The following is a 56,551-nucleotide window of genomic DNA, read 5'->3' on the forward strand; positions in this document are numbered from 1 at the left end:
CCGAACGGCGACCTGTTCGCCGTGGACTACAACGCCGGCACGGTCGTGCGCTACCTCTACGACAACAACCCGCCGACGGCCGCGATCACGGCGAACCCGACCTCGGGCGAGGCCCCGCTGGCGGTCTCCTTCTCCGGCGCCGGCTCCACCGACCCCGACGGCGACACGCTGACCTACGCGTGGGACCTCGACGGCGACGGCGAGCTCGACGACTCCACCTCCGCGACCCCCTCGCGAACCTACACCCAGCCGGGCTCCCACACGGTACGGCTGCGCGTCAACGACGGCAGGGGCGGCCAGGGCGACGCCACGGTGACGATCAACGTCGGCAACACCGCGCCCACGGCGGCGATCACCACGCCCACCGCCGCGACGACCTGGGCGGTGGGCGAGTCGATCGGGTTCTCCGGCACCGGCACCGACGCCCAGGACGGCACGATCCCCGGCTCACGCATGCACTGGGCGCTGATCATGCACCACTGTCCGGGCGGCTGCCACGAGCACGAGATCACCACGTTCACCGGGACCTCGGGGTCGTTCCAGGCTCCGGACCACGAGTATCCGTCGCACCTGGAGCTCAAGCTCACCGTCACCGACGCGCACGGCCTGAGTGACACCAAGAGCGTGCTGCTGCAACCCAGGACGGTGAACCTGACCTTCCAGACGAACCCGCCCGGTCTGGTGCTCGGGTTCAACGCCGAGCAGACGGTCGCGCCGTTCACCAGGACGGTGATCGTCGGTTCGAGCGTCGGCCTGTCGGCGCCCTCCCCGCAGGGTGACCAGGGCTTCGTCTCCTGGTCCGACGGCGGGGCCGCGGTCCACAACATCACCGCTCCGGCGAGCGCGGCCACCTACACCGCGACCTACCAGCCCGTGCAGGGGCAGCCGGGGCTCGTGGCCGCGTACTCCATGAACGAGGGCACGGGCGCCGCCGTCGGCGACGCCTCCCCGTCGGGCAACGCCGGCACCGCGTCCGGGACCACCTGGGCCCAGACCGGCAAGTACGGCAGGGCGCTGTCGTTCAACGGCACCGGGAGCTGGGTCACCGTGCCCGACTCCCCCAGCCTGCGGCTGACCGGCGCCATGACGCTGGAAGCCTGGATCCGCCCGGCGAGCACCACCGGCTGGCGCACGATCATGATGAAGCAGTTCGGCAACGATCTCGCGTACACCCTGGACCTCAACGACCGCGCCCACAGCACCATCCACACCACGTCGGAACGCGGCCTCTACGGAGCCTCCTCCCTGCCCGTCAACACCTGGACGCACGTGGCCGCCACCTACGACGGCGCCATGCTGCGGCTGTACGTCAACGGCGCGGAGACCGGCTCGGTCACCGCGACAGGAGACATCAGGACCGACGGCGGCGTGCTCCGCATCGGCGGCAACGCCGTCTGGGGCGAGTACTTCAACGGCCTCATCGACGAGGTACGCGTCTACAACCGCGCCCTCACCCCCGCCCAGATCACCACCGACATGAACACCCCGATCGGCACCCCGCAGCCGCCCGACACCGAGCCGCCGGGCGCGCCCGGCTCCCTGACGGCCACCGGCGGGGCCGGCTTCGCCTCCCTGTCGTGGACCGCGGCCACCGACAACGTGGGCGTCGAGGGCTACACGATCCACCGCTCGACGACGCCGGGCTTCACCCCGTCCGGCGCCAACCAGGTCGGCTCCACGCCGTCCACGTCGTTCACCGACTCGGGGCTGACCGCGGGCACCTACCACTACCGGGTGCGCGCCTTCGACGCCGTCCCCAACACCGGCGCCTCCTCCGGCGAGGCGAGCGCGGCCGTGACCGCGCCGCCGACCGGCCAGGGCCTGGTGGCGGCGTACGCCATGAACGAGGGCGCCGGGGTCACCGTCGCCGACTCCTCGGGCAGCGGCAACAACGGCGCCTCGACGGCCACCTCCTGGACCACCGCCGGCAGGTACGGCAACGCCCTGTCGTTCAACGGCACGGGAAGCTGGGTCACGGTAGCCGACTCCCCGAGCCTGCGGCTGACCGGCGGCATGACGCTGGAAGCCTGGGTCCGACCGGCCGTGAGCACCGGCTGGCGGACCATCGTGATGAAGCAGTTCGGCAACGACCTCGCGTACACCCTGGACCTCAACGACCGCGCCCACAGCACGATCCACACCACCTCGGAACGCGGCCTCTACGGCCCCGCCTCCCTGCCCCTCAACACCTGGACCCACGTGGCCGCCACCTACGACGGCGCGAACCTCAAGCTGTACGTCAACGGCGCCGAGGTGAGCTCGGTCACCGCGACAGGAGACATCAGGACCGACAACGGCGTGCTCCGCATCGGCGGCAACGCCGTCTGGGGCGAGTACTTCAACGGCCTCATCGACGAGGTACGCATCTACAACCGCGCCCTCACCCCCGCCCAGATCACCACCGACATGAACACCCCGATCACCTGACGGACCGTTTCCCGAGCCGCTCGGCCTGCCTGCGCCCCACCTCACCGGTGCGGCGCAGGTAGTCGACGATCACCTCCAGCTCGCCCTCCGAGTAGCCGTCCAGGACCTGGGCGAAGTCGGCCCCCGGCCCGTCCCAGGCCGCGCCGATCCGGTCCTTCGCCTCGGGGGCCAGGGCGACGAGGGTGCGCCTGCGGTCCTTCTCGTCGGCCTGCCGTACGACCAGGCCGCCCTTCTCCAGCCGGTCGACCAGCCGGGTGGCCGACCCGTGCGTCAGCCCGGTGAGCGCCGCGACCCTGCCGGTGGTCACCGGGCCCGGCTCCAGGTCCAGCAACGCGACGCACTGCAGGTCGGTGGGGTGTATTCCGATGGAACACCCCAGCATGACCATCCTCGTCACGGGAAGTCGCGGCGCCGTCGCCCGCGCCCTCATCCCGACGCTGCGCGAACGCGGCCTGCCGGTCCGCGCGGCCTCCAGCGCGCCGGAAGCGGACGGGACCGTCCACTGTGACCTCACCGACCCGGGCACCTTCGCCGCCGCCCTGGACGGCGTCACCTCCATCTTCCTCTACGCCGAGGCGTCCCACGCCGACGCCTTCGCCGACGAGGCCGTCAAGGCGGGCGGGCGGCACGTCGTACTGCTGTCCTCCTCCTCGGTGCTCGCCGACGACCCGGCGGGCAATCCGCTGGCCGCCTCCCACCTGGAGGCCGAGAACGCGCTCCTGCGCTCCCCGATCCCGGCCACGCTGCTGCGCCCTGGGGCGTTCGCCGGCAACGCGACGGCGTGGTCGTGGGCCGTCAAGTCCGGCGAGCCGGTCAGCCTGCCGTACCCCGGCGCGCACAGCGACGCGATCCACGAAAGCGACGTGGCCGCCTGCGCGGCGGCCGTGCTGGCCGATCCTTCGCTGGGCGGGCGGCCGTACACGCTGACGGGGCCGGAGTCGCTCACCTTCGCCGAACAGCTCGCCATCCTGGGACGCGCGCTCGGCCGGGAGATCGGCGTCAAGCCCGTCACCCGCGAGGAGTGGAAGGCCGAGGTGTCCGCGTACGTGCGCGGACCGTACGCCGACGCGCTGCTCGACTGGTGGCAGTCGTGCGACGGCGTGCCCGCGCCGCTCACCACCGCCGTCGAGGAGCTGACCGGCCGCCCCGCCCAGACGTTCGCGGCCTGGGCCGGCGCCAACGTCGCCGCCTTCACCCACTGACGCCTTTCCGACGACGTCCCGCGCCGATGTGAGCTTTCCCCGCTCCGGCTGGCGCAGGAACCCCAGGCCCATCTGCCCCGTTACGCGTGGTGTGCACGATCCCACCCGTTCTTGTCCGATGCCGCGGAATGCTTTCGCGCTCATCGGGGTTGAGTCGGGTAGGCTCAACTCGTTTGACAAAGGCCACTCGGCTTCGTAAGTTGAGCCTAACGGACTCAACTTTGACTACAAGGACGTACTCATGGCACGTGCGGTAGGTATCGACCTGGGGACGACCAACTCTGTCGTCTCGATCCTCGAGGGCGGTGAGCCCACCGTCATCGCCAACGCGCAGGGCTCGCGGACCACGCCGTCCGTGGTCGCCTTCGCGAAGAACGGCGAGGTCCTGGTCGGCGAGGTCGCCAAGCGGCAGGCCGTCACCAACGTGGACCGGACCATCCGCTCCGTCAAGCGGGAGATGGGCACCAACTGGTCCCAGGAGATCGACGGCAAGAAGTTCTCCCCCCAGCAGATCAGCGCGTTCGTGCTGCAGAAGCTCAAGCAGGACGCCGAGGCGTACCTGGGCGAGAAGATCACCGACGCGGTGGTCACCGTCCCGGCGTACTTCAACGACGCCCAGCGTCAGGCGACCAAGGAGGCCGGCACCGTCGCGGGCCTCAACGTGCTGCGCATCATCAACGAGCCGACCGCGGCCGCCCTGGCCTACGGGCTCGACAAGGACCAGGACCAGACCATCCTCGTCTTCGACCTCGGCGGCGGCACGTTCGACGTGTCCCTGCTCGACGTCGGTCAGGAGGACGGCCATGGCTTCGTCGAGGTGAAGGCCACCTCCGGTGACAACCACCTCGGTGGCGACGACTGGGACCAGCGCGTCGTCGACGAGCTCGTCAAGCGCTTCCAGAACGCCCACGGCGTCGACCTGGCCAAGGACAAGATGGCTCTCCAGCGCCTACGCGAGGCCGCGGAGAAGGCCAAGATCGAGCTGTCCAGCCAGTCCGAGACCAACATCAACCTGCCCTACATCACCGCTTCCTCCGAGGGGCCCCTGCACCTCGACGAGAAGCTGACCCGCAGCGAGTTCCAGCGGCTCACCGCCGACCTGCTCGAGCGGACCAAGGGCCCGTTCCACCAGGTCATCAAGGACGCCGGCATCAAGGTCGCCGACATCGCGCACGTGGTGCTCGTCGGCGGTTCGACCCGCATGCCCGCCGTCTCCGAGCTCGTCAAGGAGCTGACCGGCGGCAAGGAGCCCAACAAGGGCGTGAACCCGGACGAGGTCGTCGCCATCGGCGCCGCCCTGCAGGCCGGTGTGCTCAAGGGTGAGGTCAAGGACGTCCTGCTGCTCGACGTGACCCCGCTGTCGCTGGGCATCGAGACCAAGGGCGGCATCTTCACCAAGATCATCGAGCGCAACACCACGATCCCGACCAAGCGCTCCGAGGTCTTCACCACGGCTGAGGACAACCAGCCGTCGGTGCAGATCCAGGTGTACCAGGGCGAGCGTGAGATCGCTTCCTACAACAAGAAGCTGGCCACCTTCGACCTGACCGGCATCGCCCCGGCGCCCCGCGGCATCCCGCAGATCGAGGTCACCTTCGACATCGACGCCAACGGCATCGTCAACGTCTCCGCCAAGGACCTCGGCACCGGCAAGGAGCAGACGATGACGATCACCGGCGGCTCCGCGCTGCCGAAGGACGACATCGAGCGCATGATGCGCGAGGCCGAGTCCTACGCCGAAGAGGACAAGCAGCGCCGCGAGGAGGCCGAGGTCCGCAACAACGCGGACGGTCTGGCCTACCAGACGGAGAAGTTCCTCCGCGAGAACGACGACAAGGTCCCCGGCGAGATCAAGACCGAGGTCAACGAGGCGCTCACCGAGCTGAAGAAGGCTCTTGAGGGCACCGACACCGACGTCATCCGCACGAGCGCCGAGAAGCTGGCGACCGTCAGCCAGAAGATGGGCTCGGCGATCTACGCCCAGAACCAGCAGCAGGGCGGCGAGGGCGCCCCGCAGGACGCCACGCCCGGCCCCGAGCAGGACAAGGGCGACGACGACGTGGTCGAGGCCGAGATCGTCGACGACGACCAGCCGAAGAAGGACAAGTGATGCCGGGGGCAGAAGAGCCGGTGATCCGCGACAACCGCAAGATCGACCCTGAGACGGGCCAGGCGCGTCAGAGCGCCGGGTCCGACTCCCCGGACGCCGCCGGCGCGGACCCGACCGCCGCGCCCGGCGCGGGCTCCGCCAACGGCGGCGCCGAGTCGAACTCCAGCGGCGCGCCCGGCTCCGACACCATCCTGCTGGCCGAACGCACCGCCGACCTCCAGCGGCTCCAGGCGGAGTACACCAACTACCGCCGCCGGGTCGAGCGCGACCGCGTCGCGGTCCGCGAGCAGGCTACGGCCGGGGTTCTCGCCGAACTCCTGCCCGTCCTCGACGACATCGGCAGGGCCCGCGACCACGGCGAGCTCACCGGGGGCTTCGCGAAGGTGGCCGAGTCGCTCGAAGCGGCTCTCACCAAGCTGGGCCTCGCCTCGTTCGGGCAGAAGGGCGACCCGTTCGACCCGACCGTCCACGAGGCGCTGATGCACAGCTACTCGCGGGAGGTCACCGAACCGACCGCCATCGAGGTGCTGCAGTCCGGGTACCGCCTCGGAGAGCGGGTGCTGCGCCCGGCACGGGTGGCCGTGGCGGAGCCGGACGACTCCCCGGCTGACGACGACAACGACGAAAACTAGGACGAAGGGCCATCGATGAGCACCAAGGACTACCTGGAGAAGGACTACTACGCCGTCCTTGGTGTGCCCAAGACCGCCACCGCAGACGAGATCAAGAAGGCCTACCGGAAGCTGGCCCGGCAGTATCACCCCGACACCAACCAGGGTGACGCCGCCAAGGAGGCCAAGTTCAAGGAGATCTCCGAGGCCAACGACATCCTGTCGGACACCAAGCGCCGCAAGGAGTACGACGAGGCCCGGACGCTGTTCGGGTCCGGCGTCGGCGGCCAGCGTCCGGGCGGTGGCGGTTTCCCGTTCGACTTCGGCGACCTGTTCGGCGGCACCGCCACCGGCCAGCAGAGTGGCGGTGGCGGCGCGGGCGAGCGGCTCGGCGACCTGTTCGGCGGGCTGTTCAACCGGGGTGGCACCACCACCGCGGGCCGTACCGGGGGGGCGACCAGGCCGCGGCGCGGGCAGGACATCGAGTCCGAGGTGACGCTGACCTTCACCGAGGCGGTGGAGGGCAGCACGGTCTCGCTGCGGCTGACGAGCTCGGCCGCGTGCAAGTCGTGCAACGGCACCGGCGCCAAGGCCGGCACCACGCCGCGCGTCTGCCCGACCTGTGAGGGCACCGGCGCGGCCAGCCGCAACCTGGGCAACTTCGCCTTCTCCGAGCCCTGCCGCGACTGCAAGGGCCGTGGTCTGATCGTGGACGACCCCTGCCCGGACTGCGACGGCAGCGGGCGGGCCAAGAGCACCCGCACGATCCAGGCGCGCATCCCCGCGGGGGTGGCCGACGGTCAGCGGGTCAAGCTCAAGGCCAAGGGAGCGCCGGGGGAAAACGGCGGACCGGCGGGCGACCTCTACATCGTCACCCACGTGAAGCCGCACGCCGTCTTCGGCAGGACGGGCGACAACCTGACCATCACGGTGCCCGTGACCTTCACCGAGGCCGCGCTGGGCGCCGAGATCAAGGTCCCGATCCTCAAGGGGCTGCCGGTCACGCTGCGCATCCCGGCGGGCACGCCCAACGGGCGCACCTTCCGCGTCCGCGGCCGCGGCGTCACCCGCAAGGACGGCACCAAGGGCGACCTGCTCGCCAGCGTCGAAGTGCTCGTGCCCGAGACGCTCGACGAGAAGTCGCGCGATCTGCTGACGGAGTTCAGCACGGCGACCGCGGGCGACGACCCGCGCGCCGAACTCATCCAGCGAGCCAGAAGCGAGTAAGCCGATGGACGCCAACTATTTCGACCTGTCCGACGACACCCCCGTCTACGTCATCTCGGTGGCCGCGCAGCTCTCGGGACTGCACCCGCAGACGCTGAGGCAGTACGACCGGCTCGGACTGGTCAGGCCCGGCCGCACGGCCGGACGCGGCCGCCTTTACTCCACGCGCGACATCATCATGCTCCGCGAGGTCCAGCGCCTGTCCCAGGAAGAGGGCATCAACCTCGCCGGGATCAAGCGCATTCTCGAGCTTGAGAACGAGGCCCTGCGGCTGCGTGAGGAGGTTCACCGGCTCAGGGCCGAGATGCAGATGGTGAGAGCGCTGATCCGTTACGAGCTGCCACCGGGGGCGTAAGAACACATGGACTACAAGCTCACCCAGAAGAGCCAGGAGGCGCTTTCGGGGGCCATGCGGCGTGCCGCCGCGGAGGGCAACCCGGAGATCGCCCCGGCCCACCTGCTGACCACGCTGCTGGCCCAGACGGGCGGCACCGCCGTACCTCTGCTGGAGGCCGTCGGAGCCGACTGGAAGGCGGTGCGCGCGAAGTCGGAGGAGATGCTCGCGGCGCTGCCGAAGGCGCAGGGCGCCACGGTCTCGGCGCCGTCCAGCTCGCGCCAGTTGCTCACCGTGATCAACACGGCCGCGCAGCGCGCCAAGCGGCTGGAGGACGAGTACGTCTCGACCGAGCACCTGCTGGTCGCGCTGGCCGCCGACGGCGGCCAGGTCGCCGACCTGCTCAAGGCGCAGGGCGCCACGCCCGACGCGCTGCTCGACGCCTTCGAGAAGGTACGCGGCCACGCCCGCGTCACCAGCGAGACGCCCGAGGACACCTACAAGGCGCTGGAGAAGTACGGCGTCGACCTGACCGAGCGGGCCCGCGCGGGCAGGCTCGACCCGGTCATCGGCCGCGACTCGGAGATCCGGCGCGTCATCCAGGTGCTGTCACGGCGCACCAAGAACAACCCGGTCCTGATCGGCGAGCCCGGCGTGGGCAAGACCGCCGTCGTCGAGGGGCTGGCCCAGCGCATCGTGGCCGGCGACGTGCCGGAGTCGCTGCGCAACAAGCAGCTCATCTCGCTCGACCTGGGCGCGATGGTGGCGGGCGCGAAGTATCGGGGCGAGTTCGAGGAGCGGCTCAAGGCCGTGCTCTCCGAGATCAAGGAGAGCGACGGGCAGGTCGTGACCTTCATCGACGAGCTCCACACGGTCGTCGGCGCGGGAGCCGCCGAGGGCGCCATGGACGCGGGCAACATGCTCAAGCCGATGCTGGCCCGCGGCGAGCTGCGCATGATCGGCGCGACCACGCTCGACGAGTACCGCGAGCGCATCGAGAAGGACCCGGCGCTGGAGCGGCGCTTCCAGCAGGTCTACGTCGGCGAGCCGACGGTCGAGGACACCATCGCGATCCTGCGCGGGCTGAAGGGCCGCTACGAGGCCCACCACCAGGTCGTGATCGCCGACAGCGCGCTGGTCGCCGCCGCGGCGCTGTCCGACCGCTACATCACCAACCGCTTCCTGCCCGACAAGGCCATCGACCTGGTCGACGAGGCCGCCTCCCGGCTGCGCATGGAGATCGACTCGCGGCCGGTGGAGATCGACCAGCTCCAGCGCAACGTCGACCGCATGAAGATGGAGGAGCTCGCGCTCTCCAAGGAGACCGACGAGGCCAGCCAGGCGCGCCTGGAGCGGCTGCGCAAGGAGCTGGCCGACCGCCAGGAGGAGCTCAACGCCCTGGTCGGCCGCTGGGAGCGGGAGAAGGCCGGGCTCAACAAGGTCGGCGACCTGAAGAAGCAGCTCGACGAGGTACGCAGCAACGCCGAGCGTTTCCAGCGCGACGGCAACTACGCCGACGCCTCCCGGCTGCTCTACGACGAGGTCCCGAGGCTGGAGAAGGAGCTGGAGGTCGCCAGCGCCGCCGCCCAGGAGGCCGAGTCGCAGCCGATGGTCAAGGAGGAGGTCGGCGCCGACGACATCGCCGAGGTCATCTCCTCCTGGACCGGCATCCCCGCCGGACGCCTGCTGGAGGCCGAGACCGCCAAGCTGCTGCGCATGGAGGAGGAGCTCGGCCGCCGCCTCATCGGACAGACCCAGGCCGTCCAGGCCGTCTCCGACGCCGTACGGCGCAGCCGCGCCGGCATCGCCGACCCCGACCGGCCCACGGGCTCGTTCATGTTCCTGGGCCCGACCGGCGTCGGCAAGACCGAGCTGGCCAAGGCGCTGGCGGAGTTCCTGTTCGACGACGAGCGGGCGATGACCAGGATCGACATGAGCGAGTACTCCGAGAAGCACAGCGTGGCCAGGCTGGTCGGCGCGCCTCCCGGGTACGTCGGCTACGAGGAGGGCGGGCAGCTCACCGAGGCGGTGCGGCGGCGGCCGTACACGGTGGTGCTGCTGGACGAGGTCGAGAAGGCGCACCCCGAGGTCTTCGACATCCTGCTGCAGGTGCTCGACGACGGCCGGCTGACCGACGGGCAGGGGCGCACGGTCGACTTCCGCAACACGATCCTGATCCTGACCTCCAACATCGGCTCGCAGTTCCTGGTCGATCCGAAGCTGGAGAACGGCGCCAAGCGCGAGGCCGTGATGGGCGCGGTGCGCAACGCGTTCAAGCCGGAGTTCCTCAACCGGCTGGACGACGTGATCCTGTTCGACGCGCTCGGCTCGGAGGAACTGGGCCGGATCGTCGACCTGCAGATCGACCGGCTGGCCCACCGCCTGGCCGAGCGGCGCATCAGCCTCGACGTCACCGAGGCGGCGCGCGAGTGGCTGACGCTGACCGGCTACGACCCCATGTACGGCGCCCGGCCGCTGCGCCGGCTGGTGCAGTCGGCGATCGGCGACAAGCTCGCCAAGGAGGTGCTCTCTGGGGAGATCGTCGACGGCGACACGGTCCGCGTGGACCTGGGCGACGACGAGCTCACCGTGAGTCGCGCCGCCTGAGGTCAAAGCGGATCTCCGGCCGGGGCGGCCGGGTAAGGTCTGGCCCACCCTTCGGGCAAGCCCCTCTCCCTGCCCCGGCCGCGTGACTAGCTTCAGCGTTCGTCGGATCACCGAAAACGATCAGGGGGACGTGAAGTGTCATCTCGGAGCATCCGGAGCATCCTTGCGGTGGCCACTCTGACCACGGGGGTGAGCTGGCTGGTCGCGGGCCCCGCACTCGGGGCCGACCACTGCGCCGACAGGGTCGCGGCCCTGCGGGCGCCCACCACGGTGGCCTCGGTCTGTGAGGAAGTGCTCGACCTGCGCATGACCGGCAACTACGGCGAGAAGATGACCGCGCCCAAGGACAGCGACCTGGCCATGTCGGCCGAGACGCTGGCCAAGAAGGCGGGCCTGCCCGGCCTGTCGAAGGCGTCGGCGGTGCTGAGCCTGGCGGACCTGGGCGGCGTTGCCGCGGCCGCCGGCGCCCCGTCGATGCCCGCGGGCACGCCCGGCATGGCCGGGCTGAAGAGCGTGGCGAGCGTGCCCGACGCGCCCGACCTGCCGGGTCTGCCCAACGACCCGGCGCTGCCCGGCACGCTGGCGGCGCTGCCGCAGGTCGCGGGTGACGTGCCGGCGCTGCCCGACGCGTCCGGGCTGGCGTCCGCCGTGGAAGTCCCGATCACCCTGCCGAAGCCGGCCGAGGCCGTGAAGGACGAGGTCACCGGCACGCTGCCCAAGACGCCTGGCAAGGCGCTGGAGGCGGTGCGGGTGCCCGAGAGCAAGCCGGTGACCGGGGGGATCGCCGACCTGCTCAACGGCCTCAAGCTGAGCTGACCGCGCGGGCGGCGCGCGCCCGCCGTCCACGAGTAAGAAAGAGGGCCGCGACCTGCCAGGTCGCGGCCCTCGCTCGTGCCGGTGTCAGGACAGGCCGAGGCCCTGGGACACGCCCTGGCCGAGGTCCTTGTGGACGTTGCTCCAGTACTCCACGACGCGCTTCTTCGTCTCGGCGGTCACCTCGGGCGCGGAGGCGTGGCCGACGATGTTGGAGACCAGGTGCTCGCGGTCGGTCGGCGACAGCACGTTCTCCCACAGGGCGCGCGGCTGGCCGTAGTCGTCGTCCTCGGCGTGCAGCGTGTAGGCCGAGCGGATGATCTCGCCGGTGACGTGGTAGTCCGAGCCGGCGTAGGGGGCCGGGTCGGCGGCGGGGCCGTTCATGCTGTTGGGGGCGTAGACGGGGTCGCTCATGTTGCGGAAGGTCATCGGCCCGTCGAAGTTGTAGCTGTTCACCGGTACGGCCGGCGCGTTGACCGGCAGTTGCAGGTAGTTCGGGCCGATCCGGTAGCGGTGGGTGTCGGGGTAGGAGAACAGGCGCCCCTGGAGCATCTTGTCCGGCGAGGTGTCGATGCCGGGCACCAGGTTCGACGGCTCGAACGCGGCCTGCTCGACCTCGGCGAAGTAGTTGTCGGGGTTCCGGTTCAGCGTCATCGTGCCGATCGTGATCTCGGGGTAGTCGCCGTGCGGCCACACCTTGGTCAGGTCGAACGGGTTGAACCGGTAGTCGGCCGCCGCCTCGAACGGCATGACCTGCACGTTCACCGTCCAGGACGGGTGCTCGCCGCGCTTGATCGCCTCGTGCAGGTCGCGGATGTGGTGGTCGGGGTCGGCGGCGGCCATGGCGTCGGCCTCGGCGGCGGTGAGGTTCCTGATGCCCTGGTCGGTCTTGAAGTGGTACTTGATCCAGAACTTCTCGCCCACCTCGCTATACCAGAGGAACGTATGCGAGCCGAAGCCGTGCATGTTCCGCCAGCTCGCCGGGGTGCCGCGGTCGCTCATCAGGAACGTGACCTGGTGCGCCGACTCCGGCGAGAGCGTCCAGAAGTCCCACTGCATGTTGTTGTCGCGCAGATGGTTGTCGGCGCGGCGCTTCTGGCTGTGGATGAAGTCGGAGAACTTCTGCGGATCGCGGATGAAGAAGATCGGCGTGTTGTTGCCGACGAGGTCGTAGTTGCCGTCCTCGGTGTAGAACTTGATCGCGAAGCCGCGCGGGTCGCGGGCGGTGTCGGCGGAGCCCAGCTCGCCGGCCACGGTGGAGAAGCGCAGGAAGAGCGGCGTCTCCTTGCCCTTCTGGAACAGCTTGGCCTTGGTGAACTGGCTGACGTCCTCGGTGATCCGCAGCACGCCGTGCGCGCCACCGCCCTTGGCGTGCACCACGCGCTCCGGGACCCGCTCGCGGTTGAAGTGCGCCATCTTCTGGATCAGGTAGTGATCCTGAAGCAGCAGCGGGCCGTTCGGTCCGACGGACAGCGAGTGCTCGTCACTCGGCGCGGGGATGCCGGCGTCGTCGGTGCTGATTGGCCTGGTGGTCATCGCGAGGCCCTCCCGAGAAATCATCGCGTCGGGGCCCGTGACGGGCCCCATCTCCCCGCAACCTATGCCCTAAACACGAATGATTCAAGTAAAGGAGTCATCCAAGTTTTGATCTGACGAGGAAAAGAGACGACAACCCGGCCAGTACGGCCAGTCCCGCCAGCGCCACCGCCGTGGCCCCCTCGCCCTGGGCCATGAACAGCGTCCCGACCGTCGCCACCCCGATCACCTGGCCGAGCTGCATCACCGTGAGCAGCGCGCCGCTGGCGTCGGCCGCGTACTCGTCGGCGACCGACTGCGTGGCCAGGTTGGTGACCGCGATCTGCACGCCCAGCCCGCCGCCGATGAGCGCGCTCAGCACGGCGTACGGCCAGCCGCCCCCGCTGACCAGCCCGAGCCCGAAGTAGGCCGGAGCCGCCACCACGTACCCGAACGGCACCAGCGTCCGCTGCAACCTGGCCGGCAGCCGCGGCCACAGCAGCCCGACCCCGGCGAACGCCACCGCGCACGGCACCAGCATGAGTCCCGACATCAGCGGCGACAGGTGCAGCTCGCCCTGAAGGTGCAGCGCCGAGGTGAACAGGAAGGCGCCCCACGTCGCCGGCCCGAACAGCAGCACGCCGAGCCCCGGCCGCATGCCCGGCGCCCGCAGGACCGAGGCGTCCACCAGCGGCCGCCCCCCGCGGCCGGAGACCCACCGCTCCACGCGGACGAAGGCGAAGAAGACGACGGCGCTGAGCCCGATCGAGACCCAGCCCCACACCGGCCAGCCCAGCTCGCGGCCGAGCACGAGCGGCACGACGAACAGCAGAACGGCCGCCGACAGCGTGACCAGCCCGACCGGATCGAGGCCGGTACGCCCGCCGCCCCCGTCGGCCGGCAGCACGCGCAGCCCGGCGACCAGCAGAAGGGCCCCGATCGGGACCATCACCAGGAACAGCGCCCGCCAGCTCAGCCCGACCCCGAGCATGATCCCGCCGAGCGCCTGGCCGACCACGATGCCGCCGCTGACGACGGCCGACCACAGGCCCATCGCCCGGCCCCTGGCCGCGCCGTGGTAGTTGCGCTGGATGAGCGTGAGCACCTGGGGCATCATCAGCGCGGCGCCGGCGCCCTGCGCGAGCCGGAACACCACGAGCCACCCGGTGGTGGGCGCCAGGCCCGAGCCCAGCGTGGTCACGGTGAAGAAGGCGAGCCCGGCCAGGAAGGTGTTGCGGTAGCCGAACAGGTCGCCGACCCGCGCGCCGGTGATCAGCAGGACGGCGTAGACGATGGTGTAGCCCGCCACGATCATCTGCAGGCCCGCGCCGGAGGAGTGCAGGTCGCGCTCGATCGTGGGGATGGCGACGTTGACGATGTTGACGTTCAGAATGGCCAGGAACTGGCCCACCAGGATGATCGCCAGGAGGATGCCGCTGGTCTTCGTCCTTTCCTGTCGGGGGGCGAGGGCAGCAGTAGTCATGATGACCAGGTTGCGACAGACTGGATACCAGTAACGAGAGCCCATTTATACCGGTATTGGGGGTACCTGGTTATGAAGCGGACAGACCTCGCCGCCTACCTCCGCAGCCGTCGCGAGCGCATCACGCCCGACATGGCGGGACTGCCGCCGGGCACCCGCAGGCGTACTCCCGGGCTGCGCCGCGAGGAGGTCGCGCTGCTGGCCGGGGTCGGCGTGACCTGGTACACGTGGCTGGAGCAGGGACGCCCGATCAACGCCAGCATCCAGGTACTGGACGCCGTCGCCCGCACCCTCCAGCTCGACGCGGCCGAGCGGCTGCACCTGTTCCGGCTGGCCGGGCACCAGGATCCGGTGCCCGTCGTGGACTCCGGCCGGGTCACGCCGGAGATGCGGCAGATCCTCGACCAGCTCAGCCCGATCGCCGCCTGCATCGCGACCAGCCGGCACGACGTGCTCGCCTGGAACGCCGCGTACGCCGCCCTCTTCCCCGAGATCGCCCAGGGCGAGCCGAACACCCTGTGGCTCCTGTTCACCCGCGACGACCTGTCCACGCGGCTGGTCAACCGCGACGAGGAACTGGCCAGGGCGGTCGCCGTCTTCCGCGGGGCCTACAGCAGGCACGCGCACGATCCGTGCTGGAAGGAGTTCGCGGAGAAGCTCGTCGCGACCAGCCCGGAGTTCGCCCGGCTGTGGGCGCTCCAGGACGTGGCCGATCCCGGACGCCGCGACAAGCTCTTCGTCAACGACGCCGTCGGCGACCTGCACTTCACCACCACGAGCTTCAGCTGCGACGCGACCACCGAAACCCGCATGGTCGTCTATACCCCCGCGAACGAGACCACCCGCTCCGCAGTGGTGTGGTTGACCGCACATGCCCGCGAAACCGTCTGACATGGCATGCTCAATCCTTGATGTGTGGGATCGAGGAGAAGTAGCCATAGATGAGAATCAGCCCTGCCTTCCTGGCATTAGCCGTAACCATCACCGTGGCCGCCTGCTCCGCGACCCAGGCGGAGCCTGACAAGTCCCCGGCCCGCAAGACGATGCCGACCTCCCCCGAGGTGCCCACCAAGAAGGCGGTTGAGCGGGAGCCGTACACGATCTCCTTCGGCGGGGACGTGCACTTCGAGGGCGTCTTACGCGCCCGGCTGGACGGCAGCGCGCGCACCGCGTTCGGGCCGGTCGCGAAGGTGCTCAGCCGGTCCGACCTGGCCATGGTCAACCTGGAGACGGCGATCACCACGGGCGGGACCAAGGCGCCGGGCAAGCAGTTCACCTTCCGGGCGCCGCCCACGGCGTTCACCGCGCTGAAGGCGGCCGGGATCGACGTGGTCAGCATGGCCAACAACCACGGCATGGACTACATGCAGACCGGCCTGACCGACTCGCTGGCCGCGATCAAACGGGCGAAGTACCCGGTCGTGGGCATCGGCAGGAACGAGGACGCGGCCTACAAGCCGTGGCGCACCACGGTGAACGGCAACCGGGTCTCGATCATCGGCGCCACCCAGGTGCTGGACGACGAGTTCATCACCGCCTGGACCGCCACCGACAGCCAGGGCGGCCTGGCCTCGGCCAAGAACGAGGAGCGCCTGGTCCAGGAGGTCAGGAAGGCCCGCCGTACCTCTGACACCGTGATCGTCTACCTGCACTGGGGCACCGAGCGCATGACCTGCCCGAACCCGGCGCAGCGCGCGCTGGCCCCCAAGCTGGCCAAGGCGGGCGCGGACGTCATCGTCGGCGGCCACGCCCACGTCCTGCTCGGCAGCGGCTATCTCGGCAGGTCCTACGTCAACTACGGCCTGGGCAACTTCCTCTGGTACGGCAACAGCCCCAGCGGCGTCCTCACCCTGACGATCAACGGCCGCAAGGTCATCAAGGACCACTGGACCCCCGCCTCCATCCAGGGCGGCACGCCGATCCCCCTGACCGGCACGGCCCGCACCCAGGCCGTCGCCAGTTGGAAGGCGCTGCGCTCTTGCACAGGACTGTCCGCCCGTTAATCATTGGACCGTGCGTCTAATACCAGCCGGCGAGATACGGCTCGCGCTCTACGAGGAGGGCGAGCGGGATCACCCCACGATCCTGCTCGTCCACGGCTACCCCGACACCCACCGCGTCTGGGACGAGGTCGCCGCGCTGCTCAGCGACCGCTTCCACGTGGTCCGCTACGACGTGCGCGGCGCCGGGCGCTCAGGCGCCCCGCGCGACCGGCGCCACTACTCCTTCGACCACCTGGCCGCCGACCTCGCCGCGGTGCTCGACGAGATCGGCAAGCCGCGGGTCCACCTGGTCGGGCACGACTGGGGCTCGCTGCAGTGCTGGGAGGCGATCGGCCGGCCCGGCATCCGCGAGCGCGCCGCCTCCTTCACCACCTTCGGCGGCCCCGGCCTCGACCAGGCCGCCCACTTCCTGCGCTACGGCGGACGCCGCGAGGTCGCCGGGCAACTCGCCAGATCCTGGTACATCGGCGCCTTCCAGCTCCCCCTCCTGCCCGAGCTGGCCTGGCGCGGGCCGCTGCCCCGGGCGCTCGCCCGTTCGATGCGCCTGGCCGAGGGCATCGAACCCAGGCCGGGGCACCCCGCCGACACCCTCCAGCGCGACGGCCGCAACGGCCTGGGCCTCTACCGCCAGAACTTCCTCAACCGCCTGCGCGCCCCCGCCGACCCCGGCGTCGAGGTGCCGGTCCAGCTCATCGAGACCAGCCGCGACGTCTTCGTCTCGCCCAAGCTGCTGGCGTCGATGCGCCAGTGGGCGCCGGAGTTCTGGCACCGCAGGCTGGCCGCGGGGCACTGGGCGCAGCGCAGCCATCCCGAGGTCGTGGCCAGGATGATCGCCGAGTTCGCCGCGCACGTCGACGGCGGCGCCTCGACCCGCTCGCTGCGCCGCGACCGGGTGCGCGAGGGCCGCGGCGCCTACCGCGACCACCTGGTGGTCGTCACGGGGGCGGGCAGCGGCATCGGGCGGGCGACCGCGCGGGCCTTCGCCGCGCACGGGGCCGAGGTGGTCTGCGCCGACCTCGACCGCGAGGCGGCCGTGCGGGTCGCGGAGGGCATCGGCAAAGATTTCCGGCGTACGGCTCACGCCGTACAAGTCGACGTCGCCTCATCCACCGCCATGGAAGAGTTCGCCGGAAATATCGCGGAACAGTATGGCGTGCCGGATGTGGTGGTCAACAATGCGGGAATCGCCGTGGCCGGGCCGTTCCTTGACCATTCCCTCGACGATTGGCGGCGCACGCTCGACGTGAATCTCTGGGGCGTCATTCACGGCTGCCGCCTGTTCGCCCGCCAGATGGTCGAACGCGGCGAAGGCGGGCACATCGTCAACATCGCCTCGCTGGCCGCGTTCGTGGCGACGCGGGAGCTGCCCGCGTACTCGACGTCGAAGGCGGCGGTCAAGATGCTCGGCGACTGCCTGCGGGCCGAACTGGCTGGGCAGGGCATCGGCGTGACCACGGTCTGTCCCGGTTTCGTGTCCACGGCCATCGCGCGCAACGCCACCTATGTCGGGTCCGACCTGCGGGAGTCGGCCGAGCTGGGGCTCCAGCGGCGTGGGTATCCGCCGGAGCGGGTGGCGGCGCACATCCTGCGGGCCGTACACCGAAATGAGGCGGTTGTCCCGGTCAATGCGGAGGGGAAAATCGGATATGCGATGTCGCGGATCTCGCCCTCGGCCATGCGGGCTTTCGCCCGGTTATCCGGTGTCGTGAGAAATCCCGTCGTTGGACGGTAACGATCGCCCGCTTCGGGGGAAGATGGATTTCGTGTCCACCCCCGAAATTGACGACGACGGCTGCTCGCAGCCCCAGCCCCTGCGCCGCCGGCCCACCCAGCGACGCAGCACCCGCCGGGTGGAGCGCATGCTCGACGCGTGCGCGGCGCTGCTCGACGAGATCGGCTACGAGGCGCTGTCCACCACCCGCATCGCCGACCGCGCCGGAGTGGCGATCGGCTCGGTCTACCAGTTCTTCCCTGACAAGCGGGCCATCACCCAGGAGCTGACCAGGCGCAACGTGGAGCAGTTCGTCTCCAGGGTGGGCCGCAGGTTCATGGAGGAGGACTACCGCGGCTGGTGGGAGGCGGTCGACGCGATCATCGACGAGTACGTCGACATGCACAGGACCGTTCCAGGCTTCAAGAGCCTGCACTTCGGCGACGCGGTCGACCTCAACCTGCTCGACGTCGACATCGACAACAACGCGGTCATCGCGGGCCGGCTGCGCGGGCTCCTCCTCAAGGAGTACGGCCTGGCCGACAGCGACGAACTCGACATCGGGGTGCTGGTGGCGGTGGAGGCAGGCGACGCGGTCCTCAAGCTGGCCTTCCGCCGCGACCCCGACGGCTCACCCGAGCTGATCGACGCCGCCAAGCAGATGGTCCGCGGCTACCTCTCCCGCCAACTCCGCCACCTGTCACCCCAAAGCGACACTTAACTCACCGCCCCCTTGGTCCGGCGACCCACGGCCTTGGGCACGCATCCCCAACCTCGGCCCCCACCCTTGGGGCAGACCCCGACCCCGGCCTCCGCCCATGCCCTGGACTCCTACAGCCCGCGCGCCAGAGCGGCCCCCGCTCCCGGCCGCCGCCCTGGTCCCTCTGGGCCCACGCCCTTGACCCCGCCGCGCCTCTGGCCACTCCGGCGCCCCGTCTCGGCCCTGCCTTGGGCTGTCCCGGCTCTGCTCTCCGGCCCTTGGGTTGACCTCCGGTGGCCCTTTCCCAGGCGTTCCAGGGTTGTGCCCTTGGTCAGGTGGCCGCTGGTGGGGTTACTCGGGTAGCCAGGCGGGGGGTGGGACCACCGGGGGGCGTTCGCGCTTTCGTGGTTTGAAGTCAGGTTTGTACTCGGGTGCCGGGACGAAGGCCGCCGGGGCGGGACGCTCGCGTACCGGCTTGACGGGCTGGAGTTCGCACGGCGCGGGGTAGGAGATGGGTCTGGTCTCGCGGGCCAGGCGGGCGTTCAGGCGCGCCTCCTGGGCATGCAGCTGACGCTCGGCCGCCTCGATCGACTCGACGCGGGCGGACAGGTAGCCGGCGGCTCCGGGGATGAGCGCGGACAGCACCACCGCACACGCCAGCGAGAAGGTCACCTGCTTGGACAAGCCCATCACAGCCCCCTCCGTCGCGGTTCGCGCGACGGCTATATGCCCTGCCGCCTGGGACAACACGCGGACTGTGACCAGAGTTGTACCAGGCGTTACTCAATCTGTGCGTGTCCCGCCCTGCGTATTGCCCAGCAAAGACACCGGCTCGCTCGGTAGTCTCGGCGGTGTGGCGTATGTGACCCGTGAGCACCTTGATCGCCTGCTTGAGCGGGCCCTCCTGGCAGACGACCACAGCTCGCTGGCCAGGCAGCTCGACGAGCTCGCCCATGAGTACTCCGAGGGCGACGTCTCCCGAGCCTCCATCCTGGTCCTTGCTGCCGAGGAGTGGCGCGCGGCCGGGCAGCCGGCGCGTGCGATGGACTGTTTCCAGCGCGCGCTGGAAGACGGCGGTGAGGCCAGTATCGATCCGCGCGCCGGGATCGCCGACACGCTCTTCGAACTGGAGCGTCCCGACGAGGCCCGCGAGATCATCGAAGCCCTGCGCGCCGAGCCGGACATCCAGCCGGCCACCGCCCACAACATCGCCGAAACCCTGGTCGCCTACGGCGACCTGAGGGGCGGCTTGGAGTGGGCCACGCAGGCGGTGCTGTCGTGCGACCAGGACGACCCAGAACACGTCGCCCTCCTCCGCACCCGCTACCGCATCAGGGTGGACCTGGGCCTCCCAGAAGACGACCTGGACGCCCTCGTGTCCTAACCCGTTCCCCGCTCGCTCCCACCCGGAGGTCACGCGCCCCCGGCCGCACCCCCTGCCCGTCCCGCGCCACCACCCCCATCCAGGGGTACGCGCGCTCGGCGACATGCCCCGGCACTCTGGTCCAGGGGCCAGAGGCGCCCATGCGGGTAGCCGGGCCCCGTCGGAGCGCCCCAGGCCTCGCCCAGGGCAGACGTGCCGGTCCGAGGTTGTGCCCAGGCGCGCCGGACAGCCGGTGGAAGGCGAGCAGGGCGGTTGCCAAGGCGCGGGCTCACAGGGCAACCCCAGGGCGGCGGGCTCGGAGGTGGCCGGAGGTGGCCGGCGGAAGGCGCGTGGAGCGGCGGGCAAGGGCGGCCACGGGGCGCTTGCAAGAGGGCTGGCGAGTGGCGGCCGGGTGGCGCGGGCGCGGCGGGCGAGGGCGGCCCACGGGCCTGCAAGAGGGCTGGCGGCCGGTGGCGGGGGCGGCGGGCTCGCGGGGTGCCTGGGGGGAGGTCGGGTGGGGGCGCGGGAGGTGAGGGGTTTTGTGCCGCAGAAAGGGGCTTGGGCCGCGGTGGGGGTTTCCTTACCAGCCACCAGGGCGCGGGCATGGTGGCGGCGGCAGGGGGTGCGCGGGGGTGTCCAGGTCGAAGCTTGGCAACAGATCAGGAGTCCCCATTGCCGGAGATGACCTTGGTTGTGCCATGATTGTTTTCGTCTTCGTGCCGGGCTGGTCGGAGACAACGAATGGGCTGGTCAGAGCCCTTTTCGGAGCGGTCCTGTAGGTTGTGGTCAGCAACGTGCACGGGCCGCTCTGAACTATGCGCCTACAGCGAGCGCGTCGATGTCGAATTCACCGGCACGGACACCGAGGGTGAAGGCGTCCCACTCCTCAGGAGTGAAGACCAGGACCGGGCCGTCCTGCTCCTTGCTGTCCCTCAGCGCGACGTTCCCGTCGGCCAGACGCGCGAATTCAACACACGCGGAATTGCCGTTGCAGAAACGGCTCTTCCGCCAGGCGGGCGTGACGTCCATTGGTTGTTCCTTATCCTGAATAGCGCTTCAACAACCCCTTTGGTGTTGATTGCGCTTGCAGTGGCCCTACCGCCACTGCATGATCTTGCGTTGGATCAGTACCCGAGACTCGTCCTCGGACAGAGCCGTGGATCGGAGATGCTCGAACGCCCGCTCGTAGTCAGACACGAGGTCCAGTGCTTCCACGAAGCGAGCCCCGTAGAGCGACTCCAAGTAAACAGCATCATCGAGGTCCAGGAACTTGAGATGGACGAAGGCGCCCGTGTTGACGGGATGCTCGCCGTCCAGCGGCAACACCTGGACACCCACGTGAGGAAGCAGGGACATCTCCAGGAGGTGTCCGAGCTGCTCACGCATCACCGACGGCTCGCCGAAACGCCGCGTGAGCACGGATTCGTCCAGCACGACGAAGAGCTCGGCCGGATCGGATCTGTGCAGGACACGCTGCTGCCTGTCGAGGCGGGCCTCGACCCGGCTACGGACACCGCTGTGCGTGATGCGCGCGATGCCTCGGGTCGCCAGGATGACCTCCCTGGCGTAGTCCTCGGTCTGCAGGAGGCCCGGCACCAGCTGGGGTTCCCAGCCGCGATGAGCGGTGGCCTCCGCTTCCAGCCCCAGGAATGTCGTGTATTCCGAGGGCAGGGCGTCCTCGTAATCCTCCCACCAGCCGCGCTGGTCGGCATCCCTTAGGAGCCCCAGCAGTTCGTCGAGTTTGCCGGAGTCGACCTTGAACAGCCGGGCCATCGCCTCGATGTCCTCGGTACTCGGCATGGTCTTGGAGGACTCGATCCTCGACACCTTGCTGGGCGACCATCCGAGTCGCTCGGCGGTCTTGGCCCCCGTCAGTTTCCGGCGCTCACGAAGGAGACGCAGCTCCTGGCCTAGCCTGAGCCTGCGGACAGTCGGGCTGCCCTGCTCTGATGGCACCGTCCACTCTCCTCATTGGGAATGAAGGTGTAGCGGTAGAGGACCGTTTGGAGCCCGAATTTCTGGGCCGTTCACCCAATCTTACACTGCAACTTGCACGTGTAGTGCCACTTGGGCTTGCTCAAAGAGTTCCATGGGAGGACGGTGGAGGCAAGAACCTTAGCTGTTGCTCCTCGGAGTCCACGGTGCAGCCTTCGACAGTTCTCGTGCAAGTTGCACCGCAAGCCGGGCAGCAAGATGCGAAGAAACGTAAATCTTCTCTTGCTTGAAGTATTGCAGCAGAAACGGTCCGGGAGGACGATCAGGCCAGGAGGAGATGACGAGGGAAAAGGGAGGCCGAGATGGACGTACGGCCCCGCACCCCGCATCTCCCGCTGAACGCGCGCGGCCATGGCCGCTCCACCGGCAACGTCGCCGTCCCGGACACGTGGAATGACACCAGGGAGGCCGATTGCCGGAAGGACACCGAACGCAAGTAGCGCCGCGTCGAAGCTCGTTCGAGCACAGAAATGCCGGACCGAAGCTGACCGCCAACCCGCCGCTCAAGGGCTGCCACCCTGCGACGACCCGGCTGCAGCACTCGGCCCGGCGTAAGAAGCCACCTCGAGTAATGCCGCGAAAGGGGTCTTCTATGTACTCACAAGGTACCAAGGGGCTGAGCCGAATCAAGTCCCGGATCCAGGAACTCATCGCGTGGGCCGACCGGGAAATCTGCATGGAGCCAGACGAGTTCGCCCACCGGCGAGGCTGGACCGTGGCCAGGACCGGCTTCGGGGCACGCCGTTACCGCGACCCACGCTTCGACCAGCTCAAGGTCACGGCCAAAGTTCCAGAGGAGGTGTCCTAGATGTCCCCCAGAAACCCCAGGAACCAGATCTACCCGGGATACGAGGACCTTCCTCCGGCCGGGCGCCCGGGCATCCTCACGGCCCTGTGGCGGGTTCGCACCGAGCTCCTGCTGATCGCCGCACTCGCCCTGTTCGTCCTGGCGGTGCTCGCCGCCACCCAGGACGGCACCTGGCTGCCCTTCATCATGCTGAGCAGCGCCGTCTCCGTCCCCGCCGCCACCCGTTACGGGCGGGGCTGGTTCGTGGGCCACTTCTGGTGCGTGGTGACCAGGCACCGGCTGCAGCGGACCTGCCTGGAGACCACCATGCACACCAGGGCGGGCCGCATCCCCCTGGTCCTGTGGATCACGCCGACCGTCACCGGCGAGAAGGCGCTCGTCATGACCAGGGCGGGCATCTCCGCCGAGGAGTTCGAGGCCTACGCCGAGGAGATCGCGGCGGCCTGCTGGGCACGCAGCGCCCGGGTCTACCGGCACCGCAAGTGGGCCAGCCTGCTCATCGTCGAGACCGTCCGCAGGGACGGGGTCCCGGGGGCCGCCTCCCCCGGGCTCGACCGCCTCTACGGCCGGCGAGCCTGGGTCAGCCTCGGCCCCGACGTCGAGGAGCCGCCTGATCTTCCCAGGACCCTCCTGCTGCCCCAGATGGGCTGAACGCCCCAGGCGGGCCCAAAGCCCCAGGTGGGCTGAAACAACAAGCAAGCCCCGGAGACCGCGGGGGCTCCGGGGCTTCCGCCCCACAAAGCCCGCCCAGGGTTTTGTGGGGCTTTCGCTGTCACGACTTGGGGTCTTCACGACGGGACGGCAAGAGGACAAGATGAGTCTAGATGGCGAACTCAGGAGTACTCATGACGACCGTGCACCGTACCTGCCCGCTCTGCGAAGCCGTCTGCGGCCTGAGCCTGACCCTCGACGACGGCGGGCACGTGACGAGCGTGCGCGGTGACAAGGAGGACCCGTTCAGCAAGGGCTTCATCTGTCCCAAGGGTGCGAGCCTGGGCAAGCTGGACGAGGACCCGGACCGGCTGACCCGTCCGCTCGTGCGCGAGGGCGAGTTGTGGCGGGAGGTCGGCTGGGACGAGGCGTTCGCGGTGGTCCAGGAGGGTTTCGCCAGGGTCACCGAGGCGCACGGGCGCGAGGCGTTCGGCGTCTACCTGGGCAACCCCAACGCCCACACGATGGCCGGCGCCCTCTACGCCGCCCCGATGATCCGCGCGCTCGGCACCCGCAACGTCTTCTCCGCCAGCACCGCCGACCAGATGCCCAAGCACGTGTCCAGCGGCCTGATGTTCGGCCATCCGCTCAGCATCCCGGTGCCCGACCTCGACCGCACCGACTACCTGCTCATGCTCGGCGCCAACCCGCTGGACTCCAACGGCTCCCTCTGCACCGCCCCCGACTTCCCCGGCCGCCTCAAGGCCCTGCGCGGGCGCGGCGGCCGCCTGGTCGTCGTCGACCCGCGCCGCACCAGGACGGCCGCGCTGGCCGACGAGCACGTCTTCATCCGCCCCGGCACCGACGCGTACCTGCTGTTCGGGATCGTCCACACGCTGCTGGCCGAGGGGCTGACCGACGTGCGGCAGGAGGTCAACGGGCTGGCCGAGCTGACGCGGGCGGCCAAGGACTTCGCTCCCGACGTCGTGGCCCGCCGCACGGGCGTGCCCGCGGAGGTGATCGTACGGCTGGCCCGCGAGCTGGCCGGAGCCCCCACGGCCGCGGTCTACGCGCGCATCGGCACCTGCACGGCCGAGTTCGGCACGCTGGCCCAGTGGCTGGTGGACGTGGTCAACGTGCTGACCGGCAACCTCGACCGGCCGGGCGGCGTCATGTTCCCGATGCCGGCGACGGAGGGCGGGCGGCGGCGCAAGCCGTACCAGACGGGGAGGTGGCGCAGTCGCGTCAGGGACCTGCCGGAGGCGAACGGCGAGCTGCCCGTGGCGACGCTCGCCGACGAGATCGAGACGCCGGGGCAGGGGCAGATCCGGTGCATGGTGACGGTGGCCGGCAATCCGGTGCTGTCGGCGCCGAACGGCGGGCGGCTGGACACGGCGCTGGCGGATCTGGCGTTCATGGTGAGCGTGGATCCTTACCTGAACGAGACGACGAAGCACGCGCACGTCATCCTGCCGCCGCCCAGGGTGCTGCAGGCGGGGCACTACGACTTCGCGCTGCTCGGCTTCGCGGTGCGCAACTACACGCGGTACTCGCGGCCGCTGCTGCCGCTGGCCGACCGGCCCTCCGAGGGCATGATCCTGGCCAGGCTGGCGGTGCTCGCCTCCGGGCTGGACGGCGACCTGGACGCGTTCATCATCGCGCAGACGCTGGAGAAGGCGGTGGGGACGGCCGGCTCCGGCGTGGAGGGCAGGGACCCGGGCGAGCTGGCGGCGCTGCTGGACGGCGAGTCGGGCGCCGAGCGGCGGCTGGACATGATGCTGCGGCTCGGCCCGTACGGCGAGTGGTCGGGGCGCGGCGACCTGTCGCTGCGCAAGCTGCTGGACAACCCGCACGGCCTGGACCTCGGCCCGCTGGAGCCCCGGCTTCCCGACCTGCTGACGACCGCGTCGGGGCGGGTCGAGCTGGCGCCGCCGCAGCTCCTCGACGACGTCGAACGGCTGCGCGACGGCCTGGGCGCGCAGCCACCGGGGTTCGTGCTGATCGGCCGCAGGCACCTGCGCTCGAACAACAGCTGGATGCACAACGTCGCGCCGCTGGTCGGCGGCAGCAACCTGTGCACGCTGCAGATCAACCCGGCGGACGTGGACCGGCTCGGCCTGGACGGCTACGCCACGGTCAGGTCGGCGACCGGCGAGCTGACCGTGCCGCTGGAGCCGACCGACACGATCATGCCGGGGGTTGTGAGCCTGCCTCACGGCTGGGGCCACGCGGGCAGCACACAGAGCGTGGCGGCCGAACACCCGGGAGTGAGCGCGAACACGCTCACCGACGAGTCCACCTTGGATTTGCCGTCCGGAAACGCAGTGTTCAACGGGGTTCCGGTCACGATTTTGCCAACCGGTGTGATCACCGCACATTAGGGTGTCGCGCGTGACTATCGCGCCAGAAGAGGACCGCCTGAACGCCCAGATCGCCTTCGCCATCGAGATCGACAAGTTGAAGCGGGTGATCCGCCGCAACCATCTCATGGATGGTTCGCGGAGGGAGAACGACGCCGAACACTCCTGGTACGTCGGAATCCTGGCCATGATCTTGGGAGAGCACGCCCCGGCGGGCACCGACATCCAGCGCGTGGTCGCGATGCTGCTCGTGCACGACCTGGTCGAGATCGACGCGGGCGACACCTTCATCTACGACGCCGAGGCGGTGGCGGCGCAGGCCGACGCCGAGCGGGCCGCCGCCGACCGGATCTTCTCCATGCTGCCGGACGAGCAGGGCGCGGAGTTGCGGGCGCTGTGGGAGGAGTTCGAGGCCAGGCAGACGGTGGAGGCGCGCTTCGCCAAGGCGCTCGACCGGTTCGCGCCGATCCTGGCCAACCACCACACCGAGGGCGGCACGTGGCCGTTGTTCAAGGTCAAGGCGTCGCAGGTGCGGGAGAAGGTGCGCATCATCGAGGAGGGCTCGGCCTCGCTGGGCGCGTACGCGCTGGAGTTGGTGGCGCTCTCGGTCGCCAGGGGGCACCTGGCCGAGTGACCGGCGCGCGCCCGGGGTAGGGCACTTGTCGTGAAAGAGACAGTACGCGCGAGACGTCGGCACTTGCGGCGTTTCGTGGGGCCGGTCGACCTGGCCGACCGGCTTGAGAAGACCAGAGCCCTGGACGAGCCGATCCGGGTGCTGGCGAAGGCCGTACGTGAGAAGGTCGGGCCCGGCCGGCTGCGCGACCTGCTCCACGGCGTGCCCACGGGCAAGCCGCTGCACCCACCGCTGGCCACGGCGACGCTCGGCTGCTGGCTGTCGGCGACCGTCCTGGACGTGGCCGGCGCCGACCGGCGGGCGGTCCGGCTGCTGCTGGCGGCGGGAGTCGCGGGCGCGCTGCCCACCGCCGCGGCGGGGCTGACCGACTGGTCCTCGCTGCACCGGGAGCAGCAGCGGGTGGGGTTCGTGCACCTGCTGGCCAACGTCGGCGCGCTCGGGCTGTTCTCCGCCTCGCTGCTGGCGCGGCTGCGCGGCCACGACCGGGGCGGGCGGATCCTGTCGCTGCTCGGGCTGGGCGCGGCGGGCGTGGGCGGCTACCTCGGCGGCCATCTCGCCTACCGGCAGGCCGCGGGCGCCAACCACGCGCCGCAGGTCGCCCACCTGGTGCCGCTCGGCTGGCACGACCTCTGCCTGCTCAAGGACCTACCGCACGGGCGGCCGGTCGCGCGCCGGCTCGGCTACATCCAGTTGTTCGTGCTGCGCTCCGGCGAGTCGGTGACGGTCATGGCCGACCGCTGCCCGCACCTGGCGGGCCCGCTGCACCAGGGCAGGCTGGTCGTGGAGGACGGCGAGGCCTGCGTGGTCTGCCCCTGGCACGGCAGCACGTTCCGCCTCGGCGACGGCTCCGTCAAGCACGGCCCGGCGACCGCGCCCGCGCCCGCGTTCGAGACCAGGATCAGGCGCGACGGCACCATCCAGGTACGCCCGGGAGGTTGACGTAAAGCTTGCTTGAGGTTCTACGGTCCATTCATGTGCGAGATTCTGGTGACCGGGGCCTCAGGGAACGTCGGCCGGCACGTCCACGCCTCGCTGAGCGCGGCGGGAGTGCCCGTGTGCGGGGTGTCCAGGAAGGACGCCGACCTGCTCGATCCGGCGAGCCTCGAACCTCTCCTCGACCGGGTGGAGACGGTCTTCCTCGTGTGGCCCGAGCCGAGCGCCGAGCGGGCGGCGCCGGTGATCGAGCTGATCGCGGAGTACGCGCGCCGCGTGGTCTACCTCTCGGCCCACGCGCCCACGCCCACCTTCCACACCGACGTCGAACGGCTGATCGAGCATTCCGGACTGGGCTGGACGTTCCTGCGGGCCACCGGTTTCGCGGTCAACACCCTGGCTCTCGCCGACCAGGTGCGCAGCGGGGTGGTGCGCGGGCCGTACGGGATGGCCAGGAGGTCGTTGATCCACGAGAAGGACGTGGCGGCGGTCGCCACGCACGTGCTGGCCTCGGCGGGGCACGGCGGCGTACGTTACGTGCTCAGCGGGCCCGAGGCGCTCACCCAGATCGAGCAGGTACGCATCCTCGGCGAGACCGTGGGCCGGGAGGTGCGGTGGGAGGAGGCGTGCGCGGGCGGGGCGGAGGCGGTCAACGCCTGTGGGGCGTTCGTGGAGTCACCGGAGACGGTGACCAACACCGTGCGGGTGCTGACCGGCAGGGAGCCCCGGTCGTTCCGTGAGTGGGCACGCGATCACGCGGACGCCTTCCGCTGATCGGCGGGGTGCTCGACCAGGGCGAGGATGCGGCTGGACATGAACCGGGCGGTGCGTACGGCACTGCCGCTCCTGGTCACCTCGCTGACCTCGACCAGACCTCGGCGGGTGGCCACCTCGACCCTGCGGCCGGCGCGGGTGGCCTTGACTTCGTAGGTACGCGGGGTTCCCCCGGCGTCGATGACGATCTCTACCCAGTCACCCTTCATGTCTGGATTTATACCCAGAAAGGCCGATTTTTATCCGTACACTAGTTTGATAATCGCGGCGATCCCGACGCAGACGATCACGCCACGCAGCACCGGAGCGGGGATCCTCCTGCCGACCTTGGCGCCGACGTATCCGCCGATCGTGGCCCCCACCGCGATCGCGGCCACGGCCCACCAGTCGACCTCGGCCACCAGGATGAACAGCACGGCCGCGGCGGCGTTCACGATCAGCGACAGGACGTTCTTGGCGGCGTTCACCCGCTGCAGGTCGTCGGCGAGGAAGCTGCCGAGCAGGCCGATGAGCAGCACGCCCTGGGCGGCGCCGAAGTAACCGCCGTAGACGCCCGCGCCCAGCACGCCCACCCACAGGACGACGCCGCCGTCGGGGTGCGCGTGCTCACGCCTGGCCGACAGCCAGCCGTTCAGCTTGGGCTGGATGACCACCAGCACGCAGGCCAGCCCGATCAGGATCGGGACCACGACCTGGAAGACGTCCGGGTCCAGCCAGAGCAGCAGCAGGCCGCCGGCGATCGAGCCGATCAGCGAGGCCACGCCCAGCTTGACCAGGCGTTCACGCTGGCCCCTGAGCTCGGCGCGGTAGCCGTACGCGCCGGTGAAGGAGCCGGGGACCAGGCCGATGCTGTTGGAGACGTTGGCCACGACCGGGTCCACGCCCACCGCCACCAGCGCCGGGAAGGTGATCAGTGAACCCGACCCGACCACCGCGTTGATGGCTCCGGCCCCGATCCCGGCCGCGCACACCGCGGCCACCTCCCACGGTGTCACTGCCCCTCCTAGCTCCCGAGCTCCAAGTGACCCGAGCTTAGAGACCGGGCAGACCTCTCGTTACGCCGGGTCCTTCGGCGGGCTGAACAGGCCGCCGAGGCCCTCCAGCACCTTGCCCATCTCGGACGGCACGATCCACACCTTGTTGGCGTCGCCCTTGGCGATCTCCGGCAGCGTCTGCAGGTACTGGTAGGCCAGCAGCCGCTGGTCGGGGTTGCCCTCGTGGATGGCCTTGAACACCATGCCGATCGCGTCGGCCTGTCCCTTGGCCCGCATCGCCTGCGCCTCGGCCTCGGCCTGCGCGCGCAGCACCGCCGCCTCCGCCTCGCCGCGCGCCCGCAGCACCGCCGCCTGCTTCTCGCCCTCCGCGGCCAGGATCGCCGCCTGCCGCTGGCCCTCGGCGGTCAGCACGGCGGCGCGCTTGTCGCGGTCGGCGCGCATCTGCTTCTCCATCGAGTCCTGGATGGAGGCCGGCGGGTCGATCGCCTTCAGCTCGACCCGGTTGACCCGGATGCCCCACTTGCCGGTCGCCTCGTCGAGCACGCCGCGCAGCTCGGTGTTGATCTCCTCGCGGGAGGTCAGCGTGCGTTCGAGGTCCATGCCGCCGACCACGTTCCTGAGCGTGGTGACGGTCAGTTGCTCGACGCCGACGATGAAGTTGGCGATCTCGTAGGTGGCCGCCTTGGGGTTGGTGACCTGGAAGTAGATGACGGTGTCGATGGAGACGACCAGGTTGTCGGAGGTGATCACCGGCTGCGGCGGGAAGGAGACCACCTGCTCGCGCAGGTCGATCTCGTCCTTGATCCGGTCGATGAACGGCACCACGAGGTTGAGGCCGGGGCCGAGCGTGCGGTGGTAGCGGCCGAGCCGTTCGACGATCGCCGCGGTCGCCTGGCCGATGATGCGCACCGTCCGGTACAGGGCCAGGCCCACCAGCGCGACCACGACGAGGACGACGATGATCTGCGTGGTCATGGCACGCTCCGGGGAAATCGTGGGGGTACCGACCACGGTGATCCTATTTGGTTTTACCCGGAGGCGGTCGGTAACCGCACAAATACGATCTAGTGCGCTCTCGCATACCAGCGGCCCTCGGCGCTGCGGTCCAGCGACAGCGGCACACCGAAGGTGCGGGAGAGGTTGTCGGCGGTCATGACCACGTCGAGCGGTCCCTGCGCCACGACCGAGCCGTGCCGCAGCAGCAGCCCGTGCGTGAACCCGCTCGGCACCTCCTCGACGTGGTGCGTGACCAGCACCAGGGTCGGCGAGCGCTGGTCTCCGGCCAGCAGCGACAGCCGGCGCACGAGGTCCTCGCGCCCGCCCAGGTCGAGCCCGGCGGCCGGCTCGTCGAGCAGCAGGATCTCCGGGTCGGGCATGAGCGCGCGGGCGATCTGCACCCGCTTGCGCTCGCCTTCCGACAGCGTGCCGAACCGGCGCCTGATCAGGTGGGCGGCGCCCATCATGTCGATCAGCTCGACCGCGCGGGTGACGTCGTTGGAGTCGTACTCCTCCGTCCAGCGTCCGAGGATCGCGTACGACGCGGTCAGCACCAGGTCGATGACCTTCTCCTCGGCCGGGATGCGCTCGGCCAGCGCCGCGCTGGCCAGCCCGATCCGCGGACGCAGGTCGAAGACGTCGGCCTGCCCCAGCCGCTCGCCCAGAACCTCGACCAGACCTTCACTCGGATACAGCAGCGTCGCCGCCACCTGCAGCAAGGTGGTCTTGCCCGCGCCGTTCGGCCCGATGACCACCCAGCGCTCGTCCTCGTTGACCGTCCAGTCGATGCCACGCAGGAGAGCCGCGCCGTCCCGTCTGACGGCGACGTCCTGAAGCCGCAGCACCTGACCGCCCATCCCCGATACCTCCTCGCGCCCGATTGTCCCGGTTGCCGGAACGCACGGGACAAACCTATTGCAGGCCGAGCACATATCGTGGATCAGTGCGCGCTGAATCACCTGTCTCCCCCGCACTCGTGGCCTGGGGCAACGCCTGGCTCTCCGGTCACGTGGGCCTCGACGAGGCCGCCGACCAGGTGGAGTCCGTCGCGGGACCCACGATGATCGCCGACGTCCCCCTCCGCGTGTACCTCGCCGACCTGCGCTCGCAGGGTCTCCAGGAGGTACGGCTGGCCCTGCCCGCCCCCGGCGACCCGCTGGGACTGTCAGGGCCGCCGGATTTCAACGCCGCCGCGGTGGACGCCGGGCAGGCGGCGCTGGCCGTACTCGCCGAGCGGAACGTCGGCCTGGTGCCGGAGCCCGATCTGCGCGGTTCGTCCTACCAGGGCATCGCGTTCACCGTGTATCCGGCGGGCCCGATCCGCGCCGACCTGCCCTCCGTGGCCGAGGCCGAACGCGAACTGGCCGACGCCATGCGGCTCGCCACCGAGGCGCTCACCTCGGTCGAAGGACCCGGCCAGTCCCATCCCGGCCGGCTGGACCGCGCGGGCGGCGAGCTCGCGCCCGGCTACCCGGGCCGCGCCCACCGCGTCTCCGTCCTGGCCGCGCGGCTGGCGGTGATGCTCAGGCTGGCCGACGAGGGCCTCGGGCTGACCTCCGCGCAGATGGCGACCAGGTCCGCGGCCCTGCGCCAGCTCGACCACGCCGTACGGCGGGCCACCGTGGCGGCCCACCACGCGATCTTCGAGCCGCTCAGGAACCCGTGAGCTTCCAGAGCCGGATCATCCTGTCCTTGCCCGCGGTGACGACGGCGGGCTCGCCGGACATCGTCACCACCGCGACCATCAGGACGCCCTTCTTGTGCGCCGTGACCGGCTTGCCGAGCGACTTGCGGCTCTTCGGGTCCCACAGCCGCATCGTGCCGTCGGTGCTGCCCGAGACCAGCACCACCCGCTCCCCGACCACGCCGAACGACAGCGAGTAGACGATCTTCTTGTGCCCGGTCATGGGCTTGCCGACGGACTTGCCGGTCTTCGGGTCCCAGATGCGGATCTTGTTGTCCTTGCCGCCCGAGGCCACCACCGGGCGGCCGTCCAGCGCGCCCATGGCGATCGAGTAGACGCCCTTCGTGTGCCCCTTGTACGGCTTGCCGTACTTCTTGCGCTTGGCCAGGTCCCACAGCCGCAGCGCCTTGTCCTCGCCCGCCGAGACGGCCACCACGCGCTCGCCGACGCGGCCGACGCTCAGCCAGTTCACCGACCGGGAGTGGGCGCGGACGGTCTTGCCCGCCTGCTTCTTCCTGCCCAGGTCCCAGAACTTCAGCATGCCGTCGGCGTCGCCGCTCACCGCGTACCACTTCCCGCCGGACTTGCCGACCGCGACCGCGTAGACCGAGTCGCCGTGGTAGCCGAGGACCTTGCCCTTGCGGGTCTTGAGGTTCCAGAGGCGGACGGTGCCGTCGTACCCGCCGGAGACGGCCATCGGGGTCTTGCCCATGGTCAGGCAGGCGACGGCGTACACCTCCTGGCTGTGGCCCCGCAGCCTGGCCACGTACTTGTGGTCCTTGGCGTTCCAGATCCGCACCTGACCGTCCTGGCCGCCGGAGACGAGCGTCAGCCTGCCGGAGATCGTGATCGCGGAGACGGTCTGGACGGCTTTGGTGTGGCCCTTGAGCGCCTTGCCGTCCTGCTTGCCCAGGGCGGGCGGCTGGACGATCACCTGGGGCGGCGGGGTGGGGATGCCGGTCGGAGTCGGGGTGGGCGTCGGTGTGGGTGTCGGGGTGATCGACGTGGTGACGTCTGCGATGGCCTGCTTGTCCGGTTCCACTGGGCCGGGGGCGAACAGCCTCGGCACCACGACCAGCAACGTCGCGCTCAGGGCCAGGGCGATCACCAGGGCGGCGGTGACCAGGCCGGTGCGCCTGCGCTGGGGCGGGCTCTGCGGCACGTCCTTGAAGAACGCGTCGTTGTCACCCGGAGGCGGCGACGGGGGCCGCGGCGGGCCCTGGCGCTGCGCGAGCTGGGGCTGGGGGCTTGGGCTGGCCCATCCGGTCGACGCCAAGGGCGGCGGGAACGGTGTGGGCGCCTGCGGCGCGAACGGTGTGGGCGCCTGCGGCGGGATGGACGGCGGGTCGGCGGCGACCTGGGAGCCCGTGGTCATCGCGACGTCCGTGTCCCGGATGGGGCCCTGGTTCTCCAGGAGGGCGAAGAGGGTGTCGGCGGCGGTAGGGCGTTCGTCGGCGCGCTTGCTGAGGCAGGACCGCACGATCGGGCGGAGGTTGTCGGGGAGGGCGGAGAGGTCGGCCTCCTCGTTCATCACCCGGTAGATGACGGCGGGCAGGCTGTCCTGGCCGAACGCGGGCCGCCCGGTGGCCGCGAAGGCCATCGTCAGCGCCCAGCTGAACATGTCGGCGGCCGGTCCCACGCGCTCGCCGGAGATCTGCTCGGGCGACATGTACGCGGGCGTGCCCACGACGCCGCTGCTGATCGTGATCGCCGAGTCCAGCGCCCTGGCGATGCCGAAGTCGATCACCCGGGGGCCGTCGCTGCCGATGAGCACGTTGCTGGGCTTGAAGTCGCGGTGGACGATCCCGGCCCGGTGGATGGCGGCCAGCGCGGTGACGGTGCCGACGGCCAGGCGGTAGAGGGCGCCGCCCTGGCGCGGTCCCTCGGTCTGGACGACCCGCTGCAGCGAGACGCCGTCGACCAGCTCGGAGACGATGTACGGCCATTCGCCGTCCATGTTCGCGCCGATGACCTGCGCGGTGCAGAACTGCGCGACCCGGCGCGCGGCGGCCACTTCCCGCATGAACCGCTCGCCGTCGATGCCGGGGCGGTCGAGCCGGGTGTTGAGCAGTTTGATGGCGACCATCTGCCCGTCGGGGCCCTGGCCCTGAAAAACGACTCCCTGCGCGCCTTTCCCCAACCGGCCTAAGAGCCGATAGTTCCCCAGCGATACAGGATCACCCTGCTGTAAGGGGCGCAAATCCGGCACGTATCCCTCCCCCTTACGCAGAAACCCCCAAGACAAGCGTGGCGACCAACCGCAAACCCGCGCAAGCACCGCCAGATCACGAAAGATCATCACTCTTTGTGGGATATTTGCCCTCGGCAACAATCAGCTGAAGAATCTGGGATTTCCAGCACCGTAGGGGGAGCCGCATATGCGCACGTCTCTCAGCATGCTCTTAGGCGCGAGCCTGGCCGTCACCGGTTTGACCGCCATGCCCGCCCAGGCGACCACGAATACCGACACCGTTCTGCAAACCGCCCGCGCGCCGTACTCGAAGTTCAAGGTGAGCGTCGAATACAGCAAGCGGACCAAGCGCGGCGGGAAGATCCTCTACAAGATCCGCGCCAAGAACCTCGGCCCCCACTACGCCGACTACTTCTGGGTCGGCGGCCAGGTGCCCAAGGGCGTCGTGCCGACGCTGCGCTGGGGCGGCGCCAAGGGCACGAAGTGCAACTGGGAGGGCCAGTATTTCTGGTGCTGGGGCCGCTACGCCCTCGAAGTGGGCGACACCGAGTGGCTCAACTTCCAGGTGACGCTCAAGAAGAACACCAAGGGCACGGCCGTGGCCAAGCTCGGCGTGGTCGCCTTCGATGTGCCGCTGGGGGCGGAGAACATCGACGAGGAAGAGCTTGAGCGCATCGGCATCAAGGGCTGGAAGTGGCTCAAGACCACCAAGACCAAGATCGTCTGGCCGCCGAAGCGCCCCACCCGCGGCTGGACGCCTCCCCCGGTCGTCAAGGACTACAACCCGCCCGCGGTGCAGGAGGAGTCCAACAAAAAGAAGGACACGTAGCTTCGGGGGAAGGGCACAAACCTTCACATCTTTTACGGCAAGCCTGGCAGGCCGCCACCCGCCGACCGTGGCCGGCGGCCTCCAGGGAGACGCTCCAGCCCCGCACAGGGCCGGGCGCCGCAACGACGCCCGGTCACCGGGCACCGCCCTCCGTTTCCCGGCGCGTCTCCCGGGTTGCCAGGCTTTCCCGTGGTTTGTCTTGCAGGCCAGGCTGTGCGGGCTTTAGCCAGGCCACTTGACTTCCGGCCAGGCCGGTCGGCTTTCAGGCCAAGCCGTGGCGGACGGCGTACAGGGCGGCCTGGGTGCGGTCCTGGACGCCGAGTTTCATGAGCACGTTCGACACGTGGGTCTTGACCGTCTTCTCCGCCACGGCCAGCGACCGCGCGATCTCCCGGTTGGAACGACCGGCGGCGATCAGCGCCAGCACCTCGCGTTCGCGTTCGGTGAGCTGGACGGGCCCGGGCACGTGCGCCTCCGGGACGGCCGCCGCCGCGCCGAGCATGGCCTCGGCCGCCTCCGGGGCCAGCAGCACCTGGCCGCCGTGCACCGCCCGCACCGCCTGGGCCAGCGCCGACGGGTCCACGTCCTTGTACAGGAAGCCCGCCGCCCCCGCCCGCATGGCCGGGCCCACGTCCGAACGGTCGCTGACCGAGGTCAGCACCACCACCCTGGTCGCCGAGCCGGTCAGCCGTTCCAGCGCGCCCAGGCCGCCGAGCACCGGCATCTTCAGGTCGAGCAGCAGCACGTCCGGCTGAAGCGCGCCGACCAGTTCGACCGCCTCCTGGCCGTCGGCGGCCTCGCCCACGACCGTGATGTCGTCCTGGAGGTCGAGGAAGGTACGCAGGCCCTGCCGTACCACCGGATGGTCGTCGGCGATCAGCACCTTGATCAAATCCCCACCTCCACCAGGACCGTGGTCCCCTCGTCGCGGGAGGAGACGACGGTCAGCGTGCCGCCGACCGACTCCGCCCGGTCCTTCATGGAAGCCAGTCCGAGCCCGCGGGAGTCGGCCTGGTCGAAGCCGTGGCCGTTGTCGGCCACCGAGAGGGTCAGCTTGCCACCTTCGTAGGCCAGCCGTACCCAGACCTGAGTGGCGCCGGAGTGCCGCAGGGCGTTGTGCAGCGACTCCTGGGCCACGCGCAGCACCACCACCTCGACCGCGGGGTCCAGCGGCGGCAGCTCCGCGCAGTCGAAGGTGATGTACGCGGGCTGCAGCCGGTCGAGCAGGCGCACGTGCTTGCGCAGCGTCTCGGTCAGGCCGTGGCGGTCGAGCTCGGCCGGGCGCATCTCGACGATGACCGCCCGGAGCTCGGCCAGGGCCTCGCCCGCCAGCTTCTGGACGCGGTCGAGCTCGGCGGCGGCGCGGTCGGGGTCGCTGCGCAGCACCGTGGCCGCGGCCTGGGCGGTCAGCCGCAGCGAGAACAGCTTCTGGGTCACCGCGTCGTGCAGCTCGCGGGCCATCCGGTTGCGCTCCTCGACGAGGGCCAGCTCGCGGCCCTGCTCGTACAGCCTGGCGTTGGTGAGCGCGATCGCGGCGTGCGCGGCGAACAGCGTGAGCAGGTCCTCGTCGTCCTGGGTGAATCCGCCGGGTGTGCGCTTGTTGGCGAGGAAGATGATGCCGATCACCTCGTCGCCGTCGCGGATCGGGACGCCCAGGAAGTCCTTCATGACCGGGTGCGCCTTCGGCCAGTACTCGAACCTGGGGTCCGCGCGCAGGTCGGGCAGCCGGGCGGGGGTCCCCTCGCGGAGCATCGCGCCGAGCATGCCATGCTGGCGGGGCAGCGGGCCGATCGCGTCCCACTGCTTGTCGGTCAGCCCCTCGGCGACGAACTCGCCGAACGAGCCGTCCTCGTCGGGCACGCCGAGCGCGGCGTAGCGGGCGTCGAGCAGGCGCTGCGCCGAGCGCACGATGACCTGCAGCACCTCGCGCACCGACAGGTGACGGGTGACCGCCAGCACGGCCGAGCTGACGGCCTGCAGAATCTCGTCGCGATCGGGGGTCACCCGACCACTCTATGGTCCTAGGTCGAAGTGCCCAGTCCCGGGCGGGACTTCAGCCCGATGTACGGCGGGCCGCCCCTTTCTAGCGTCGAACCATGACGAACACCGCACTCATCACCGGCGCCTCCCGCGGCCTCGGCCTCGCCCTCGCAAGGTCCCTGGCAGGTGCGGGATGGAACCTCGTCCTCACCGCGCGCGGCCAGGAGGACCTCGACAAGGTCGCCGACGAGCTCGGCGCCACCGCGATACCCGGCGACGTGGCCGAGGCCGAGCACCGCGAACGGCTCGCCAAGGCGGTCCCGTCGCTGGACCTGCTGGTCAACAACGCCAGCGGGCTCGGCGTCACGCCGCTGCCGAAGATCGCGGGCTATCCGCTGGAGGCGTTCCGCGTGCTGCTGGAGACCAACGTGGTCGCGCCGCTCTCCCTCATCCAGGCGACCATGCCCGCCCTCAGAGCGGCGAAGGGCGCGATCGTGAACGTCACCTCCGACGCCGCCACCGGCGCGTACGAGGGCTGGGGCGGCTACGGTGCCACCAAGGCGGCCCTGGAACAGTTGTCGAACGTCCTGGCCGCCGAGGAACCCGACGTCGCCGTCTGGTGGGCCGACCCCGGCGAGATGAACACCCGGATGCTCGCCGACGCCGTGGGCGCAGAGGAGGCCGCGGGCGCCGCCGACCCGGCGCAGGTCGCGCTCGCCCTGCACGACCTGGTCAAGCGCCGCCCGGCCAGCGGGCGGGTGAGTCTGCAGTGACCGCCGCCCTCGACGGCCGTCCCCCGGGCCTCGACTTCCGCCTGCCCGGCGCCCTGGAGGCCCACGCCCCGCCCGAGTCCCGCGGCCTGTCCCGCGACGGGGTACGCCTGCTGGTGAGCAGGGACGGCGCCCACACCCATCACCGGTTCACCGACCTGCCGGACCAGCTCGACCCGGGCGACCTCGTGGTGGTCAACAACTCGGCCACGCTGCCCGCCGCCGTCCGGCTCGACCGGCTCTCCGTGCACTTCTCCACCGCCCGTGAGGACGGGACGTGGCTGGTGGAGCTGCGGCGCCGTACTCCGCAGGCGTCCGAGCCCTACGGCGGCGGCGAGCCGGGCGAATGGCTGCCGCTGCCCGGCGGCGCGACGCTCAGGCTGATCGAACGCGAGACCCCGCGGCTGTGGCGAGCGCGGCTCGACCAGGACGTGGTGAAGTACCTGGCCAGGAAGGGCGTGCCCATCCGCTACTCCTACGTGGACCGGGACTGGCCGCTGGCCGCCTACCAGACCGTGTTCGGGACGGTGCCGGGCAGCGCGGAGATGCCGAGCGCGGGCCGGCCGTTCACGGCGGAGCTGGTGACGGCGCTCGTCTCGCGCGGCGTGGGGGTCGCGCCGATCACGCTGCACACGGGCGTGGCCTCGCCCGAGAAGGACGAGCCGCCCTACGCCGAGCGCTACGACGTGCCCGAGCACACGGCCCGCCTGGTCAACCTCACGCGGCGGAACGGCGGGCGGGTGGTGGCCGTCGGGACGACCGTGGTGCGGGCGCTGGAGACGGCGACCGGCGAGGACGGCCTGGTCAGGGCGTCGGGCGGGTGGACCACGCACCTGGTCACGCCCGAGACGCCACCCAGGGCCGTCACCGGACTGCTCACCGGGCTGCACGAGCCGAGATCGAGCCACCTGCTGATGCTGACCGCGTTCACCGGGCCGGAAACGCTCGCGGGGGCGTACGCGGAGGCGCTACGGGAGAGGTATTTGTGGCATGAGTTTGGTGATGTGCACTTGATTCAGAAGTAATTGCTTTACATGGATTTTGCCTGCGTGATAGGAAAAGCCGACGTTTACGGGGGTCACCTCGTCCACTTTTCCTCACGGAGACAGCTGCATGCGCAACTCCATCACGAAGGTCGCCACCTTCGCGCTCGTCGCGGGGGCCATGATCCTTCCGGCCGTGCCCGCGGCCGCCACCACCGCCGCGAAGGTCGCGGACGAGCCCTACTCCGTCATGAAGGTGAGCGTGAAGGCTCCCAAGACGGTGAAGCGCGGTGGCAAGATCAACTACAAGATCGACGTGCTGAACACCGGCCCGCACCAGGCCGACTACTACTGGGTCGGCGGCAAGCTGCCCAAGGGCATCGTCAACGGCCTGCGCTACAAGGGCCCCAAGGGCACCCAGTGCGAGTGGGACCCGACCGGGTTCTGGTGCTGGGGACCGTACGAGCTGAAGAAGGGCGACACCGACTGGCTCGACATCCAGGTCACCCTGAAGAAGGGCACCCGCGGGACGGCTACGGCGCAGCTCGGGGCGCTGGTGTACGACATCCCGATCGGCATGGAGAACATGGACAAGGAGGAGATCGACCGGATCGGCGGCTTCAAGTCCTGGTTCTACGGCAAGAAGGTCAAGACCAAGATCGTCCGCTAGTGGGTGTCGGGCGAACCCCGGCTCCGGGGTTCGCCTTTACGCTCGCATTCCGGCGGTTGCCTGCCGCGGTGGCTGGTCAAGGGGGCGTCGTGGCGGCGGGGACCGCGTGCGACCTGCGCGGCGCCCGACGATCGGCGCCCGCCCGCTGCGGCGGGAGGTGGGGGCGGCGGCTTGCCGTAACGGAAACAGGCCGGAAAGGGCGCGGCCGACCAGTGGGCGTCCGAATGATGGGCCGGGTGAGCATCCGGTCTGGTGGGCGCAGTAGCGTGGTCCGAGTGGACCAGCGCACCCTCCTGATCACGCTCACCGGCCCCGACCGGCCAGGTGTCACCAGTCGCCTGTTCTCCGTCCTGGCCGGGTTCCCGGTCACCGTCTCCGACATCGAACAGGTCGTCATCCGCGGCCGGCTCACCCTCGGCGTCCTGGTCGCCTACGTCGGCGGCCCCTCCACCGGCACCGGCAGCACGCTCGGCGCCATGTGGACCGCCGTCGAGCGCGTCGCCGAGGACCTCGGGCTGGAGGTCGAGCTCTCCACCGGTTCCCTCACCAAGGAGCAGCGCCGCCGCGGCCGCCTGTCGGTCAGCGTGCTCGGCCCCTCGCTCCCCCCGGCCGCCATCGCCGGCATCGCGGGCAGGATCGCCGCCGCGGGCGCCAACATCGACCGCATCGAACGCCTGGCCCAGTGGCCGGTCACCTGCATCGAACTGTCCGTGTCCGGCGCCGACCCCGACGCGCTGCGCGTCGAGCTGGCCGCGGAGGCCGCCGCCCAGCAGGTCGACGTGGCCGTCCAGCGCACGGGTCTGTCCAGGCGGGCCAAGCGGCTCATCGTCATGGACGTCGACTCCACGCTCATCCAGGGCGAGGTCATCGAGCTGCTGGCCGCCCACGCCGGCTGCCTCGACGAGGTCGCCCGGGTCACCGAGGAGGCGATGCGCGGCGAGCTGGACTTCGCCGAGTCGCTGCGCCGCCGGGTGGCGTTGCTGGAGGGGCTGCCGGCGTCGGTGTTCGAGCAGGTGCGCCGGGAGGTCGTCCTGACCGCGGGCGCCAGGACGCTGGTGCGCACCCTGAAGCGCCTCGACTACCGCTTCGCCATCGTCAGCGGCGGCTTCACCCAGATCACCGACTCGCTGGTGTCGGACCTCGGCATCGACTACTCCGCGGCGAACGTCCTGGAGGTCGTCGACGGCCGCCTCACCGGCCGCGTGGTCGGCGAGATCGTCGACCGTCCCGGCAAGGCGCGCGCGCTGGAGCGCTTCGCCCGGGAGGCCGGGATCCCGATCAGCCAGACGGTCGCGATCGGCGACGGCGCCAACGACCTCGACATGATCGCCACCGCCGGGCTGGGTATCGCCTTCAACGCCAAGCCTGTGGTCCGCCAGGCCGCCGACACGGCCGTCAACTCCCCGTACCTGGACGCGATCCTCTACCTCCTCGGCATCTCCCGCGACGAGGTCGAGGCCGCCGACGCCGAGGACAACGTCCTGACCCCAGGCTGAGGCAGGCCGGGTGACCGGAACGCGCGGGGTGGAGCGGGGGTCAGCGGCGGGTGAGGGTGTGGGCGAGGTTGAGCGCGTCGGTGTTGAGGGTGCGCAGGGCCGGTTGGGCGGCGACCGCGTGGCGCAGCGCCCGCCGCAGTGACGCGGGCTCGCCCTCCGCGGCCGACTCCAGCAGCTCGTCCACGTGGCTGGCGACCTCGTCCAGCCCGTCGCCGTAGGCGTCCTCCTCCGGAGGCCGCGTGTTGTCCCGTACGGCCCGCGCCCCCGCCACCAGCCGGTCGGCCACCGAGTCGAGCACGGCCGTGGTGGCGTCCGAGCCCACCTCCGAACCCCGCAGCACCGCCGCCAGCAACAACGCGTCGTCCCGCACCCTCCTGGACAGGGCCAGCGCCTCACGCAGCTCCGCGGGCGCCCGACCCCCGGGCTCCTTCTCCAGCCGGTCCAAGGACGCCCCGAGCCGGTCGGCGGCCTGACCGGCGGCCTCGGTCCGCTCGGGCAGGGCGTCCAGGTCGCGCTCGGCCAGCGCGCGGATCACCGCGGCGTGCTCGGTCAGCAGGTCCACGGTCAGGTCCTTGATCCCGCTCGACTCCCCCCGGGGCCACAGCAGCCGGGCCGCGACCAGCGCCAGCACGCCGCCGCCCGCGGTCAGCACGAGGCGGGTCCCGGCGGCCTCCCAGTCCAGCCGGGTCGTGAAGTCCGTCAGCAGCAGCGCCAGCGGTGTCGCGAACACCGTCCAGTACCCGTAGCTGACCTCCCGCAGCGCGAACCCGAGCGTCCCGAACACCAGCACCGTCGCCACGATCGTGTACGCGCTCGGCACCGCCGCCAGCACCAGCGCCGCCGCACCCGCCCCGGCCACGGTCCCGGCGACCCGGAGCACCACCCGGTCCACGGTGTCGCCGTAGGTGGAGCGCAGGCCCATCATCACGGTGAACACGAACCACTTGCCGTAGTGCTCGTGCATGCCCACCATCAGCGCCATCGACACGGCCACCGCGATGCCGAGGCGTCCGGCGTGCTCGGGTTCGTCGCCGAACGTGAGCTGCCACGTGAACCTCGGCAGCCGGGCGGGAGCCTGGATGCCCTCGCTGGTGAACACCCCGATCGTCCGCACCGCCACGGCGATGCGGTCGAGGCAGCGCCGTACCTGACCCAGGAGGGCGACGGTCCGCAGCGACTCCGGGTCGGACAGCTCGCGCGCCCGCAGCCGCGAGAGGTGCTCGGCGTAGCCGGCCGTGGCCGACAGCGCGACCGGCACGCCCACGACGCTGCCCGCCGCCACCTGCCGCAGCGCGGCCGTCAGGGCCGCGACGACCTTGTCGATCTCCTGCCGTTCGGCGCCGGCCTCGGCACGGAAGGCCCGCAGCGCCACGGTCTCGTGGAAGATCCGCACCAGCGTCTGCACGTACGCGTCCGGCGACCGGTCGAGATCCGCCCCGCCGCGGTAGGCGGCCGAGGCGGTGGCGGCGTCGTCCAGTGCCTGGGAGCCGCGCTCCCGCAGTTCGCTCCAGTCCTCGTCGGGGCTGCCGAGGCCGTCCAGCATGCCCGCCAGCGCCTCGACCGCCTCGTCGAAGGCGTCCTTGAGTGGATCCAGCCGCCGCACCGGCCACAGGGCCAGCGCGAGCACGCAGAACTCGACTCCGCCGAGCGCGACCCACAACGCGCCGTCGAACCCCGACCGCGGCACCAGATAGAACCCCGTGACCACGGCCAGCACCGGCGGCATCCCGACCGTCCGCCACTGCCCGCCGGCCGCCGCCACCAGCCCGATCACGCCGACGGCCCACCACGGCTGCGGCGCGATCAGCGTTCCCAGCCAGAAGCCCGCCGCGATCAGCCCCACCTTGCTCGCGAGGTCCCTGGCACGCTGCCCATACGGCTTGCCGTAGGAATCCCCGAAAGCGGTGAAATACGCCCCCAGCGCCGCCAGCCCGCCCGCATGCGGCGCTCCCGCCGCGGCCCCGATCACCAGCGGAAGCGCGATCGCCACGCCGCACAGCAGCCCGTAGCCCCAGGGCGGACGGGCGGGCAGCTCGAATCCGCGTCTCAGCGAACGAACGGCCCCCCGCATGGATCCGCCCCCGGTCCGGCTCCTAGCCCTGCTTGGGGTCCCAGCGCGTCACCAGGCTTCCCTCCCCCGGCCAGAGATCTACCCAGGCCGAAGCCGTCTGGATCACCGCGAACGACCCGGGCCGGAACCCGTAGTCCCCACCCGCCAGCCCGAGCGCCAGCTCATGCACCCCGGGATTGTGCCCGCACAGCACCATCGTCTCGGCCTCGGGATCCTGCAGCCGCACCAGCGCCAGCAACTCCTCGGCATACGCCTCGTAGATGTCGCGCTCGTAGCTGACGCTCAGATCGGGAAAAGCCAGCTCAGCGGTACGCCGCGTGCGCAGGGACGGTGAGCACAGCACCAGGTCGGGCTGGTACCCGAGTGCCCTGATCTCCTCACCGGCGCGGCCCGCGTCCCGCTCACCCCGTTCGGTGAGCGGCCGATCCCGATCCGCCAGCCCCGGCACCTGGGCGGCCTTGGCGTGCCTGAGCACGATGAGCGTACGCACGCCGCTCACCCTCTCGACGCCCAGACGGCCAGCCCGACCAGTACGCCCAGGATCACCACCATGGCCAGCAGGATCAGGGCCAGCGTCCTGCCACCGTTGGGCCGCTTCTCTTCCACCCGCCCAGTTTCCCACCCCACCCACCCGCCCCGAAATCCACCCAACGCCGGGGCCTCGGGGTTGTGCTTGCCGTGGTGGCCGGTCAAGGGGGCGTCGTGGCGGCGGGGACCACGTGCGACCTGCGCGGCGCCCGACGATCGGCGCCCGCCCGCCGCGGCGGGAGGTGGGGGCGGTGGCTTGCCGTAACGGAAAGGTGTGGGGTTGACGGGTAGCAGCGCGCGAAGAGGCGCCCGCCGAGAACGGCGGGCGCCTCTGGGACTGCTTCAAACAAGGACCGCTACGACCCCACGGGCGCCGGGTTGCGGTCGTTGTCGGAGGAGGAGTCGACGGCGACCGAGCGGCGCTTGCTGATGACGATGGCCACGATGACCACCGCCACTGCGAACGCCGTCACCCCGATGCGCACCGCCGCGTTGTCCGCGTACAGGACCACGGCGGGGGCCACCAGCAGCGCCACCAGGTTCATGACCTTGATGAGCGGGTTGATGGCCGGACCGGCGGTGTCCTTGAACGGGTCGCCGACCGTGTCGCCGATGACCGTCGCCTCGTGGGCCTCGGAGCCCTTGCCGCCGTGGTGACCGTCCTCGACGAGCTTCTTGGCGTTGTCCCAGGCGCCGCCCGAGTTGGCCAGGAAGACCGCCATCAGCGTGCCACACGCGATGGCTCCGGCCAGGAACGCGCCCAGCGGCGCGTACCCGAGCGCGAAGCCGACCGCGATCGGCGTCATGACGGCGAGCAGACCCGGCGTGGCCAGCTCACGGAGCGAGTCGCGGGTGCAGATGTCCACGACGCGGCCGTACTCCGGCTTGACGGTGCCGTCCATGATGCCCGGGTTGCTGCGGAACTGGTCGCGGACCTCGAAGACCACCCGCATCGCCGCCCGTCCGACGGCCATGATCGCCAGGCCGGAGAACAGGAAGACGACCGCGGCGCCGATGATCAGGCCGACGAGCACGTTCGGCTGGTCGATGTCGAGACCGAAGGTGGCCGGGTTGGGTAGTTCGCCCTGGACCGCGGTCTTGAACGCGCCGAACAGCGCGGTCGCCGCGAGCACCGCCGTGGCGATCGCGATGCCCTTGGTGATCGCCTTGGTGGTGTTGCCGACCGCGTCGAGGCTGGTCAGGACGCGGGCGCCCTCACCCTCGACGTCGCCCGACATCTCGGCGATGCCCTGCGCGTTGTCGGAGACCGGGCCGAAGGTGTCCATCGACACGATGACGCCCACGGTGGTCAGCAGACCGGTTCCGGCCAGCGCGACCGCGAACAGCGCCACGGTGACGTTGCCGAAGCCCAGCAGGAACGCGCCGTAGACGGCGCCGCCGATGATCAGCGCGGAGTAGACCGCGGACTCCAGGCCGACGCTGATGCCGGACAGGATGACGGTCGCCGCGCCGGTCCGCGAGCTCTCGGCGATCTCCTGGACGGGCCGCCGGTTGGTCTCGGTGAAGTAGCCGGTCAGCAACTGGATCGCGCTGGCCAGCACGAGACCGACGAGCACGGCGCCGATCGCGATGATCCGCGGGTCGGCGTCGGACTGCACCGCGGAACCGGCCAGGCCGCTGAAGCTGCTCGGCAGGTACCAGAAGGCGGCCGCGGCCACGAGCACCGCGGAGATCGCGGCGGAGATGAAGAAGCTGCGGTTGATGGCCGCCATGCCATTGCGGTCCTTGTCGCGCAGGCCGGTGACGAAGATGCCGATGATGGCGGTGACGACACCGATCATCGGCACGATGAGCGGGAAGATCAGTCCCTGCTCACCGAAGGCCACCTTGCCCAGGATCAGGCTGGCGACCAGCATGACCGCGTACGACTCGAACAGGTCGGCCGCCATGCCCGCGCAGTCGCCCACGTTGTCGCCGACGTTGTCGGCGATCGTGGCGGGGTTGCGCGGGTCGTCCTCGGGGATGCCCTGTTCGACCTTGCCGACCAGGTCGGCGCCGACGTCCGCGGCCTTGGTGAAGATGCCGCCGCCGACGCGCATGAACATCGCCAGCAGCGCCGCGCCGAAGCCGAAGCCCTCGAGCACGCCGGGCGCGTCACCCTGGTAGAGCAGCACGACGACGGCGGCGCCCAGCAGGCCGAGGCCCACCGTGAACATGCCCGCCACGCCGCCGGTCCTGAAGGCGATGCGCATCGCGCGCTTCTCGCCGCTCGCGCGGGCCGCGGCAGCCACACGGACATTTCCGCGTACGGCCAGCCACATGCCCATGAATCCCGTCAATGCGGAAAAGCCCGCACCGACGATGAAGAAGATCGAACGGCCGATCTTCACATCCGTGGCGCCGGGCAGGAACCACAGCACGATCGGGATGATGACGACAAAGATGGCAAGAGTCTTGAACTGCCGCTTCAGATAGGCGGCCGCTCCTTCCTGTACGGCACGCGCGATGTTCTGCATGCGCTCCGTGCCTTGGTCGGCCGCCAGCACCTCGCGTACGAGGCCGCCGGCGACGGCCAGTGCGATGAGTGCCACGGCGGCGACCACGACCACGATGGTCAGATTGCTTCCGCTCAGGGTCAGGTTCGACGCTGGCTCGGCAGCCAGGTAGTGCCTAAACATCCGTTCTCCTCGGCAAGACCGGTACGTCCTGCCCGGGCGGTGCTGCAAGGTTCTCGGTTGGTGCGGCACCATCCGGGTAATGGGTGCCGCTTCCGGTTGAGTCCGCAGTGTCGCCGGATCACCTTGGCCGGTGCGGGGAGTCTACGCAGCGGTTCCGCGGATATGAAGGCTCTTGGGGCGGGCAATTATGCGCACGTCCAGTAAGCCCCAGACTGGGACCCGATTTGGGGACTGGCCGAACTTATGTCCGCGGGTTTACGGTCATGACAAGTTCTTGAAAAGTGCCATCCGAAATGGGTTGGGCCTCGCGTCTGGTTTACGGGCGCCGTTGCGGCGGCCAGGCACGTGCGGGTTCAGAGGCGTCACCCTGGAGCCCCCGGCCACGGTCGGTGGGTGGCGGGGGGTGTGGCTTTGCCGTAATGCCGGAAAAACCCACACAGAGACCCGCCCAGCGCCCACTCCCCAGCCCGCACGAACCGTTGCGCGCCCGCACGCCCACCGAGCCCGCACGTCACCCTTCAGCCCGCACGACACACGGCCCTTCAAGCCCCGCACGGCCCTTCAAGCCCCGCACGGCCCTTCAAGCCCCGCACGGCCCTGCGGCCTACGCTGCCGTCGGACCCGCGCGGCCGCGCAGCCCACGTGGCCCTGGCAACCCTCAAGCCGCCACGGCCCTGCGGCGCTTCAGCCGCACCGGCCCTCAAGCCCAGAACTCGCAGCCCCTTCAGCTCTGAAGCCGGGGCGCGGGTGTGTCCGTAAGCGGGGTGGGGGCGCGCGGTCACACGCGTCACTGTTTGGGACAGCCTGCCACCCACGACAGGCGTGTCCCTAACGGGGGAGTCAGGAGGCGCGGCCGTTGAGGGAGGCCGGCCAGCTCATCCGGATGCGCATCCCCTTGGGGCTGGGGAACACCTCGACGTCGTCGGCCAGCCCCGCGATCACCGCGATGCCGAACCCCGACATGAACGAGTCCGAGAGCATGCCCAGATCCACCGGCTGCTCCTGCTGGATCTCGTCGCTCGGGGCCTGGTCGCTGACCGTGACCTCGAAGCGGCCGGAGTCGTCGCGCAGCTCGATGCGGATCGGCTCACCCGGGCAGTGGGCGCGGTGCGCCTCCACGGCCCGGGAACAAGCCTCACCGACGGCCAGCCTGACCTCGTCAAGCAGCGACTCCTGCACGCCGGTACGCCGGGCGATGGCCGTGGCGACCAGCCTGGCGGTCCGCACGTGGGCGGGGAGGGCGCTGAACGTCAGCTCGACGGTAGCCATGGCTACTTGTCTTTGCCGTGAGCTTCCTTGGCCTCGTCGACCGAAGCGTAGATCCCGAAGACCTTGGTCAGTCCGGTGATCCGGAAGATCTTCAGAATGCGCTCCTGCGTGCACACCAGCTCAAGGGAGCCGTCGTGCGCGCGAACCCGCTTGAGCCCGCCGACCAGGACGCCAAGGCCGGTCGAGTCCAGGAAGTCGACCTTCTCCATGTTCACGAGAAGGTGGAAGTTCCCCTTGTTGACCAGGTCGATCAACAGCTCACGCAATCTGGGCGCGGTGTAGACATCGATCTCACCCTCGACCTCCACGATGGTGAGTCGGTCCTCGTTGTGGTGATCCAGCTTCAGATCCACAGATCCTCCAGCGCCTCGCCTGCGAAAGTACCCTTGCGGGCCTGGCAGTCTGGAGCGGGGCTCCCGACTGTCGGACCCTGACGCGCGGCATTCAACCACGCGTCTGGCTTGTGTCTATACGAAATCACGATTCCCGGCGACTTTGCCCACGGATGCCAGACTGGAAACAGTGACTTCCTCCGCTTCCTCCCCACACCGGCCAGGTCCACTCCTCCAGCACCTGCTCGGCGTTCCCGCACGTCATGAGCGCGTCACCCATGTGGAGCATGTTCCAGCACGTCAGGCGGGTCAAGTGGGATGGCCCAATTGGGCGCCGGAACTCCTGGTTACGCGCTTGGCGAACCAGGGCGTAACGGGTTTGTGGCCTCATCAGTACGAGGCGGCCGACCTGGCGTACCGTGGCCGAAACGTGATCATTTCCACAGGAACGGCGTCCGGGAAGTCGCTCGCGTACCTCACGCCCGCGCTCGCCGCCTGCCTCGACGGCGGCACCGTCCTCTACCTCACGCCCACGAAGGCGCTCGCCGCCGACCAGCTCCGCTCCGTGCGCGAACTACGCATCTCCGCGGTACGGCCGGCCACCTTCGACGGCGACACCCCCTTCGAGGAACGTACGTGGGTCCGCCAGCACGCCAACTACGTACTGACAAACCCCGACATGCTCCACCGCAGCATCCTTCCCCGCCACGCCCAGTGGTCGGCGTTCTTCCGCCGCGTGCGCATGATCGTCGTCGACGAGTGCCACGGCTACCGCGGCGTCTTCGGCTCCCACGTGGCCCAGATCCTGCGGCGGTTGCGCCGCGTGTGCCGCCGGTACGGCTCCGCGCCCGTCTTCATGCTCGCCTCGGCGACGGCGAGTGAGCCGGCGGTGTTCGGGAGGCGGCTGACGGGGCTAGAGATGGACGAGGTGACCGTGGACGCCTCGCCCAAGGGGTCGACGACGTTCGCGCTGTGGGAACCGCCGCTGACCGATCTGCGCGGCGAGGGCGGCGCCCCGATCCGCCGCACGGCCACGGCGGAGACCGCCGACCTGCTGGCCGACCTGGTGCTGGCCGACGTCCGCACGCTCGCCTTCGTCCGCAGCCGCAGGGGGGCCGAGACGGTGGCGCTGTCGGCCCGCGCGAAACTGGCCGACGTGGCCGCCACCCTCCCCCACGGCGCCCACCTAGGCCCCCTCCCCGGCACCCCCGTCCCCCACCCCACCCCACCAGGCGACCAGCCGACCATCCCCACCACCCCACCCGACGACCTGTCGGCCACCCCCCCATCCGGCGACCTGTCGGCCATCCCCTTCCCCGTCTCCCCACCCGACCTGTCCAGCGTCCCCTTCCCCGTCTCCCCACCCGACCTGTCCAGCGTCCCCTTCCCCGTCTCCCCTTCCGACCTGTCCAGCGTCCCCTTCCCCACCGCCCCACCCGACACCGCTGCGCCGAACACCGACACCACCCCCGCGCCCCCTCCCAACCTCCCGGCCGTCCGGCCCGGCACCGTCGCGCCGGACGCCCGCGACACCCCGCGAACCGGCGCCGGTGCGGCGAGCCCCCCGGCAGCGGAGCCCGGCGCAACCCGCACAACCCCCAGCCCCCCGGCCCACGACCACCGAGCCATCCCGGCCGAAGCCGCCCCCTCCGCCCACGAGGACCTGTGGACAGATCTGGCCGGCCTCCCGGACAAGGTGGCCGCCTACCGCGCCGGCTACCTCTCGGAGGACCGCCGCCTCCTGGAGAAGGCCCTGCGCACAGGCACCCTCATGGGCCTGGCCACCACAAACGCCCTCGAACTGGGCGTGGACGTCTCCGGCCTGGACGCCGTGCTGATCGCCGGCTGGCCGGGCACCAGGGCGTCCCTGTGGCAGCAGGCAGGCAGGGCGGGCCGCGACGGCCAGGACGCGCTGGCCGTACTGATCGCCAGGGACGACCCCCTGGACACCTACCTCGTCCACCACCCCGAGGCCCTGTTCGGCCGCCCGGTGGAGGCGATCGTCCTGGACCCGGACAATCCGTATGTCCTGGGCCCCCACCTCTGCGCCGCCGCCGCCGAGATCCCCCTCGCGGAAGAGGACCTGCCGACATTCGGCGACACCACCGCGACGGTGCTGGACGACCTCGTAGACCAGGGGCTGCTCCGCCGAAGGTCCTCCGGCTGGTTCTGGACCAGACGCGAACGCGCCACCGACCTGGCCGACATCCGAGGCGCAGGAGGAGCCCCCGTCCAGGTGGTCGAGTCCACAACCGGCCGCTTGCTGGGCACCGTGGACGAGCCCTCGGCCCACACCACCGTCCACACCGGCGCCGTCTACCTCCACCAGGGCGAAACGTTCCTGGTAGAGGAGCTTGACCTGGAAGCCGGTGTCGCCCTGGTAGGCGCGGCCGAGCCCGACTATTCGACGTTCGCCCGCGACATAACCGAAATCCGGGTACTCAAGTCCCTGCGCACCACCCCCATCGGCCCGGGCACACTCACGTTCGGCGAGGTCGAGGTGACCAGGCAGGTCGTCTCGTACCTCAAGCGCCGTCTCCACTCCGGCGAGATGCTCGGCGACGAGCCCCTCGAACTCCCGCCGCGCACCCTCCGCACCCGCGCCGTCTGGTGGACCCTCCCCGCCGACACGATCGCCGCCCTGGCAGAGGAGGGCTTCGACCTGGGCGGCGCCGCCCATGCCGCCGAGCACGCCTCGATCGGACTGCTCCCGCTGTTCGCCACCTGCGACCGCTGGGACATCGGCGGCGTGTCCACCGAGCTCCACTTCGACACCGGCCTGCTGACCGTCTTCGTCTACGACGGCCACGAGGGCGGCGCCGGTTTCGCCGAACGCGGTTACTCCCGCGCCACCGACTGGCTCACCGCCACCCGCGAAGCCATCCGCTCCTGCGAGTGCGAACGCGGCTGCCCATCCTGCATCCAGTCCCCCAAATGCGGAAACGGCAACGAACCCCTAAGCAAACCCGGCGCCCTCCGCCTGCTCGACACCCTCCTGGACCCCTAACCCCCACCCTCCGGTACGGCAGGCCGCCCCTCCCCCAAATCCGCGGGACCTGGTACGGACCAGTGGCTCCCGACCATCTTCTTCGCGATCAGCAGCCCTACTGCAGCAATCCGACAGCAAGGGCCATGCCGAGGAACAACGTCACCTGATAAGCGCTGTTGATCACGGTGAGCCGTACCGGCTTCTGCTCGAAGGCGTTGTGCTGCGCAAGAGTGGTCAGCGAGAACCCGAGCCAGGTCGCGAATCCCACGGCCAGATCGAGCCAGAGCGGGTCGCCGCCGACGAACCCCGACACGACGGAGCACGCCACAGCGAGCACCAGCGCCGTGACGATGATCGACGCCACCAGCACGGCGAACGGCCGCTTGCCGACCCGCGCCGAGTCCTCCACGGACACCCCGGTCAGCCTCCGCCAGACGGTGCCGAAGAGCCCCCAGTCGCTGTACCACACCCAGGCGATCGCCATTCCGACCACGATCGCGCCGGCAACGGCCACCCAGTTGACGCTCATCTCCATGCGGATCCCTCTGCTCGACCCCAGCTCGCTCGGTTGATATAATCAACCACGATGGAAAGAATCAAGCAAGCCTCGAAAACGCCTCGCTCCTACGGCCAGTTCTGCGCCCTCGCCCGCGCCCTGGACGTCGTGGGCGAGCGCTGGACCCTGCTGATCGTGCGCGAACTCCTCCCCGGCCCGATGCGCTACACCGAGCTCAAAACCTCACTCGCCGGGATCGCGACCAACCTCCTGGCCGACCGGCTGCGGGCTCTGGAGTCGAACGGCATCCTCGAACGCCGTCTGGAGGACACCGGCGTCGTCTACGCCCTCACGCCCTGGGGCGCGGAGCTGCGCGAGCCGATGGAGGCGCTCGGCAGATGGGGTGCGCCGCTGGTGATGACCGGGCGCGACGGCGACGCGTTCCAGCCGCGCTGGCTGACGCTCGCCCTGCCCGGCCTGCTCCGGGGAATCACCGCGACCCCCGCGGTGGAGCTCGGCATCGAGACGGACGGACTCCTCATGGTCCTGCGCATCGACGAACACGGCCCCACCGCGACCGTCCGGCCCGATCAGCAGCCGGACACGGTCTTGACCGCCGCCCCGGAGACCGTCATCGGGCTCGCGGCCGGTGCGCTCACGATCGACCAGGCCCTCGCCGCAGGAGACCTGCGAGGCGACAGGCAGATCCTGGAGAAGGCATTCCCTCCCCGACGCCAGACCGCACGTGCTGATCAATAGGGTGTCCTGCCTGGTCAGGGCGCTGCCGCCTACTACCGCGTTCCAGGGCCGGTTGGCGGGCAGCCTTGACGGACACTAACGTCTGTTTGTTATGAAACAGGTGTTACTGGTGGCAGCGGTGCTCATGCTCTTCGGAAGCGCCTGTTCGGCCGTCACCAAGGAGGCTCCGCCCAGCAGCCCCCAGGCCGCCCCGAAGCCGACCACGAAGTTCACCACCGTCGCTGAGGGGTGTGAGCTCCTCGAACGGGAGACCATCGCCAAGTACGTCCCCGGGGCCGCATGCTCGCTCAAGCTCCAGGACAACAGCCAGACCCAGAACGGCGACGGCGAGGCCATCCTTGAGAGGTGGCCCCGCTATGAGCCCAAGACCTTCTCGGGCGAGGCCGGGTTCCACGCCGTCGCCGAGATCGGCCTGAAGATCAACCAGGACACCTACGCCGAGAACCAGAAGTCCGCGGCCCAAGGCACTTCCGGAACGGGCTCCAGCCAACGCCCGGTCGCGGGGGTCGGCGACAAGGCGGAGCTCTACTACAGGGCAGGCACCGAGTCGGAGAACAACCTCACCATGACCACGGGAGTACTCGTGTCCAGTTGGGGCAACGCCTCCCTGTTGATCTACTACTGGCACTACCAGCCCACCGCCACCAACAACGGCGCCGGACTCAGCGAGCAGAAGATGGCCAAGACCCTCATCGCCATCACCCGAGACGTCTACGACGACCTCAGCTAGACCTCGAACGCCCGCTTTTCACCAGGAGAAACCGCACACGGCCAAGCTCCACACCCAGACTCCCTGACCGCTCAACCTCCGTTGTCACAGAACAGCGGAGCCCGGAAGCAGGTCCTTTCACACGAGGAAACGGGGTGGCCGCGGCAGAAGGTCAGCTCTCGACACGCTCGTCGGGAGTCCAGAAGTCACCCGGCTGGGGACGCTCCCAGAACCCGCTGTCCTCCATCGCCCGCGGAGTCGGCGGGAGGTAGTCATCCCAACGATCCTCAAGCCGTACGGCAGGCGCGGGCACCGACGACTCGGGCATCACGGTCACGGCTGAACTCGGCAAGGCGATGCGTACCGGCTCGTGGCGAGCGGCATCGGCCTGGTTCTGCGCGGTACGGATGTCGTCAGCGCTCAGATACAACGGCAAGGCAGCAGGCGGCTCCACACCCCCGCGTACCCCCTCACCCACCGCACCCCGCCCAGTCCCGGAGAGCTGCGACAAGCCAGCCTCCCGCGAAGTCCCGGACAACTCAGGTAAGCCAGCCTCCTGCGAAGTCCCGGACAACTCAGGTAAGTCAGTCGCCTGCGACATCCCGGGTACTCGGGACGAACCGCTCCCGGATGCGGTGGCATGCGGGTCGTCCGGCTGGTCGCGCTTCGGGCGGGTCTTGGCCACCGCCAGCACCACCGCCGGGCGGCGAGGCGCGGTCGTGGCGGGCGGGATGCCGTCGCCGGACGGCGGCCCGTCGAACCCGCCACCACCAACCCCGGCTCCCAGCCCCTCACTCGGACCACCCGCGCCGGCCAGCGACCGCCGCCGCGCCCACGCGCCGAAGTGCACCGCCACCACCAGCAACACCAGGCCAGCCGCGACATAAAGCCCGTACTGCCCCACGGTGCCCAGCGGCGACTCCGACGACTGCGCCGTCACCTGGCTGTCGGCGGGTGCCTGGCTCTCCTCGGCGGTGGGAGCGAGGCCGTCGTCCTTGGGCTGTTCGTCGGCGGTGGGCAGGGGCAGGTTGCCGTTCTTGTCGGTGTCCGGCATCGCCGGGAGCTTGGTGTCGTTCTTGGGGGCGGTGACCTTCCCGGTGGGGTTCGTGGCCTTCTTCTGGTTGTTCGGGATGGTGGGGAGTTCGTCGACGCCGTTCCTGTTGGTCTGCGGCTTGGTGGTGGGCGCGGTGGTCGCCTTCTTCGTGGTCGGCTTGGCGGCGGGCGGCGCCGGCACGTTCACGTACGCGGCCCCCGAGTTGCCAGAGGCGATCGAACCCCCGTCACCATCCCCCCGGTACGCCTTCACCGTGAACCCCACCCGCTGCCCCGCGGCCTTGGGCGGCACGGCCAGCGTCGCCTTGCAGGAGCCCCCGCCACACGCCTCGTCGGCCGACATCCGCCCGACGATCCCGGACTGCGTGGTCGCCACCTCATAGGACTGAAGATCAGGCTCACTGCCCTTGCTCCACGTCACGACAACCTTGTCCGCCCCCCGCAGCGTCGCGTCCACGCCGCTGGGCGCCGCCGCCGGTCGCCGGAGCTTGAACGTGCTCGTCTCGTACGTGCCGCCGCTGATCTCACCCCGCAGCGTCACGGTGAAGGTCCCGTTCGGCGCGTCCCCGGCGTCGAACGTCCCCGACAACGTCTGGTTCGCGCCCCCGCTGGCCACCTTCTGCCGGGGCGTGGACGGCCCTTCGACGTAGAGCGCCATGCTCAACTGCGCCAAGCGGGTACGCGCGGAAACCGGCACCGAACCACCACTGATCACCTGGCCGTCGGAAGGCGAGGTGATCTGCCCATCCTGCCCGTGGGCGGCGCCCAGCACTCCCTGCCCATGAGCACCCACCAGCCCCAGCACGCCGGCCTGCCCCTGAGCGACCACCAGCCCCCGCACGCCGGCCTGCCCCTGAGCGACCACCAGCCCCCGCACACCGGCCTGCCCCTGAGCGACCGCCTGCCCCTGCGCCAGCGCCGTACCACCGCTGAGCGCGATGGACCCGGCCACGACCAGCGTGGCGGTCATCAGTCTGCCAACCACCGTCACGACGCATCCCTTCAGGAGAGCCTCGTGCCGCCCGTCGGGCGGCCGGAAGTGCCAGTTCCCCGGCGACCATAGCGACTGAGATCCGCCGTTCCCAGGCCTAATCCACAGAAGGCATGAACCGAGGGTAAGCGCGACCTTACGCCAGATAATCCGCTCTTGGACACCGCGTCCAAGAAGTCGTGATTCGATTGCGACCTACCTCCCACCACCCCCCACAACCCCACCCATCACCCGAGCCGAGAAGCGGGCGCAGAAGGGGAGAGCATGCCCGGGACTAGGGGACGGGGTCGAGATTGAGGCGGGATCAGGGGATGGCGGGTCAGGTAGGGCGGGATCAGGGGATGGGCAGATCGAGGTTGGGGCGGGACAGGGCAGGACAGAGCGTGGGTGGGTCAGAGCGTGGGTGGGTCAGGTTGGGGGCGGGAACCGAGGGGTGGATGGGTCAGGTTGGGGGCGGGAACCGAGGGGTGGATGGGCCAGGTTGGGGCGGGGACAGCGGTCAGGTTGGGGTGGGGACAGCGGTCAGGTTGGGGTGGGGGTGGGTTCTGAGGTGATCCAGGAGGGGCCGGCTCGGGCTCGGCCGGTTACGGTGCGTTTGCCTACTCCGGGCAGGGTGATCTCTACGGCGGTCCAGATGTCGGCTGTTTCCTCGGTGATGGTGCAGCGGGTCAGGCGTACGGCGTTGGCCAGGGCCACCTTTTCGGCTTGGGCGCACGCCTGGTCTGGGGCGGCCAGGGCCAAACGGGCTGCTTCCAGGGCGCTCAGGTCGGCTGCGGCGTACGCGCGGTGCCTGGCCACGCGGACCGAGCCCACCATGGCCAAGGTCATGGCCGCCGACATGAGCAGGGCCATCAGGGCGGCGCCCCAGATCGTGGCGGAGCCCTGGTCGACTGGCCGGCTGTGCTTGAGGGTTTCGGTCATTGTTCGGTTCCTGAGGTCGCGGAGGCGGTCACGGTGACGGCTGGGAGGCGGGTGGCCCAGGCGGGGCGTACCTGCATGGTGATCTCGACCTTGGTCTGCCGGCCGGAGCGGGTGATGTGGATTCCGGCTTCGGGGCGGGTGGCTGATCGGGCGGCTTCTTGGACCTTGTCCAGGGGTTCGCCTCGGGCTGCGGCTCTTGCCGCGGCTCTGGCGGCGTCCACGCATTCCAACTGGGCGCCTACTGCCTGGATGGCCCAGAGGGCGGCGGCCAGTACGACGATCAGGGCGGGGAGCATGGCTGCGGTCTCGGCGGTTACGGAGCCTCTCGATGTGGGGGTGGCGGCCCGCGCTTGCGTTGGACGCCACCAGGTACGCCTCGTCACCCGGCCGAGTTGAGTGCCCGGTCCACCAGGGCGGTCAGGGCGTCCAGGATCTCGGGGCTGTTGATGACCTTGATGAGCAGAAGTGCGAAGGCCACCGCGGCGAGGGTGCCCACTGCGTACTCGGCCGTGGACATGCCGGCGTCACGCCTGGGCATCGGGCGGCGGGATCGGGTGCCGGGTGGGGTGCTGGTCTCGGGTTCGACCTCGGGTTCTGGGGTGGCGGGGGCGTCGTGGCCAGGGGGTTCGGAGGGGGCGGGAGGTTCGGTAGGGCCGGGGGGTTCGGTGGGGGCGGGGGGCTTGGCGGCGATGTCTCGTTCAAGGGTGGTGACGCTCATCTGGGCCTCCTGGTGTTGGGCGCTGGGGTTGACCGGCGCGGGAGTCCAAGAGTCGCGGAGTGGGGGTGGGTGGCGATCGGCCGAACGGGATTCTGTGGACGAGCCCCCGGCTGCGTGCACGGCTGTGGACAAGCCGCCCCGGGGTACGCGTGCGGCTGTGGACGAGCCCCCGGGTGCGTGCACGGCTGTGGACGAGCCGCCCCGGGTGCGTGTGCGTGCCC

The 56,551-nt window shown here is 70.3% G+C and carries 52 protein-coding genes (1 of these 52 cut by a window edge); 29 read left to right on the top strand and 23 right to left on the bottom strand.

From position 1 onward, the window contains the following. On the top strand, window positions 1–2,427 hold the 3' portion of the coding sequence (locus ACIBEJ_RS19565; RefSeq protein ID WP_397184135.1) for a LamG-like jellyroll fold domain-containing protein. 1,323 nt of this gene lie to the left of the window's left edge; 2,427 of the gene's 3,750 nt are visible here — the last part of the coding sequence; its start codon lies beyond the left edge, outside the window; its stop codon occupies window positions 2,425–2,427. Here ACIBEJ_RS19565 and ACIBEJ_RS19570 read toward each other — a convergent pair. Then, window positions 2,420–2,809 (bottom strand): MarR family winged helix-turn-helix transcriptional regulator, encoded by a 390-nt coding sequence (locus ACIBEJ_RS19570; protein WP_397184136.1) that lies wholly within the window; start codon window positions 2,807–2,809, stop codon window positions 2,420–2,422. The two genes, ACIBEJ_RS19565 and ACIBEJ_RS19570, sit on opposite strands and share 8 nt — an antisense overlap. Here ACIBEJ_RS19570 and ACIBEJ_RS19575 point away from each other — a divergent pair. The 7 genes from ACIBEJ_RS19575 (at window position 2,808) to ACIBEJ_RS19605 (ending at window position 11,334) form a co-directional block, all read left to right on the top strand. Continuing rightward, complete coding sequence (locus tag ACIBEJ_RS19575) at window positions 2,808–3,629, top strand: SDR family oxidoreductase (RefSeq protein WP_397184137.1); 822 nt, start codon at window positions 2,808–2,810, stop codon at window positions 3,627–3,629. The two genes, ACIBEJ_RS19570 and ACIBEJ_RS19575, sit on opposite strands and share 2 nt — an antisense overlap. Window positions 3,630–3,870: 241 nt before the next feature. After that, on the top strand, window positions 3,871–5,739 hold the full coding sequence (gene dnaK / locus ACIBEJ_RS19580) for a molecular chaperone DnaK (protein WP_397184138.1): 1,869 nt from the start codon (window positions 3,871–3,873) through the stop codon (window positions 5,737–5,739). Beyond that, the gene (grpE, locus tag ACIBEJ_RS19585; RefSeq protein ID WP_397184139.1) at window positions 5,739–6,371 is read left to right on the top strand and encodes a nucleotide exchange factor GrpE; all 633 of its coding nucleotides are present in this window, start codon (window positions 5,739–5,741) and stop codon (window positions 6,369–6,371) included. Before dnaK ends, grpE begins: the two co-directional genes overlap by 1 nt. 15 nt (window positions 6,372–6,386) lie before the next feature. Beyond that, complete coding sequence (dnaJ, locus tag ACIBEJ_RS19590) at window positions 6,387–7,577, top strand: molecular chaperone DnaJ (RefSeq protein ID WP_397184140.1); 1,191 nt, start codon at window positions 6,387–6,389, stop codon at window positions 7,575–7,577. 4 nt (window positions 7,578–7,581) lie between these two features. After that, window positions 7,582–7,932: a heat shock protein transcriptional repressor HspR gene (locus tag ACIBEJ_RS19595; protein ID WP_397184141.1), complete on the top strand. Its 351-nt coding sequence runs from the start codon at window positions 7,582–7,584 to the stop codon at window positions 7,930–7,932. Between the two features lie 6 nt (window positions 7,933–7,938). Further along, window positions 7,939–10,518 (top strand): ATP-dependent chaperone ClpB, encoded by a 2,580-nt coding sequence (gene clpB, locus ACIBEJ_RS19600; RefSeq protein WP_397184142.1) that lies wholly within the window; start codon window positions 7,939–7,941, stop codon window positions 10,516–10,518. A 168-nt stretch (window positions 10,519–10,686) separates the two neighbouring features. Further along, window positions 10,687–11,334: a hypothetical protein gene (locus ACIBEJ_RS19605; protein WP_397184143.1), complete on the top strand. Its 648-nt coding sequence runs from the start codon at window positions 10,687–10,689 to the stop codon at window positions 11,332–11,334. An 84-nt stretch (window positions 11,335–11,418) separates the two neighbouring features. Here ACIBEJ_RS19605 and ACIBEJ_RS19610 read toward each other — a convergent pair whose 3' ends face one another. Both ACIBEJ_RS19610 and ACIBEJ_RS19615 read right to left on the bottom strand, forming a co-directional pair. Beyond that, window positions 11,419–12,867, bottom strand: a complete 1,449-nt coding sequence (locus tag ACIBEJ_RS19610; protein WP_397184144.1) for a catalase — start codon at window positions 12,865–12,867, stop codon at window positions 11,419–11,421. 97 nt (window positions 12,868–12,964) lie between these two features. Further along, window positions 12,965–14,329: an MFS transporter gene (locus ACIBEJ_RS19615; RefSeq protein WP_397184145.1), complete on the bottom strand. Its 1,365-nt coding sequence runs from the start codon at window positions 14,327–14,329 to the stop codon at window positions 12,965–12,967. A gap of 72 nt (window positions 14,330–14,401) precedes the next feature. Between ACIBEJ_RS19615 and ACIBEJ_RS19620 the strand changes: the two genes are divergently transcribed. The 4 genes from ACIBEJ_RS19620 to ACIBEJ_RS19635 are packed head-to-tail and all read left to right on the top strand — an operon-like array spanning window position 14,402 to window position 18,764. Continuing rightward, window positions 14,402–15,220, top strand: coding sequence for a helix-turn-helix transcriptional regulator (locus ACIBEJ_RS19620; RefSeq protein WP_397184146.1), 819 nt, complete (start codon window positions 14,402–14,404; stop codon window positions 15,218–15,220). 50 nt (window positions 15,221–15,270) lie between these two features. Further along, a complete protein-coding gene (locus ACIBEJ_RS19625; protein WP_397184147.1) occupies window positions 15,271–16,332 on the top strand; it encodes a CapA family protein in 1,062 nt (353 codons plus the stop codon). A gap of 10 nt (window positions 16,333–16,342) precedes the next feature. After that, complete coding sequence (locus ACIBEJ_RS19630) at window positions 16,343–18,064, top strand: SDR family oxidoreductase (RefSeq protein WP_397184148.1); 1,722 nt, start codon at window positions 16,343–16,345, stop codon at window positions 18,062–18,064. Window positions 18,065–18,095: 31 nt separating this feature from the next. Continuing rightward, a complete protein-coding gene (locus tag ACIBEJ_RS19635; protein ID WP_397184149.1) occupies window positions 18,096–18,764 on the top strand; it encodes a TetR family transcriptional regulator in 669 nt (222 codons plus the stop codon). A 330-nt stretch (window positions 18,765–19,094) separates the two neighbouring features. Here the strand turns inward: ACIBEJ_RS19635 and ACIBEJ_RS19640 are convergent, their stop codons facing one another. Beyond that, window positions 19,095–19,436: a hypothetical protein gene (locus ACIBEJ_RS19640; protein ID WP_397184150.1), complete on the bottom strand. Its 342-nt coding sequence runs from the start codon at window positions 19,434–19,436 to the stop codon at window positions 19,095–19,097. Between the two features lie 160 nt (window positions 19,437–19,596). Between ACIBEJ_RS19640 and ACIBEJ_RS19645 the strand changes: the two genes are divergently transcribed. Beyond that, window positions 19,597–20,127, top strand: a complete 531-nt coding sequence (locus ACIBEJ_RS19645; RefSeq protein ID WP_397184151.1) for a tetratricopeptide repeat protein — start codon at window positions 19,597–19,599, stop codon at window positions 20,125–20,127. Window positions 20,128–20,919: 792 nt separating this feature from the next. Here the strand turns inward: ACIBEJ_RS19645 and ACIBEJ_RS19650 are convergent. Then, window positions 20,920–21,135 carry a DUF397 domain-containing protein gene (locus ACIBEJ_RS19650; protein WP_397184152.1) on the bottom strand — a complete coding sequence of 72 codons (216 nt, stop codon included), beginning with the start codon at window positions 21,133–21,135 and terminating at the stop codon, window positions 20,920–20,922. A gap of 66 nt (window positions 21,136–21,201) precedes the next feature. After that, window positions 21,202–22,062, bottom strand: coding sequence for a helix-turn-helix domain-containing protein (locus ACIBEJ_RS19655; protein ID WP_397184153.1), 861 nt, complete (start codon window positions 22,060–22,062; stop codon window positions 21,202–21,204). Window positions 22,063–22,403: 341 nt separating this feature from the next. Here ACIBEJ_RS19655 and ACIBEJ_RS19660 point away from each other — a divergent pair, with 341 nt between their 5' ends. The 7 genes from ACIBEJ_RS19660 (at window position 22,404) to ACIBEJ_RS19690 (ending at window position 28,261) form a co-directional block, all read left to right on the top strand. Continuing rightward, window positions 22,404–22,541 carry a hypothetical protein gene (locus tag ACIBEJ_RS19660; RefSeq protein ID WP_397184154.1) on the top strand — a complete coding sequence of 46 codons (138 nt, stop codon included), beginning with the start codon at window positions 22,404–22,406 and terminating at the stop codon, window positions 22,539–22,541. 236 nt (window positions 22,542–22,777) lie between these two features. Further along, the gene (locus ACIBEJ_RS19665) at window positions 22,778–22,909 is read left to right on the top strand and encodes a hypothetical protein (RefSeq protein WP_397184155.1); all 132 of its coding nucleotides are present in this window, start codon (window positions 22,778–22,780) and stop codon (window positions 22,907–22,909) included. Further along, window positions 22,910–23,560, top strand: coding sequence for a hypothetical protein (locus ACIBEJ_RS19670; RefSeq protein WP_397184156.1), 651 nt, complete (start codon window positions 22,910–22,912; stop codon window positions 23,558–23,560). A 194-nt stretch (window positions 23,561–23,754) separates the two neighbouring features. Continuing rightward, window positions 23,755–25,941, top strand: coding sequence for a molybdopterin-dependent oxidoreductase (locus ACIBEJ_RS19675; protein ID WP_397184157.1), 2,187 nt, complete (start codon window positions 23,755–23,757; stop codon window positions 25,939–25,941). Between the two features lies 1 nt (window position 25,942). After that, window positions 25,943–26,554: an HD family hydrolase gene (locus ACIBEJ_RS19680; protein ID WP_397184158.1), complete on the top strand. Its 612-nt coding sequence runs from the start codon at window positions 25,943–25,945 to the stop codon at window positions 26,552–26,554. A 63-nt stretch (window positions 26,555–26,617) separates the two neighbouring features. Beyond that, window positions 26,618–27,493: a Rieske 2Fe-2S domain-containing protein gene (locus ACIBEJ_RS19685; RefSeq protein WP_397184159.1), complete on the top strand. Its 876-nt coding sequence runs from the start codon at window positions 26,618–26,620 to the stop codon at window positions 27,491–27,493. A 33-nt stretch (window positions 27,494–27,526) separates the two neighbouring features. Continuing rightward, window positions 27,527–28,261 carry an SDR family oxidoreductase gene (locus tag ACIBEJ_RS19690; RefSeq protein ID WP_397184160.1) on the top strand — a complete coding sequence of 245 codons (735 nt, stop codon included), beginning with the start codon at window positions 27,527–27,529 and terminating at the stop codon, window positions 28,259–28,261. Here the strand turns inward: ACIBEJ_RS19690 and ACIBEJ_RS19695 are convergent. The 4 genes from ACIBEJ_RS19695 to ACIBEJ_RS19710 all read right to left on the bottom strand — a co-directional run bounded on the left by ACIBEJ_RS19695 (window position 28,240) and on the right by ACIBEJ_RS19710 (window position 31,109). Further along, complete coding sequence (locus ACIBEJ_RS19695) at window positions 28,240–28,470, bottom strand: hypothetical protein (protein WP_184958722.1); 231 nt, start codon at window positions 28,468–28,470, stop codon at window positions 28,240–28,242. The two genes, ACIBEJ_RS19690 and ACIBEJ_RS19695, sit on opposite strands and share 22 nt — an antisense overlap. A 30-nt stretch (window positions 28,471–28,500) precedes the next feature. Then, window positions 28,501–29,256: a sulfite exporter TauE/SafE family protein gene (locus ACIBEJ_RS19700; protein ID WP_397184161.1), complete on the bottom strand. Its 756-nt coding sequence runs from the start codon at window positions 29,254–29,256 to the stop codon at window positions 28,501–28,503. A gap of 60 nt (window positions 29,257–29,316) precedes the next feature. Then, the gene (locus ACIBEJ_RS19705; RefSeq protein ID WP_397184162.1) at window positions 29,317–30,231 is read right to left on the bottom strand and encodes an SPFH domain-containing protein; all 915 of its coding nucleotides are present in this window, start codon (window positions 30,229–30,231) and stop codon (window positions 29,317–29,319) included. Window positions 30,232–30,320: 89 nt separating this feature from the next. Continuing rightward, window positions 30,321–31,109, bottom strand: a complete 789-nt coding sequence (locus ACIBEJ_RS19710; protein ID WP_397184163.1) for an ABC transporter ATP-binding protein — start codon at window positions 31,107–31,109, stop codon at window positions 30,321–30,323. Window positions 31,110–31,195: 86 nt separating this feature from the next. Between ACIBEJ_RS19710 and ACIBEJ_RS19715 the strand changes: the two genes are divergently transcribed. Further along, on the top strand, window positions 31,196–31,918 hold the full coding sequence (locus ACIBEJ_RS19715; protein ID WP_397184164.1) for a hypothetical protein: 723 nt from the start codon (window positions 31,196–31,198) through the stop codon (window positions 31,916–31,918). Here ACIBEJ_RS19715 and ACIBEJ_RS19720 read toward each other — a convergent pair. Further along, on the bottom strand, window positions 31,905–34,235 hold the full coding sequence (locus ACIBEJ_RS19720; RefSeq protein WP_397184165.1) for a protein kinase: 2,331 nt from the start codon (window positions 34,233–34,235) through the stop codon (window positions 31,905–31,907). The two genes, ACIBEJ_RS19715 and ACIBEJ_RS19720, sit on opposite strands and share 14 nt — an antisense overlap. A gap of 79 nt (window positions 34,236–34,314) precedes the next feature. On the opposite strand from ACIBEJ_RS19720, the gene ACIBEJ_RS19725 reads away from it, so the two are divergent. Next, entirely contained in the window at window positions 34,315–34,956 is a 642-nt protein-coding gene (locus tag ACIBEJ_RS19725; RefSeq protein WP_397184166.1) for a hypothetical protein, read from the top strand. A 262-nt stretch (window positions 34,957–35,218) separates the two neighbouring features. Here the strand turns inward: ACIBEJ_RS19725 and ACIBEJ_RS19730 are convergent, their stop codons facing one another. Next, window positions 35,219–35,848: a response regulator gene (locus ACIBEJ_RS19730; RefSeq protein ID WP_397184167.1), complete on the bottom strand. Its 630-nt coding sequence runs from the start codon at window positions 35,846–35,848 to the stop codon at window positions 35,219–35,221. After that, on the bottom strand, window positions 35,845–36,960 hold the full coding sequence (locus ACIBEJ_RS19735; RefSeq protein WP_397184168.1) for a GAF domain-containing protein: 1,116 nt from the start codon (window positions 36,958–36,960) through the stop codon (window positions 35,845–35,847). The genes ACIBEJ_RS19730 and ACIBEJ_RS19735 overlap by 4 nt, the downstream gene beginning before the upstream one ends. A gap of 92 nt (window positions 36,961–37,052) precedes the next feature. On the opposite strand from ACIBEJ_RS19735, the gene ACIBEJ_RS19740 reads away from it, so the two are divergent. From ACIBEJ_RS19740 to serB, 4 genes are all read left to right on the top strand, one after another. Continuing rightward, window positions 37,053–37,709, top strand: coding sequence for an SDR family NAD(P)-dependent oxidoreductase (locus tag ACIBEJ_RS19740; RefSeq protein ID WP_397184169.1), 657 nt, complete (start codon window positions 37,053–37,055; stop codon window positions 37,707–37,709). Then, on the top strand, window positions 37,706–38,731 hold the full coding sequence (locus ACIBEJ_RS19745; protein WP_397184170.1) for an S-adenosylmethionine:tRNA ribosyltransferase-isomerase: 1,026 nt from the start codon (window positions 37,706–37,708) through the stop codon (window positions 38,729–38,731). Before ACIBEJ_RS19740 ends, ACIBEJ_RS19745 begins: the two co-directional genes overlap by 4 nt. Before the next feature lie 88 nt (window positions 38,732–38,819). Then, complete coding sequence (locus ACIBEJ_RS19750) at window positions 38,820–39,359, top strand: hypothetical protein (RefSeq protein WP_397184171.1); 540 nt, start codon at window positions 38,820–38,822, stop codon at window positions 39,357–39,359. Window positions 39,360–39,634: 275 nt separating this feature from the next. After that, window positions 39,635–40,855 carry a phosphoserine phosphatase SerB gene (gene serB / locus ACIBEJ_RS19755; RefSeq protein WP_397184172.1) on the top strand — a complete coding sequence of 407 codons (1,221 nt, stop codon included), beginning with the start codon at window positions 39,635–39,637 and terminating at the stop codon, window positions 40,853–40,855. Between the two features lie 40 nt (window positions 40,856–40,895). Here serB and ACIBEJ_RS19760 read toward each other — a convergent pair whose 3' ends face one another. The 5 genes from ACIBEJ_RS19760 to ACIBEJ_RS19780 form a co-directional block, all read right to left on the bottom strand. After that, window positions 40,896–42,926 (bottom strand): FUSC family protein, encoded by a 2,031-nt coding sequence (locus ACIBEJ_RS19760; RefSeq protein WP_397184173.1) that lies wholly within the window; start codon window positions 42,924–42,926, stop codon window positions 40,896–40,898. A gap of 22 nt (window positions 42,927–42,948) precedes the next feature. Beyond that, the gene (locus ACIBEJ_RS19765; RefSeq protein WP_397184174.1) at window positions 42,949–43,416 is read right to left on the bottom strand and encodes a SixA phosphatase family protein; all 468 of its coding nucleotides are present in this window, start codon (window positions 43,414–43,416) and stop codon (window positions 42,949–42,951) included. Between the two features lie 394 nt (window positions 43,417–43,810). Beyond that, window positions 43,811–46,093: a sodium-translocating pyrophosphatase gene (locus tag ACIBEJ_RS19770; RefSeq protein ID WP_397184176.1), complete on the bottom strand. Its 2,283-nt coding sequence runs from the start codon at window positions 46,091–46,093 to the stop codon at window positions 43,811–43,813. An 840-nt stretch (window positions 46,094–46,933) separates the two neighbouring features. Then, the gene (locus tag ACIBEJ_RS19775; RefSeq protein ID WP_397184177.1) at window positions 46,934–47,362 is read right to left on the bottom strand and encodes an ATP-binding protein; all 429 of its coding nucleotides are present in this window, start codon (window positions 47,360–47,362) and stop codon (window positions 46,934–46,936) included. A 2-nt stretch (window positions 47,363–47,364) separates the two neighbouring features. Beyond that, on the bottom strand, window positions 47,365–47,715 hold the full coding sequence (locus tag ACIBEJ_RS19780) for an STAS domain-containing protein (protein ID WP_020542579.1): 351 nt from the start codon (window positions 47,713–47,715) through the stop codon (window positions 47,365–47,367). A 409-nt stretch (window positions 47,716–48,124) separates the two neighbouring features. On the opposite strand from ACIBEJ_RS19780, the gene ACIBEJ_RS19785 reads away from it, so the two are divergent. Then, a complete protein-coding gene (locus ACIBEJ_RS19785; protein ID WP_397184178.1) occupies window positions 48,125–50,701 on the top strand; it encodes a DEAD/DEAH box helicase in 2,577 nt (858 codons plus the stop codon). A gap of 97 nt (window positions 50,702–50,798) precedes the next feature. On the opposite strand, the gene ACIBEJ_RS19790 is transcribed toward ACIBEJ_RS19785, so the two are convergent. Next, window positions 50,799–51,218: a DUF1761 domain-containing protein gene (locus ACIBEJ_RS19790; RefSeq protein WP_397184179.1), complete on the bottom strand. Its 420-nt coding sequence runs from the start codon at window positions 51,216–51,218 to the stop codon at window positions 50,799–50,801. A 51-nt stretch (window positions 51,219–51,269) separates the two neighbouring features. Between ACIBEJ_RS19790 and ACIBEJ_RS19795 the strand changes: the two genes are divergently transcribed. Then, on the top strand, window positions 51,270–51,938 hold the full coding sequence (locus ACIBEJ_RS19795; protein ID WP_397184181.1) for a winged helix-turn-helix transcriptional regulator: 669 nt from the start codon (window positions 51,270–51,272) through the stop codon (window positions 51,936–51,938). A gap of 91 nt (window positions 51,939–52,029) precedes the next feature. Further along, window positions 52,030–52,668 (top strand): hypothetical protein, encoded by a 639-nt coding sequence (locus tag ACIBEJ_RS19800; protein ID WP_397184182.1) that lies wholly within the window; start codon window positions 52,030–52,032, stop codon window positions 52,666–52,668. A 151-nt stretch (window positions 52,669–52,819) separates the two neighbouring features. Here ACIBEJ_RS19800 and ACIBEJ_RS19805 read toward each other — a convergent pair whose 3' ends face one another. The 4 genes from ACIBEJ_RS19805 to ACIBEJ_RS19820 all read right to left on the bottom strand — a co-directional run bounded on the left by ACIBEJ_RS19805 (window position 52,820) and on the right by ACIBEJ_RS19820 (window position 56,330). Continuing rightward, window positions 52,820–54,691: a hypothetical protein gene (locus ACIBEJ_RS19805; RefSeq protein WP_397184183.1), complete on the bottom strand. Its 1,872-nt coding sequence runs from the start codon at window positions 54,689–54,691 to the stop codon at window positions 52,820–52,822. A gap of 522 nt (window positions 54,692–55,213) precedes the next feature. Next, the gene (locus ACIBEJ_RS19810; protein ID WP_397184184.1) at window positions 55,214–55,612 is read right to left on the bottom strand and encodes an Rv3654c family TadE-like protein; all 399 of its coding nucleotides are present in this window, start codon (window positions 55,610–55,612) and stop codon (window positions 55,214–55,216) included. Beyond that, on the bottom strand, window positions 55,609–55,908 hold the full coding sequence (locus tag ACIBEJ_RS19815; RefSeq protein WP_397184185.1) for a TadE family type IV pilus minor pilin: 300 nt from the start codon (window positions 55,906–55,908) through the stop codon (window positions 55,609–55,611). Before ACIBEJ_RS19815 ends, ACIBEJ_RS19810 begins: the two co-directional genes overlap by 4 nt. An 83-nt stretch (window positions 55,909–55,991) precedes the next feature. Beyond that, on the bottom strand, window positions 55,992–56,330 hold the full coding sequence (locus ACIBEJ_RS19820; RefSeq protein WP_397184186.1) for a DUF4244 domain-containing protein: 339 nt from the start codon (window positions 56,328–56,330) through the stop codon (window positions 55,992–55,994). Window positions 56,331–56,551 lie beyond the last annotated feature (221 nt).

The sequence above is a fragment of the Nonomuraea sp. NPDC050790 genome (assembly GCF_044456745.1).
Classification (GTDB): Bacteria; Actinomycetota; Actinomycetes; order Streptosporangiales; family Streptosporangiaceae; genus Nonomuraea.

Excerpts from the sequence above, each read along its gene's own strand:
- ACIBEJ_RS19575 (WP_397184137.1), top strand. The coding sequence starts at position 2,808 with ATGACCATCCTCGTCACGGGAAGTCGCGGCGCCGTCGCCCGCGCCCTC.
- ACIBEJ_RS19570 (WP_397184136.1), bottom strand. The coding sequence starts at position 2,809 with ATGCTGGGGTGTTCCATCGGAATACACCCCACCGACCTGCAGTGCGTC.
- dnaK (WP_397184138.1), top strand. The coding sequence starts at position 3,871 with ATGGCACGTGCGGTAGGTATCGACCTGGGGACGACCAACTCTGTCGTC.
- grpE (WP_397184139.1), top strand. The coding sequence starts at position 5,739 with ATGCCGGGGGCAGAAGAGCCGGTGATCCGCGACAACCGCAAGATCGAC.
- dnaJ (WP_397184140.1), top strand. The coding sequence starts at position 6,387 with ATGAGCACCAAGGACTACCTGGAGAAGGACTACTACGCCGTCCTTGGT.
- ACIBEJ_RS19595 (WP_397184141.1), top strand. The coding sequence starts at position 7,582 with ATGGACGCCAACTATTTCGACCTGTCCGACGACACCCCCGTCTACGTC.
- clpB (WP_397184142.1), top strand. The coding sequence starts at position 7,939 with ATGGACTACAAGCTCACCCAGAAGAGCCAGGAGGCGCTTTCGGGGGCC.
- ACIBEJ_RS19610 (WP_397184144.1), bottom strand. The coding sequence starts at position 12,867 with ATGACCACCAGGCCAATCAGCACCGACGACGCCGGCATCCCCGCGCCG.
- ACIBEJ_RS19615 (WP_397184145.1), bottom strand. The coding sequence starts at position 14,329 with ATGACTACTGCTGCCCTCGCCCCCCGACAGGAAAGGACGAAGACCAGC.
- ACIBEJ_RS19620 (WP_397184146.1), top strand. The coding sequence starts at position 14,402 with ATGAAGCGGACAGACCTCGCCGCCTACCTCCGCAGCCGTCGCGAGCGC.
- ACIBEJ_RS19625 (WP_397184147.1), top strand. The coding sequence starts at position 15,271 with ATGAGAATCAGCCCTGCCTTCCTGGCATTAGCCGTAACCATCACCGTG.
- ACIBEJ_RS19650 (WP_397184152.1), bottom strand. The coding sequence starts at position 21,135 with ATGGACGTCACGCCCGCCTGGCGGAAGAGCCGTTTCTGCAACGGCAAT.
- ACIBEJ_RS19660 (WP_397184154.1), top strand. The coding sequence starts at position 22,404 with ATGGACGTACGGCCCCGCACCCCGCATCTCCCGCTGAACGCGCGCGGC.
- ACIBEJ_RS19665 (WP_397184155.1), top strand. The coding sequence starts at position 22,778 with ATGGAGCCAGACGAGTTCGCCCACCGGCGAGGCTGGACCGTGGCCAGG.
- ACIBEJ_RS19670 (WP_397184156.1), top strand. The coding sequence starts at position 22,910 with ATGTCCCCCAGAAACCCCAGGAACCAGATCTACCCGGGATACGAGGAC.
- ACIBEJ_RS19675 (WP_397184157.1), top strand. The coding sequence starts at position 23,755 with ATGACGACCGTGCACCGTACCTGCCCGCTCTGCGAAGCCGTCTGCGGC.
- ACIBEJ_RS19690 (WP_397184160.1), top strand. The coding sequence starts at position 27,527 with ATGTGCGAGATTCTGGTGACCGGGGCCTCAGGGAACGTCGGCCGGCAC.
- ACIBEJ_RS19695 (WP_184958722.1), bottom strand. The coding sequence starts at position 28,470 with ATGAAGGGTGACTGGGTAGAGATCGTCATCGACGCCGGGGGAACCCCG.
- ACIBEJ_RS19705 (WP_397184162.1), bottom strand. The coding sequence starts at position 30,231 with ATGACCACGCAGATCATCGTCGTCCTCGTCGTGGTCGCGCTGGTGGGC.
- ACIBEJ_RS19710 (WP_397184163.1), bottom strand. The coding sequence starts at position 31,109 with ATGGGCGGTCAGGTGCTGCGGCTTCAGGACGTCGCCGTCAGACGGGAC.
- ACIBEJ_RS19720 (WP_397184165.1), bottom strand. The coding sequence starts at position 34,235 with ATGATCTTTCGTGATCTGGCGGTGCTTGCGCGGGTTTGCGGTTGGTCG.
- ACIBEJ_RS19725 (WP_397184166.1), top strand. The coding sequence starts at position 34,315 with ATGCGCACGTCTCTCAGCATGCTCTTAGGCGCGAGCCTGGCCGTCACC.
- ACIBEJ_RS19740 (WP_397184169.1), top strand. The coding sequence starts at position 37,053 with ATGACGAACACCGCACTCATCACCGGCGCCTCCCGCGGCCTCGGCCTC.
- ACIBEJ_RS19750 (WP_397184171.1), top strand. The coding sequence starts at position 38,820 with ATGCGCAACTCCATCACGAAGGTCGCCACCTTCGCGCTCGTCGCGGGG.
- ACIBEJ_RS19760 (WP_397184173.1), bottom strand. The coding sequence starts at position 42,926 with ATGCGGGGGGCCGTTCGTTCGCTGAGACGCGGATTCGAGCTGCCCGCC.
- ACIBEJ_RS19770 (WP_397184176.1), bottom strand. The coding sequence starts at position 46,093 with ATGTTTAGGCACTACCTGGCTGCCGAGCCAGCGTCGAACCTGACCCTG.
- ACIBEJ_RS19775 (WP_397184177.1), bottom strand. The coding sequence starts at position 47,362 with ATGGCTACCGTCGAGCTGACGTTCAGCGCCCTCCCCGCCCACGTGCGG.
- ACIBEJ_RS19790 (WP_397184179.1), bottom strand. The coding sequence starts at position 51,218 with ATGGAGATGAGCGTCAACTGGGTGGCCGTTGCCGGCGCGATCGTGGTC.
- ACIBEJ_RS19795 (WP_397184181.1), top strand. The coding sequence starts at position 51,270 with ATGGAAAGAATCAAGCAAGCCTCGAAAACGCCTCGCTCCTACGGCCAG.
- ACIBEJ_RS19800 (WP_397184182.1), top strand. The coding sequence starts at position 52,030 with ATGAAACAGGTGTTACTGGTGGCAGCGGTGCTCATGCTCTTCGGAAGC.
- ACIBEJ_RS19810 (WP_397184184.1), bottom strand. The coding sequence starts at position 55,612 with ATGACCGAAACCCTCAAGCACAGCCGGCCAGTCGACCAGGGCTCCGCC.
- ACIBEJ_RS19815 (WP_397184185.1), bottom strand. The coding sequence starts at position 55,908 with ATGCTCCCCGCCCTGATCGTCGTACTGGCCGCCGCCCTCTGGGCCATC.
- ACIBEJ_RS19820 (WP_397184186.1), bottom strand. The coding sequence starts at position 56,330 with ATGAGCGTCACCACCCTTGAACGAGACATCGCCGCCAAGCCCCCCGCC.